Here is a 57,671-nt window from a genome sequence, read left to right as displayed (position 1 = left end):
CATCGCACCGATGATAACTGCTGCCACAAGATACCACTTGGGCATAGGCACAGGAGGCTTGATGGCATCTGTGCCGCCTATAACAAAAGCATTGTCAAAGAACGGCTTCTTGATAAGACAGTAAACTCCGATGCCTATGATACTTCCTATAAGTCCATACAGTGCATTCTCGAACATGAGCGCAAAGGTGGTCTTTTTAGCTGAGATACCGAGGCTTCGGAAGGTTCCGACTACCGACATCTTATCTACGATCATACGCTCTGATACAGATATAGTTACAAAAATAACAAGAAGCATACATACTGCAAAGAGTACTATAAATAATCTTGTTATGCTTTTGATAGCGTCAGTGATCTCCTTGCTTTCAAGGTAATTCGTCACCTCTGCTGTCGGGTACTTTTTCTTGAAGAATTCCTCGGCTTCATTAACACGGCTGTCGTCCTTGACATCTACAAGCACGTCTGTTACTTCAAGCTCGCCGCTGAGCGTAAGCTCCTTCATATCCTCTTCACTGATAACAGCTATCTCGCCGGAATTGAAGATACCCTGCTTCTTCTCGATGCTTCCTACGGTGAACTCTACAGGTTTATCCTGTTCGCCGTGTAAAACTATCTTATCGCCTACCTTATAGCCGAATTCGTCGGCAAAGCTCTCGGAAATAGCCGTCTTTTTGCCGCTGAGGTCAATTCCCTCGCGGATAAGGCTCATCTTCTTGGCTGTTTCTGCATCAAAGCCGAATACAGTTATCATTGAACGGTTTACATATGAACTGTCAAAGTCTATGTGTCTGTCAAATGCACTGCCCATTACAGCCATTTTTATAATGTTGCAGTCAGGAGCGCCTTCTCCGAAGCTGTCGTCTACAGGAGACTTTGTCTCTATTTCGATATCCGAGGTTCCGAGAGTATTGGAAACCACTCCCCTGATCATTCCGCTGAGGGAACCGCTCATATCAAAGCTTATCATGGCAGTAAAGCTGCACACGGCTATAATGAGTATGAGCAGGATAGTTCTGAGCTTATGCGCCCATATATTCTTGAATAAATGCTTAAATATCAATCTCATCGCTTACCACCTGCTTACCCTTTCCTCGGGAGCTACGTACATACCGTCGCCCTCTTTCAGATCGTATACCTCGTTGAACTTCTTGTTCGAGGCAAGGACAGCATTAACTCTGACCTTGGCAGGACTGTGCGGATCAAGCTTCAGCGCAGATATTGCCTCTGAATCAACTGCCAGTGTACACCATGACTGAGCATAGCTTTTGAATAGCTTTTTAAGCTCTTCCTCATCGTCCACAATGTTGGTAACGCACTCGATACCGCTGAGATCGGCGTAGTTCTCACCGTTGGTGAGCTTGCCGTCTACATGGTAGACCTCCATAATGGTGAACTTGCTGTAATACTCGGTAAGAGCATCTGCGCGTTCTTTAAGCACCTGTTTATCGGTGTCATTTATCCAGTCCGGATCGTACTTTCCATCTGCATTGTAATTTATACAGGTAGAATCAAAGGCATGACCTATCTCGTGTCCAACAACGCTTCCGAGAGCGCCCAGATTTTCGGCATTGTCGCCCTTTGGATCAAACATAGGCTTCTGCATGATAGCTACAGTGATGTTTATACAGTTGCTGGGCAGATACTGAGCATTGAATTCAGCCGCTGACATATCCACCTCATCAAGGCTTACCTTTTTGTCAAGCTTAGCGATCTTATCATTTCTGATCTTTTTCTTCATATTTATAGCAGATTCATAAAGATCAGCTCCTATAAGCCCTGCATCCTTTGGATCGACCTTGTGAGGTGTCGGAGTTGTCAGGAGCTTTATCCCGTGAAGCTTTTTTATAAGTGCTTTCCTGGTATCAGCAGTCAGCCAGTCAGCCTTGCTGATAAGATCGTCGTAGCTGTCTATTATCTCATCGAACAGATCGTGTATTCCCTTGTCGAGCTCAGGAGTATAATATCTCTCGGCATAAAGCTCACTTATAGCTGTACTAAGATAATTCTGAACAACCAAAGCAGCGAGCTTTTCGTCCTTTTCCTTGCTCTCGGGGTTATAGTCCCTGAGGATCGAATTGCTCTCGGGGATATAAGCTCCCATTTCCTGAAGGTAGCCTGTGAATATATATGAACGCCATTTTTCAAGATTTTCGTCGGTAATAAGATCGTTTATAGCCTTTAGCTGATCGGGATCGTATATGTACACGCCGTCTGTCCTGCTCACTGCATCACCCAAGAACATTTCCACGAGAGAGCCGTCAAGATTGCTCATTATGCTGTCAAGATCGGCAAATGAGGTCTTTGGAGTGTCAAGCATCTTTTCAAGAGTCATTTCACTCTCGGTATCAGTTGCATTTGCAATATCTATTGCAAGATATACCATTTGCTTGCCCTTTTCATCAGCAGTTTCGTAGTCGTCTCCCATTACTCTGTGCATATCTCTTGCTATATTATTAGCCTCAGTGCAGTTTTTGGAAAGGTCCTTGATATCCTTTAGTTCAGTACCGAGGAAATTATCAGCTCCGTAAAGCTCGATACAGTAGCGTGTACCATCTTTATAATCTCTGTTGATATTAAAATTAAAAATAGACTGAGCACCATGATTTACGCAAAGGTCGCCCCATATCTTAAAGAGCTCCTGAATGTCTTTTGCGGCAAGTATCCTGTCGCAATTACCCATTATCGCCTTTACTATCTTGTCATTTTCCTTGTATTCCAATGCCTGTCTGTAAATGTCATGGACAAGCTGTTCATTTGTGCCGTCGGCAAAGCTTTCATCTGAACTGCCTATCTCAACTATCATATCCTCGATAACATCCTGAATCTCTTCGCCTGCGAAATACGAGGCTGCTGCCTCACCGTATGGTATCTCTAATTCACTAAGCTTATCGTAGTTTATGTAGTCGTAAAAATTATTCTGGGGACGTCTTTCCTTCTTTTCTTCCTTATCCCCTTTGTCTTTTTCGTCATTTGCTCCGTCAGATTCCTCTGTTTCGGTCTTTTCGCTGCCTGACGAATCGTCCTTAGCCTGCATGGAGCAGCCGCAGACATTGACTGTCAGCAGTCCTGAAAGCAAAAGCGTTAGCAGCCTGTGTTTTCTTTTCATTCTGATCCTCCAATAATTATTGTGACATATAATAAAAATATGCAGCAATATTAATTATACTACAGCGCAAAGCAGATGTCAATTACTGTCTGCCAAAAATTTACTGCGCAAGTGTATATACACATTATACACATTAATAACAAATTTGTCAAGCATTAATTTTTTAAATATTTCTTAACTAAAAAAACAGGAAGCTTTACACTTCCTGTTCAATGCTATTATATATGTGATATTAAAGTCTGCGTTCCAAGCAGGAGCACCAGAAGCACAACGTTCACAAGGGTGAATACACTCATATATCTGCCTGTTCGGGCTCTTTCCGAGCCGCGGTATATCTGAAAGGCTATCAGGCTCGCCATAGAAGCAATAATAGTTCCGAAGCCTCCTATATCAACTCCGAGAAGAAGCTGTGTTCCGTTATCCGTGAACTCTGCAAGCATTACCGCCGCAGGTACATTGCTTATTATCTGAGACAAAAGCGCCGATACTATCAGCTCCCTGCCTGTTAGGATACGTGAAAAGAAATCACTGACCGCGTCTATCCTGGCAATATTTCCGACAAACACAAAAAAGCACACAAATGTCGCAAGAAGTATGTAATCGACCTTCAGAAGCAGCTTCACATCGCAGATAAGAGCTGCTGCTACAGCTGCTATGAGACATACCCAATCGGGAACAAGCCTGAATACTGCCGCTATACAAAGGGCGAAAACTGCCGTATATACTGCCGCCTTGAATACAGGAAGCTTTGAGTCGCTGCGCTTGGGAGCTTCGCATTTATCCTTTGGCAAAAATAAAGTCATCAGAAGCACCGCTGCAAGTCCCAAAGCACCAACAGGGAGCATGGTTTTCACAAAGGTCATGGCCGTCAAGCCGTATTCATCGTACAGAAACAGGTTCTGTGGATTGCCGACAGGAGTCATCATACTGCCAAGATTGGCTGCTGCCGATTCAAGAACTATAGTGAGTATCAGGCTCTTGTCGTCCTTTATACCACCGTAGATAAGCAGCGTCAGCGGTACAAATGTAATGAGGGCAACATCATTAGTGACCAGCATTGCGCTGAAAAAACATATAAGTATCATCACAGCGCCTATCCTTCGGATCGTTCCGGTCTTTTGCAGAATAACACGTGTTGCTGTATCAAATATGCCTATGCTCCGCAGTCCTGCCACTGCTGCCATAAGCGCGAAAAGCTCAATAAGCACCGTTCTGTTGCAGTATCCGATGTACTCCTTATCGGGCGGAACAATAAACATCGTCGCTGCTGCAAGAACAAACGAGACCACCAGTACAGGCTGTGCCTTTATAAACTTCCAGACCTTATCCATAAAACCGTCCTTCCAATTTTTCATGCCTATTGATTATACCACTTTTTTCGGAACACGTCAACAAAAAAACAGGAGCGGAAATATCCGCTCCTGAAATATGTTATTCAAAAGATCTTATCTCGCCAAGAATGAACTTTTTAAGCAATACGAGATCCTCTCCGTCGATAACGTCATCAGCATTTATATCAGCTGCCTCAAAGCGCTCTGCATCGCCATCAACAGCCGCTCTTCTCATCTGACACATATCAAAGCTGTCAACAGCTCCGTCACCGTTAAGGTCGCCGAGGATAACTTCACCTGCGGGAGTATTTGGCTTCCACCAGTTCAGATTGAAAAGATAGCTCTCTCCGCCGGTGAATACCAGATATACATCATGGCTGCCCGTTACAGCCTCAATGTTACAGCTATTTGTGGTCCAGCCCTGCCAGTCGCCTGTGCTTGCCACATCAGCCTTGCCTATGAGCCTTCCGTCTGTGCTGTCAAGTCTTACCTCGATAGTACCGCCTGAGCCGTTTGAAGCTACTCGGAAATCTATCTTATCTGCGCCCGTAAGGTCGATATTCTTGAAACCGATATAGTCGCCGTTTTCGATATATCCGACATCAGTACCACTCTCCGAACAGGTCTCTGTTTCAATTCCGGACTTGTAATCACAAGCCTCAGCCTCGATAACGTCATCTGCCTCTGCACTTCCTGTGCCCTTGAGTCTGAGCAGATGTGAAGACTTGCTCAGTACCTTTCCGTTAGCGTCAAGCACGTATATCCTGTACTCGCCATCCTTTGAAGGAGTCTTAATAGTGCCTGCTGTGCCCCTTGACTTGGTCATATCAGCGCCTGCCTTGAAGCTTGTTGTGCCGTCGGGAGCTATCCATACCGTACCGTCAACCTTTCTGACAGGCAGCTTGCTTCCGCAGGTGGTTGCACAGCTTGCAGGGAATGCATAGTCCGCAGCTGATTTCAGCCATGTGGGCATCATTTTGCGGTAGTCATCGCCGATACCCGAGTTAAGGCATATCTTGTACTGTGCGAATGGCCACACATTATCGGAAACAACGATAGGAGTGTCAATATCGCTTGTGGGAGGATTCTTGCCCATTTTATTGACTGTTGCATATGTGCGCGTGATAGTGAGATCGTGCTTCTGACCATAGTCCTCACAGTTGATGGTATAGGTAACGTTAGGGCTTATTTCAAGGACGTTGTCAAGCTCCTTGATGTAAGCCGTGCCCTCGTCATTATGGAGACCGTATGTAGGCCAGCCGGGACCGCCTGCCGGTATACCCTGAACGTAGTTCTCGTTGATTATAGTTCCGGGCATCTGACCGATAGTGTAGATACCGCCGCTGTCGTGAAGACGGTTAAGCGAGTTTATAACTCTGTTATAGCATATCTGATTGTCACGGCAGGTAGTGCTGTCCTTGAAGTTGCACCAGCCCCAGCCCAGGTGTATACCGTTGTATGCGGTCTTTTCGATAGTATTGTTGAGTATCTTAACGGAGTCAACGAAGTATGCAGTGATAGCTGCACAGCCGCCAAAGCCGTGAACAACGCTGATATCGTAGAGAAGATTCTCGGTGATGAGGTCGTTTTTGCATAAGCCCTCAACGCCCTTAGGGAATTTCTCCTTGTTATTGCCTGCTGCGTCCCCGATATAGATATGCTGCGGATGACCGACAGTAATACCGCTTGAGGTGATGTCGGTAACAAAATTGCCGCGTACCTCGGAATTAATGACATCATTAGTCATAGAGATACCGTCCGCGCCTGTATGCTTGACAACATTGCCTGTGAGACTTATGTTGTCACTGCTTGTTATATGGATAGCCGCCGGAAGGGTATCTGCCATTTCATATTTCATGTTATGCCAGTTTGAATCAGCAAACGCAGTATATGTCTGTGCAGCCTGACAGGTAGCCTTTCCGTGAGAGCCGCCAACATCTGTGAGCTGATAATCGGTATTTGCAAAGGTTATGCCGCTGAAGCTGATATTCTTTACACGCTCTGATGTGGATTTGCCTGCTATCCTGATAAGTCCGTCAGCAACAGGAGCTTCAACATCTGCTGTGGTCATATCCTCACCGCTGCGCGGATAATAGTAAAGCATCTTAGCAGTCTTGTCAAAATAGAATTCTCCCTCGCTGTCAACAAACGAAAAAGCATTGTATATCGTATGAGTACCGCCCGTTGAGAAGCCTGCTCCCCAGCCCGGTGTCTGAGCTATAGCGCCATAGGGCTGCTGCATGAGGAATATCATGCTTCCGCCGTCGTACTTTATATCACGGGAGCATACGATATTCTCGTTCCACGTTGTGCCATTGACTACCTCAAGGTCATCAAAGTTTGATGTTATCTTCGGCAATGAGCCTGCGTCATACTTTATACCGTCGCTCTTTTTGCCTGATACCCACGCCCAGCTTGCCTGACCTGCGGTAATACTGTAATCTCCGTAGCCGCCTTTTGCCTGTACCTGTACGCTTCCCATATTTGCGCGGCGGTCATTTACATAGAGATTGCGGAGCTTATAGTCCCTGTCCAGGGGTGCTGCCCACAGCTTATCATTGTATTTTTTCCAGCCTGTGACCTGTGCAGCGCCGTTGATTACGGGAGTTTCACCCTGATACGCCTCATAGCGTATGGTGTTATCGCCGCTGCCCGAGTCGCGTGTGTCGAACTCAACAGGCTTAGTGATACGGTAATCGCCTCCGCGGAGATAAACAACTATGTCGCCTGTCATATTGCTGTTTATCTTTCGCACCTCGTCACGCGCCTTTTCAAGAGTAGCAAACGGCGAATCGATAGAACCGTCGCCGCTGTCACTTCCGTCGGGAGCGACATAGAATACAGCCTGCACATCTGCCGCTGTAGCTGAGCTCTGCGGAACGCCGGTATCGGCTGCGGACAATGCTGCTGCCATAGCTGCTGCAAAGGCAATAGCTCTCTTTGTCATGTTCATAAGTATTCCTCCTTTTTCGGCTCAACAAACTCAGCCTTTGCCTGAAAGACTGTATTTATACTATAAAGGCTGAGTCCGAAAAAGCCAATTTTAATTCCCCTGCTATCATCCACCGATTTGTGCATGATAAACTATTTTTTCTTAATTTTATTATAATATATAGTCATAATTTGTAATACAAAAATTATGATTTTTATGGTAAAATAGCGTTATTTCATACTGACTTCCTCCCTTATTTTCTTTATTAAAGTCTTTCGATCATAAAATGCCGAAACACCTGCAAAATATTTTCCAAAATACTATTGCTATTTTGCAAAATATGTATTATAATGAAGTCTGTGTGTAAAACACCAAAATTATATAATATATGAGGTAATGGGTATGAAAAAAATGATTTCTTGTCTAACAGCACTTACTCTTCTTGCATCTGTACCGACAGCAGCAGTTTATGCAGCTGATACGAATACAGCCACAGCAGCAACAGCTTCAAGCAGCACAAGCGAAACAGCTGCTGCAAAGCTAAAGGATATGAATGCTATCCTCAGTCTCACCGAAGGTGCAATAAGCACTGATGACAATTTTGTTAAGGTAGAAGACTCACGCTTCAAGACTGTCGCAAGCGTAAAGTCATTTATTGCCGATACCTGCACAGGTGAGCTCAAAGACGAGCTTCTCGCAAGCTGCGCAGATTGTCTGAAGGAAGCAAACGGCGTTCTCTATAAAAAAAGCTCGGGTAGTCTTTTCTTCACATTCCTTACTGGAAATGGCGTTATTATCACAGATTCTTCCGATAAGTCATTTACAGCAGTTACTCAGGAAAATGATGAGATGAATCCTTATGGAAGAGCTGAATTTTCCCTTGAAGACGGCAAATGGAAGATAAGCAGCTATGAATTCGGTTACTTTACCGCAAATAAATCCACAGATGACCTTGCAGAAGCTGCATATGTAAGAATATTCCATTTACAGAGTATCCTCGAAACTCTCGCATACGGCGCTCCTGCTGATTCAAAGGATACAATTACTGTCAACGGAAAAACATACGGCAAAGCAAGTGACGAGATACAGCAATCCTTCTCAATGTATCTTTTTAAGGAATATATCACCGAGCACTGCACAGGCGAGCTTCGCGAAAGCCTTATAAAGCAGGCTGAAGAACGCTTTATCGAGCAGGACGAAGTAGTATATGCCGTTATAGGTGCAAGAGGAGCATATGATTTCAATATCTCAGGCGGTGTCAATGTTTCAAATGTAACTGCAAACGGATTCACAGCGACTACCGCTGAAAAAAGCGACAAGGACGGATATGGCAGGATAGATCTTGCTGCCGATAATGGCAAGTGGCTCATAAAGAGCTATGATTTCGCCGAAACCAACGATGCTCCGAGCTATAATCTCGGAGATGTAGACAGCGATACAAAGATAGACGCAGTCGATGCTTCATCTGTTCTTACCTATTATGCACTGACCTCTACTAAAAAGGACGGCGGCTTTAATGAAGCTCAGAAGCTCGCCGCAGACGTTGACAAAAACGGTGCGATAAACGCAGTCGACGCCTCAAATATCCTTTCGTACTATGCTTATACAGCTACAACAAAGGAAAATGTAAAGAGCTTTGAGGAATATCTCAGCAAGTAATGATAAATGATACGAAAAACACCGCAGCTTGAAAAAGGCTGCGGTGCTTTTCTTTGAGGAAGTCAAAATGTATAAAAAATATCACCGTGATATCCGCCGTTTCCAAAGCGTCATAGCTATGACACATCACTATTTGTAAAGCTTTATTGATGCTTTGGCGTTAAGTAAACTGTCTCGTATTTACTGTCCGCCGTTAACCTCTCTCAGAGTCAGGCTGTCCGAACTCCTGTATCCTGCCAAGAACGAAGCTCTGGAGCTGTACAAGGTCACTTATCTCAACCTTGCCGTTCTTGTCAACATCAGCGGCTCTCTTAGCTCTTTCGTCAGCGAATTTCTCAGAGATCAAGCCCTTTCTTGCAGCTATTATATCAAAGCTGTTTATTGCTTCATCGCCGTTTACATCACCATAAATAACACTTATTGCCTGTGGTCCGTCTATAGCAGTTCCCGCAACAGCGCCTATAGCCTCGTCAACATAGAAGCTGTAATCGTCGGAATCTGTCTCAACGTACATCTGTAGATTTGAAGCGCCCTCTGGTATCTTGTAGTTAGTATTTGCCAGCTGAACCCATTCGCCCTTTGGCAGCTCGTCAACTGTAGCTATCTTATCGTATTTTACTTCGCCGTTTACCTCATACTGAAGTGTGAGGTAGAATTTTTGAGAAGCAGGACCTTCGTCATACTTTACAACAGTGCTGAAGCTGTACTCCTCTCCTGCCTTGAATACATTGGAGGAGAGAGTCCTTAAAGCACCGTTCCAGCTTGCATCTCTGCCTGTACAAGCGAGTGAAGCTGCACCATCATAGAACTCTGTCTTATCGGAAGCAACGCTTGCAGAGCCTCTGCCTGTCCACGAGTCTGTACCACTCTCGAAGGTATTATGGAAGTAGTAGCCGTTCTCATCGGGCTCTATAACAACAGGTGTGCCGCTGAGCACCTTGCTGCCGTTACAGCCGTTCCATGTCTGACGGTCGTACTCAAAGAAGTCAATATCTGCATAACCGCCTGTGGACTTTGTAGGATAGCTGTAAATACCGCTGCGGTAGCCTGTGAAGAGCTTGAGGTCATAGGACATTGACAGCTCCTGACCGAGCTTTGTCCAGTTCTGACCGTCATATGAATAATAGAAATTAGCCTTATCTATATTGTTGGAGGAGCTGCCGTCAGAGTTTACGTTGGCAAACTTGAAATCCACCTTGAGGTATACCTCGTCGCCGTTCATATTCTGCTCAGCAACAATCTTGTTGGAGCTCGTCGGAACATCGCTGCCGGTATTAACTGACATATAGACCTTCTTGCCGCCATTGTCATCTACGCGGACGCCGATACAGCCGTATTTGAGCTGGAATGCAGAAAGGCCGGCATAGTCGCCCGGTTTCATATTTGAAGCGTCAAGCTTGATATAGCTGCTGCAGGCAGGTCCCTCAGTACGCATCGTAAGGGTATTTCTTGCATTGAGCAGATGTGACGCCATATTCTTGTTTTTAAGACGGAGCCAGCCCGGACGCTCGGTAACTGACCATGCTGTATTGTCGGGATTGTGGTTCCATGACCACTCAAGAGCGAGGTCGTTTGTGGTGTAGTCAAAGCTGTCGTCGCCAGCCACATCAGTACCCTTTGTTGTACCGAGGTCAAGAGTGAGAGGCGCCTTGCCGTTTACGCCCATCATCGGCCAGTCATTCTGCCAGTTTACGGGAACAAGGACAGGGATACGTCCAACTGCGCCGTGGTCCTGGAAAAGAAGTCCGTACCACTTGCCGTCAGGAGTATCAACGATACCGCCCTGAGCACAGCCGCTTCCGTATGAGCCAAGACCTGAGTCAAGAATAGTCTTGCTCTCCCAGTTTCCTGTAAGGCTCTTTGAACGGTATACGAACTCAAGTCTGCCGTGACCTGACGGCCATGCGATACCGAATATATAATAATAGCCGTTTATCTTCTGGATATGCCAGCCCTCACCTGCAAGGTTGTTGAAATTGGTCTTGAAGAGCTGCTTTTCAAGTCCGCCGGACTTCCAGCCTGTCATCTCCGAGTTGAACTCCTTGATGCTGCAAGTGCCGCCTGCGCCTGAAACGAGGTAATTTCTTCCGTCGTCATCAAAGAGAATCGAAGCATCGTGGTACATACCATTGAGCTCAACACGCGACCACTCGCCGTTTTCTATATCATCAGTAGAGCATATGTATGACTTGTTCGAGCCGTAGCTTCCGAAAAATGCATAGTACTTGCCCTTCTTCTCGTTGTAGCGAAGGCTTGTAGCCCACTGTCCGTGAGAATAGTCATGCTTGCCGTTTTTCAGATTCTGCACATCACCGTTTGCATAGGTATCAAATACGTAATTGCATATCTCCCAGTTTGCGAGGTCCTTAGACTTCATAATAGGAGCGCCGGGGCTGAAGAACATGGTCGTGCTGACCATATAATAAGTGTCACCGACTCTGATTATGTCATCATCGGGTACATCTGCCCATATGATAGGGTTGTTAATTGTGGAAGCTGCCGATGCAGGAGCACTGATAAGGCTTGACGAAGCCGTTATCGACGGCAGGGCAACAGCTGCTGCAACAAGCACAGAAGCCGCAGCTTTCATAGGTTTGAAATGTTTCATGATAATTCCTCCTTCAATTTTAATATCCCACTTTTCATTAATACTATTTTGTACACAATGACAAAAAAGTTTTTCTCCGATACGTCATTATAAACGTATATTATTACTCCAATTTTAATTAATTGTAACATTTTGCTCAAAAAACTGCAACTGAATATATGCGGATTAGGTGGACAAAATGAACATCATAGCGCAATATTAATAATTTATAGCATATTTTTTTTATTTTACTTGAAAAACCGACATTATTTTACATATATACGTTGTTTTCGTTCCATACTTTAGCAGAAAAACAGCATATTCTATCTTCCGAGAGACACTTGAAGGCATAAAAAAACTGCGGAACAGGTTATCCCATTCCGCAGCTATGTGCTTTTGATTATTACTTCTTTTCAGGCTCTTCTGCCTTGTCCTCGAAGTCCTCGATAGTAAGATCGTCGTAATCAAACTCAAGGAGCTCATCACAGTTAGGGCAGTTCATAGAACCCTCTTCGATCATGCCCTCGTCAAGGAGAATCGTGTCTCCGCAGGTTGGACAGGTGATCTCATAAAGCTCATCGTCATCATCGTCAAAGTCGAATTCATCGTCCCAGTCATCATCGTCATCATCGTCGCACTCATCACAGTCATCGCAGTCATAGTCATCGTCATCATCATAGAAGTCGTCCTCAACTGCGCCAAGATCCTCATCAAGGATATCACAAAGCTCTGTGAGCTCGTCTACCTGTGACTGCAGGTCCTCAACATAGAGCACCAGTTCTGACATTACCTCTGACATCTGGATAAGAGCCTTTCCCTCCTTAGTGGAAGAATCGATCTCAAGACCGTCAATAAGTCCCTGTAAATATGACATTTTCTCGGTAAGCTTCATAGCAAGCTCCTCCTCTCGAATTATAGTATATAAAGTACACCTGAGAGCTTATGCTCTTGACATATACTCGCCTGTTCTTGTATCTACCTGGATAACCTCGCCCTCATCAATGAAGAGAGGAACCTTGATCTCTGCGCCTGTCTCAAGTGTAGCAGGCTTTGTAGCATTTGTAGCTGTATCGCCCTTGAAGCCGGGATCAGTCTGTGTTACCTTGAGCTCTACGAAGTTAGGCGGCTCAACGCCGAATACGTTGCCCTTGTATGAAAGTATCTTACAGATCATCTCTTCCTTAACGAACTTGAAGCTGTCGCCGAGGATAGAAGCGCTGATCGGAACCTGCTCATATGTCTCAAGGTCCATGAAATAATAAAGGTCGCCGTCGTTGTAGCTGTACTGCATATCCTTTCTCTCAACATAAGCTGTTGGGAACTTAGCTGTTGGGTTGAAAGAAGTTTCAACAACAGAACCTGTGATAACGTTCTTATATTTTGTTCTTACAAAAGCAGCACCCTTACCCGGCTTAACGTGCTGGAATTCGATGACCTGAACTACCTGTCCGTCAAGCTCAAAGGTAACGCCGTTTCTGAAATCTCCTGCTGAAATCATTATAAATACCTCCGTATTTTTCAAATTAATATGATACTTTATTTTATCACATTTTCGAGATTTTTGCAATACCTAATGTGATATTATTATAAAGATATGAGAGTTTTTGCCGTTTTTGTCAAGTTTTCACAGCCGTTTTCGGTCAAAATGACAAAGTCTTCTATTCTCACGCCAAACTTGCCTGCGATATAGATACCGGGCTCTACGGTAACTACAGCACCCTCGTTGAGAGGCAGCTTGTAATTCGGCGAAGCATTGGGCTTTTCGTGTATCTCCATACCAACACCGTGTCCGAGTGAGTGTCCGAAGCAGCTTCCGTAGCCTGCCTTTTCAATAATATCACGTGACACCTTGTCAAGCTCACTTCCCGTTATACCAGCCTTTGCAGCCTCTATACCCGCAAGCTGAGCTTTAAGAACGATATCGTATACCTTTTTCATTTCATCGTCCGGCTCACCTACGCAGACAGTCCTCGTCATATCGCTGTGATAGCCGTTATAAACTGCTCCAAAATCCATAAGCACGAACTCACCGCTCTCCACTTTTTTGTCAGATGGTACTCCGTGCGGCATTGAGGTATTAGCTCCTGCAAGAACAATGGTATCAAAGGAAAGATCCTCTGCACCATATGCATACATAAGGCGGTTAAGCTCAAGAGCTATCTCACGCTCGGTAACTCCCGCCTTTATGAAGCCCAGCAGCTCATCGAAGGCTTTTTCGGCTATAGCCTGAGCCTTTTTGATGCATTCTATCTCCTCTGAGTCCTTTGTCATTCTCAGAGCGGCAATTGCATTGCTCAGCGAGTCATTGTGGATAAACTCATAATCAGTAAAAAAGTGCTCATAGGCGTGAAGCTCCTTGACTGTCATAGTCTCAGACTCGATAGCAACAGTCTTTGCTCCATGATTTTTAAGAAGTTCCTTTATCTGAGGGTAGAGCTTCTTCATCTCAATGACCTCGGCGTCCCTGACTGTAGCTCTTGCTTTTTCTATATAACGGAAATCTATGAGCAGATAAGCCTTTTCAGGAAAGGCAAGGATCACTCCTGCCGAGGACTTCATACCAGTGAAATATCTTCTGTTTATGTCAGATGTTATGAGAGCGCAGTCGGCGCCCTCAAACACCTCAAAAAGCCTTTCAAATCTCGTCATTTCGCACCTCTCAGAGCTCCGCAAGAGCCTGAACTGCAAGGTAGTAGCTTCCGAAGCCAAAGCCGCTTATGCTGCCCTTGCATACAGGAGCGATAACGGAATTGGAACGGAATTCATCGCGCGCGAAAACGTTGCTGATATGTACTTCTATGACCGGTATCTTGATAGCTGCAATAGCGTCGCGGATAGCGTAGCTGTAGTGTGTATATGCCCCTGCATTGAGGATAACGCCGTCGAAGGTCTTTCTTGCGGCGTGGAGCTTGTCGATAATAGCTCCCTCATGGTTTGACTGGAATATCTCGCACTCCAGCCCCTGTTCCTTTGCACGGTCGATGATATTGCTGTTGAGGGTGTCGATATTGGCGTTTCCGTAAACTCCCGGCTCGCGCTCTCCCAGCAGATTAAGGTTAGGACCATGGATAACAAGTATTTTCTTTATCATAATTTCTCCTTTGTATCGTCAGCAAATTTTTTGGGAAGAAACGGCTTTTCCAGTACTCTCTTGAAGCGTATGAAGCGCTTGCTTTTGGGTTCAAGCTCCATAGGCTCAACGTAGAGCATTTTTACTCCTGCAAAATTAGCTCCCCACACATCGGTAAAGAGCTGATCGCCGACTGCGGCGGTCTCTGAGGAAGAAAGCCCCATTTTCTTCATGGCTGCCTTGTATCCCCTTTTCAGCGGCTTTCCACTGTCACTTACAAAGTCAAGTCCCAGCGGATCCGCAAAGGGCTTGACTCTTTCAGCGCTGTTATTTGATACTATTATAAGCTTTATGCCGTTATTTTTCAGTTTTTCCAGCCATTCCCTGATACCCTTTGCAGGTACGGGGTGGTCATGCGTCGTGAGCGTGTTGTCAACATCGAGAATGAGTCCTCTGATACCATGCTTTTTCAGAAAATCTGGAGATATATTCACTGTTTTTCTGAAAGCAAAATCCACGTCGGTCTTTGTAATTTTATGTTTGAATCCCAAGCTTTTTGTCAACTCCGTTCAACAAATGAAAAAGCGAGCCGCAGCCCGCTTTTATCAACATTAATAATTCCGCAAGATCAATACTTACGCTTACGAGCTGCCTCAGACTTCTTCTTACGCTTTACTGAAGGCTTTTCGTAGTGTTCTCTCTTACGAACCTCAGCAATTACGCCGTCCTTTGCACATGATCTCTTAAATCTCTTAAGAGCTGTGTCTAAAGACTCGTTTTTGCCAACACGAACTTCTGCCACTAAATTTCCCTCCCTTGTTCAGAGGTTGCTCGGAGCACTGCTCCAAAGCTCTATACTAAGCACCAAAAGGTGTTAGTCATCATATACCCCACCATATAGCAGATTTACTTAAATAAATATAAAAGAATATAGTATAAGTTTACCACATTTTCTGCTCGTTGTCAAGCATTTTTTCTTTTACTTAAAAATTCGTTATTTTGCAACAATATTAACAAGTTTATTTGGTACATATATCTGCTTGATAATGGTCTTTCCGTCGATAGACTCCTTGACCTTTTCATCAGACATAGCCATTTCCATTACGGAATCCTTGTCAGCGTCAACAGCGATATTGAGCTTTGCCTTGACCTTGCCGTTTATCTGGACAACGATCTCGATAGTATCCTCCTTGCAGAGCTCCTCATCGTATGAAGGCCAGCTCTCAAAAGCGATAGTATCATTATGCCCCATGATGCTCCATATTTCCTCGCCCATATGAGGTGTGATACATGAAAGCATCTTTATAAGTCCCTCAGCATACTCTCTCGGGCACTTGCCGTTCTTGTATACTGCGTTTACGAATATCATCATCTGGCTGATAGCCGTATTGAAGGCAAGCTTCTCATAGTCGTCAGTTACCTTCTTGACTGTCTGGTGGTACACCTTTGTGAGGCTGCCGTCGTTGTCGTCAGTGAGGTTCTCAGCCTCTGTGAAGAAGTTCCATGCTCTCTGGATAAATCTCTTTGCACCCTCAACGCCGTTTTTGCTCCACGGCTTGCTTACTTCAAGAGGTCCCATGAACATCTCATAAAGGCGGAGAGTATCTGCGCCATAATCTCTTACGATATCTGAAGGATTTACAACGAACTCGGGGAAGCGCTTACCCATTTTGATGCCGTTCTCGCCGAGTATCATGCCCTGATGAACCAGCTTCTTGAATGGCTCCTTTGTAGGCGCCAAGCCCTTATCGTAAAGGTATCTGTTCCAGATACGTGAGTACATAAGGTGTCCTACAGCGTGTTCGGGACCGCCTATGTAGAGGTCTACAGGCATCCAGTGCTTGAGAAGCTCCTGATTTGCGAACTCCTTGTCGTTATGAGGATCAATATATCTGAAATAGTACCAGCTTGAACCTGCACTTCCGGGCATAGTTGAGGTCTCGCGTGTACCCTTTATGCCGTTCCTGTCGTACTTTTTCCACTCAGTTGCATTTTCAAGGGGGGCCTTGCCGTTCTTGGCCTTGTAGTCGTCAAGCTCAGGAAGAATAAGCGGCAGTTCTTCGTCGTCAAGAACGTGTATCTCGCCGTCCTCACCGTGAACTATCGGAACAGGCTCGCCCCAGTAGCGCTGACGTGCGAATATCCACTCACGGAAGTGATAGTTTACAGTACGCTTTGCTCTGCCCATTTTTTCAAGCTTCACCGTGATAGCTTCCTTAGCTTCCTCAACAGTAAGACCTGTGAACTCCTCGGAGTTGATGAGCTTGTAGCCCTTTCCGAGATATTCTGTCTTTTCCATAGCTGCTTCGGAAACATCGATATGACCGTCATTGCCGTCGATTACCTGAATCATGTCTATGTTATGAGCTACAGCATACTCAAAGTCACGCTGATCGTGGCTCGGTACAGCCATAACTGCGCCTGTACCGTAGCTTGCAAGGACGAAGTCTCCAATAAACATACGGACTTCCTTGCCGTTTACGGGATTTATACAGGTCACGCCCTTGAGCTCACAGCCTGACTTGGTCTTGTTGAGCTCGGTACGATCCATATCGTTCTTCTTCTTGGTCTCAGCAATGTAAGCCTCGACCTCTTCCCTGTTCTGCACACGGTCGAGAAGGCTCTCTGTTATAGCTCCGTCGGGAGCAAGGACCATGAATGTGATACCATAGATAGTTTCGATACAGGTGGTAAAGATAGAGAACTTTCCGCCGCCTATGATGTCAAATTCCACCTCAACACCTGTGGACTTGCCTATCCAGTTGCGCTGTATAGCCTTTGTGGACTCAGGCCAGTCTATCTCGTCAAGTCCTTCAAGGAGCTTTTCAGCAAATGCAGGCTGGTCAATTACCCACTGCTTCATATTCTTTCTGACTACAGGGAATCCGCCGCGCTCTGACTTGCCGTCGATGACCTCATCGTTGGAGAGAACTGTTCCAAGCTCCTCGCACCAGTTTACAGGCATATCAATGTACTTAGCGTAGCCGTCCTTGTAGAGCTGCTTGAATATCCACTGAGTCCACTTATAGAACTCGGGATCGGACGTTGCTATCATCTTTGACCAGTCATAGTCAAAGCCCAGCTCCTTGAGCTGTTTTGAAAAGGTCTTGATATTCTCCTGAGTAAAGCCGTTGGGGTGATTGCCTGTATTTACGGCATACTGCTCTGCGGGAAGTCCGAAGGAATCATAGCCCATCGGGTGAAGGACGTTATAGCCCTGCATACGCTTCATACGTGAAACTATGTCGGTAGCTGTATAGCCCTCAGGGTGTCCGGCGTGGAGACCTACTCCCGAAGGATAAGGGAACATATCAAGCGCATAGAACTTAGGCTTGCTGAAGTCCCATACATCAGTCTTGAAGGTCTCATGTTCTTCCCAGTATTTCTGCCATTTGGCTTCAACAGATGTGAAATCATATCTGCTCATTGTAATATCATTCCTTTATTATTAATTATTAAACATTTGGTAATCTGTAAAATACGCTTTTGACATCGCGGTTAAAGCACAGCAGAGCTGCACAGCCGATGTCTATAATGCCCTCTAAGAGGTATATCCAGTTTGCACCGATATTGGCTATATTCTGCGGCAGGTAAACAATTGCCGTAAGGGCAAGGACTGCGGCAAGAACGTAATTTACGTACTTGAACCTTACAAAGAATACCGCCGCCTCTGCAAGTGCCACAAGCAGGGTGACAAGGGCAAAATGCTTTGCAAGAACCATATTAAGCACTGCTTTTGCAACAACATATGCCGCCATAGCTATACATATCTTGTTTCCTCTTTCCTTCTGATCTAACAAAGCACTCACTCCTTGGTAACAAGATCGCTGATATCTATCTGCTCACCGTCAGCCCATAAGCCCTCAAGCTTATAGAAATTACGGGTATCCTTGTAAAATACATGAACGATTATATCGGCATAATCGAGGATTATCCATGTATTTCCTGTATCAGCTTCACGGCGCAGGGGCTCTATGCCCTTTTGTGAAAGGACAAATTCCACCTCGTCTGCAAGAGTTCTTGCATGGGTATTGCTGGTACCGTTTACTATTACGAAATAATCGGCAAGAATGGTCAGGTCTGAAATTTTGATAGCCTGTATATCCTCGCCTCTTTTGCTGTCGAGAGTTTTTATAATAAGTTCAAGCTTTTCCTGCTCTGTCATTTATTCATCTTCCTTCCACCACGGTTTCATTTCGGGATCTCTGAGAGGCTCTGTAGCTGTTTCAAGCTCCTCGAAGGTCATTCCCGTATCGTCATATAATTCGTACTGATAATTGTATTCTTCAACAAATTCAATTATATTGCTCTCAGAGAGCAGCATAGGACGCTGATAAGGTCTGAAATTCTCATTGAGCTTATCAACAGTAGCTCTCTTGTGTATAGAGTAGATGCTGTACTCCTTGCCGTCGTAAGCATAGTATATCGCGTCCTCACCGGGCACCATATCCACCTTTACGTTTTCCATTTGCAGGGTCGCACCGAAGTCTGCAAGCTTGCTGAGGTCGTCAACGCTCATATTTGTTGCTATCCACTTATTCTTGTAGATAGTATTGAGATAGCTGTATAGCTTCATCTTGCCCTCGTTCTTGACAATATCGAGAAGCTTCTTCATAGCTGCCTGCATAAAGCGGCGCTGATTCTGTACACGTCCGATATCGCCCTGAAGCCATTCATGGCGGAAACGCACGAACCATTCAGCCTGCTGTCCCGAAAGGACCACATCGCCCTTTGGTATCTGCTTGTCAGCCTCATAGATTATCTCGTTATCGAGGTGCATCGGGATACCGCCGATGAGGTCAACTATATCAACTATATCAAAGCAGGCAGTTGTTATATATGCGTCTATCGGGATACCGAAGTTTTCCTGTACACAGTTTACAACACGCTGTATCTTGCTTATCTCAGGATCGCCGCAGCTGTAAACGCTGTTGATCTTTGTGGTCTCGTTGCTTGTATAGTTCGGAACTGCGCAGTCACGGGGAACCTGAAGGATATGCAGCTTTGCAGCTGCTATATCGAACTGACATATCCAGATAACGTCGGTATTCTCTACGTCCTCGTCAAAGCCGAGGAAAAGTACGGTATACTGTCCCTCAACGAGCTGAGGAAGGTCAAGTCCGTCTGTAAAGTCATCATTAACGATGTCGGTATCCACATTGAGGTTGATCTGCGGCTTTTCAAGCTCGCCCTCAATGTCTACAGTAGGCTGCCAGCGCTTGAAATAGGTGATTATAGACACCCTTTCATCGGGAAGACCGCTCTTTTTATACCAGAGTATAGGCATATTAAGGAAAAGAGCGATTATGGCTGCGATACTGAGCAGGATAGAGGTAAGCTTTATAAGCGCGTCCTTTTTGCTCTTTTTCTTTTTGGGCTCGTCATCGAAGTCGTCGTCATAATCCGCCGATTCAACCAAGCTTTCCCTGCCCTTTTCGTGAAGCCCGTGGTACTGCTGTTCTCTTATCTCAGGTCTCGGAGGCTCTTCCCCCTCGATCCTTATATCTATGGAAGGAGCCTCGTGCAATCCGTGATACTCGGGCTCTTTTGGTCTGTTGTCATCAACTCTTTTGAGCTTGCGAAGAGGTTTTACCTGCCTCGGAGCTCCATTAGTTCTGTTATATAACTCCTCGTTACGTTCTTCTCGGTTCATTTGAGTCCTCTTTTCAAATTCCAAGTATTTTATTTCTCTGCTTTTGAAATCCGGGTATAAAAATTATATCCCTCTGCGGTGCAAATCGGTATAACTCCGCCTTTTTTTATGACCGACTTCATGGAAAACGCAAAAGCCTCCAGCATAGCTGCGTTAAGGTCAGTATAAGCCAGCTTGCGCATTTTATCCACGTCCTTGTAGTCTCTTTCGGCGGAAATGAGGTCGCCGATGTAGACTATCTCCTCAAGACGGGACATTCCTGCCCGTCCGACCGTATGAAATCTGATGGAATTAAGAATATCTATATCCTCTACTCCAAACTCTTTTTTTATAAAATATGCCCCTGCAATGCCGTGAAGCAGCGAGCGTGTTTCAAGCTCCTCGCGGCAGACTGTATAACCGCTCTCGTTTACAAGAGCTCTCTGCTGATCATCGGGCATTTCCTTGCAGATATCATGTAAAAGCCCTGCAAAATATGCCTTTTCGGGATCCTCTCCGTACTTTTCCGCAAGCTTTCTGCACTCGTCGGCAACATTCAGAGAATGTGTGTATCTTTTCACCGATAAATTAGCTTTCAGGTATTTCTTTTTATCGTCTGCATCATAATGCAATTTTCCTTCACCTCTGACTGAATATAATCCCTTTGATCTTATATATTGTACTACATTTTCATCAAGATAGCAAGCGAAATCCTTATTTTTGGCAATTTTTTTTCTGATCTCGGTGCTTGAGATCACTTTCGGATCAGCCTCTGATACCAGTATATTGCCGAATTTGCTGAGTTCCTCTGCCTTTGCTCTCAGAGCAGGCAGGTCTCCGCTCTCACGGGATACCACACACAGCGTTACCTGCGCCAGTATCTCCTCAAAGCGATACCATGTATCAAAGCTGAGGAGCATATCGCTTCCCACAAGCAGATACAGCTCAGCCTCGGGAAATTCACTGCGGAATTGCTCTACAGTGTATATAGTATAGCTCACTCTGTCGCTTTTTATCTCATAATCGCTGACAAAAAGCTTATCATTGTTTCTGCAGGCGAGCCTGAGCATTTCCAGTCTGTCCTCGTCGGGAGCATACTCCGCACTTGAACGGTGAGGCGACTTCCTTGACGGTACTAAATAAAGCCTGTCAAGAGAAAACTCCCGTAGCGCTGTCTGCGCAAGATGTATATGACCGTTATGAACGGGATTGAAGCTTCCGCCGTATATTCCTATGCGCATATCATCACTCCATTCATTTCCACGGGCGTTTGCTTTCTGTCCAGCCCTTTTCCTTCCAGTAGTCTGCGTCGGTTTTGTTCCAGCCGTTTCGCTGCATAAGGCTCATTATCTTGAAAAATCCCTTTGTTTTCAGCGAAATGGGTACTTTTCCCTGCCTTTTCAGTATCTTTTTTGCGATACTGTCAGCTTTTGCGTTTATGCTGTCCTTTATCTTCGGCTTTACGCTCTGCCAGTCTGTTGCCGCAACGGCTCTGCCAAGCCTGTAGGTCTGAGGTATGCCCCAGAAAAAGCAGCTGTCCGCCATATCCTTCATGGTGGACTTTACACCTGCTCCCGCGGCTGTTGAGACAACTACCGCCTGCTTGCTGAACATTTTCTCCTCAGGACGATGCGCCATCCAGCGCCAGCCGTAGTGGTCGAGCAAAGCCTTCATCTGTCCCGTACAGTGATAAACGTACACAGGTGATGTCAGTATGATAACTTCCGAGCTGTCAATAAGCTCCGTTATGGGACTTAGTTTCGCAGCATGAGGGCATTTGTCCTCTCCTTTTGTGAAGCAGCTTGTGCAGCCGCAGCAGAACTCATCAAAATCACGGGGCAGGAACACCTCACTGATATTCTCGGGCTTTGTCAGCTTCTCAGCCATGATACGCACGATACTGTAGGACGAGCCCTTGTGGTCGGTGCCGCTTATTATCAGTACCTTCATTACTTAGCCTTAGGGATATTCTCGATAACAGGCTCCTTTTCGTTGCGCTTGAAAAGCACGAATTTGCTTCCAATGACCTGTACTACGTCAGCACCTGTCTGCTCGGCAATAGCGTCGGCAGCCTCTCTTGCTGTCCAGCCCGAATTGTCAAGAACTCTCAGCTTTATAAGCTCTCTCTTGGTAAGAGCTGCCTCTATATCCTTGCACATTGCCTCGGTAACTCCGCCCTTGCCGACCTGATATATGGTCTCATATGTTGAAGCTATACCGCGCAGGTATGCTCTCTGTTTGCTTGTAAGCATATCATTCACCAAATCTTTCTTTCAGATAACTGTACAGCCCTCTGAGAGCCGCACCTCTGTGGCTTATTGCGTTCTTTTCATCTGCGGTGAGCTCCGCCATGCTTTTTTCCCCTACCATGAAAACAGGGTCATAGCCGAAGCCGTTTGTACCGCGCTGCTCATATCCGATAGCACCTTTGCACTCCCCTGTTATGGTATGGCTGCCGCTTTCATCTATGTAAGCGATAGCGCACTCAAATGCAGCTCCGCGATTTTCTTCGGGAACGTCCTTCATCTCCTCAAGGAGCTTCGCACAGTGCTGTCCCTCGGGAGCGTATCTTGCGGAGTAAACTCCCGGACGTCCATCAAGTGCAGCAACACAGAGACCGCTGTCATCGGCAATAGTCGGCAGATTTACAGCCTCGTATACAGCCCTTGCCTTGATGAGTGCATTATCTTTAAAGGTCTTGCCGTTTTCCTCGGGATCGCAGTTTGCCCCTGCCTCGCGCTGAGACAGCACCTCTATTCCGAGAGGTGCAAGTATCTCTCTTGCCTCGCGGAGCTTGTTTGCGTTATTTGTAGCCATTACAAGCTGCTTAATCATTGTCCTTACCTCCGAAAAGTCTGCTGAAGAAGCCGCGCTTTTTCTTCTTTTCAGGCTCAGAAGCAGCCTCCGGCTCTTCCTCTGGTTCCTCCTCGGCTTCGTCCTCTGTCAGCTCGCTGTCCTCAGTCTCATCACTGTCGATTTCGGCTTCCGCCTCGTTTTCGTCTTCATCTTCATTAACAGCCTCAGACTCTTTATCTTCATCAGTCTCAGCTTCCTCGTCTTCTTCATCTGACTCAGGCTCAGCATCGTACTCCTCGGCTTCCTCATCGTCGGACTCTTCATCGTATTCTTCTTCCTCATCATCTTCATAAGGAATGAATGCGCCGTACTCGTTGTAGTAGCCCTTTACGCCGTCTACCTCAACAGTATCCTCGTCCTCACCGTACTCTGTTTCCTCGTCATAGCCCTCAGACTCGCTGTCTTCTTCTGCCTCAGCCTCGGCAAGCTCCTCGATCTCCTCGGGAGCTGCAAAGAGAGCATCAACAAACATATTGCTGTCAAAGGGCTGCAGGTCGTCTATCTTCTCACCTACGCCTATGAGCTTTACAGGAATACCCAGCTCGTTCTTTATAGAGATAACGATACCGCCCTTAGCTGTACCGTCAAGCTTTGTGAGGACTATACCTGTGATAGGAGCAGTCTCACTGAAAAGCTTAGCCTGATTTACCGCATTCTGTCCTGTTGTAGCGTCAAGAACGAGAAGCACCTCGCGTGAGCAGTCTCCTGCCTTGCTGTCGATGATACGGTTTATCTTTTTCAGCTCCTCCATGAGGTTCTTCTTGTTGTGAAGTCTTCCTGCGGTGTCGATAACTACAACGTCACACTCTCTCGCCTTTGCAGCTTCCAGAGCGTCGTAAACTACTGCACCCGGATCTGAGCCCTCGGCGTGTTTTACTATGTCAACACCTGCGCGCTGAGTCCATACCTCCAGCTGATCGATAGCAGCTGCACGGAAGGTATCGGCTGCTGCGACAAGAACCTTCTTGCCCTCCTGCTTGAACTGGTGACAGAGCTTGCCGATAGTTGTGGTCTTGCCTGCACCGTTTACACCGATGACCATGATGACTGCGGGAGATACAGACAGGTCAAGACCTGTATCGTTGCCCATTATTTCGGAAATAACCTCATGGATAAGTCCCATTATCTCCTTTGGATCGGTGATACCGCGCTCCTTTATCTTTTTGCGGAGCCTGTCGCATATCTCCTCGGAGGTCTCTACGCCGATATCGCTCATTATCATCTGCTCTTCGAGCTCCTCGAAGAGGTCCTCGTCAATGACGGTAAACTGATTCAGTACCCTCTGGATACCGCCGAAAAGAAAATCCTTGGTCTTTTTGAGACCGCTGGCAATTTTAGAAAAAAGTCCCATTATATCCTCCAAACATGGTCTATTATACTTATCGAAATGAAAAACGAAACTGTGACAAAAAAATTATTGTATATCCGCAGCGTCCTCCTGAAAGTCCACCTGCTCCATTTTCAGGAGCTTGGAAATACCGTCCTCCTGCATGGTGACACCATAGAGCACGTTTGCTTCCTCCATAGCGCTTCGTCTGTGGGTAACAAGCACGAACTGAGTGGAATCGGTAAACTTTTTGAGGTACTGTGCATACTTTCTTACGTTTACCTCATCAAGAGCCGCATCTATCTCGTCCAGAATACAGAAGGGCGCAGGTCTCAGCTTGAGTATAGCAAAATATATAGCTATAGCTACGAAGGACTGCTCGCCTCCCGACAGTGAGATAAGGTTCTTGATGACCTTTCCGGGAGGGGCTACGCTTATCTCTATGCCCGATTCCAGAACGTTCTCGGGATCGGTGAGTATCAGCTCAGCCTTTCCGCCGCCGAAGAGCTCAACGAATATACTCTTGAAGTTAGAGTTTATTATCTCAAAGCTCTCTGAGAATATCCTGCACATCTCTGCGGTAAGGTCGGTTATTATCTTTTCAAGCTCTGTCTTTGACTTCTGAACATCTGCTATCTGCGCAGACATGAACTGATAACGCTCGGAAACCTCCTTGTACTCCTCGATAGCCTCAACATTGACGCTTCCGAGGGCGCGTATCTTGTTCTTTATAGTGGTGAGCTCTGCCTGTGCGGCTATCATATCATCTATCTTCTCAGCCATTGCAACAGCCTCAGAGCGTGTCAGCTCGTAGACCTCCATGAGCTGTCTGATGATATTGTCGGTATCGCGGCAGACAGTCTCCTTGCGTTCTTCAAGACGGGTAATATCCGCGGACAGCTTTTCCTTAGCTTCATTGATAGTTTTCAAGCCGTTCTGCATCTCGTTGACGAGACGGTTCTGCTCGGTATGAGTTGCATGACAGCGCTGTATCTCAGCATTATAGGTCTCAGTATTGTCCTTGAAGTCGGAGAGCTTCTTTTTCAGCTCCTCTATCTCAGCCTGCTTCTGTGAGATCATCTCCTTCTGACGGAATATCTCCTCCTCAAACTGATGAGCGCCGTATTTCAGTTCTTCCTCTCTGCGGTCAATGTGTGAGAGCTCCAGCTCCTGAGCCTGTACGTCCTTTGCAAGCTCCATGCCCTTTATTTTCAGTTCTGACAGCTTATCTGACAGCTCAGCGCGCTGTAATCTCAGCTTTTCGCGTATATCCTGTCCCTGTGCAAGCTTTTCCTCAGCAGCCTTTATCTCGGCTTCGGTCTCGGCAAGAGCCTTTTCGGAATCTGCTATGCTCTGCTTTGCGGCAGCTATGCGCTGCTCGGTCTCGGCAGCAGCCTTATGGGAATTTTCCGACTGTGTGCGGAACTGTTCTTCCAATGAAGCAAGGCTGTTGAGCTCTGCCCCTATGCGGACTCTGTCAGCCTCGCACTGTGCCTGCTCTTCCTTTGCAGCCTCTGTATCAAAGCGGAGCTTCTCGGATTCTGCACGGAGCTTCTCAGCTCTTTCGCGGAGAGAATCCCTCTCAGCTTCAAGCCTGACTATCTCGGCATCAAGAGTATCTATCTCGTTCTTTCGGGTTATGATACCGCCTGAGCGCTGTGCAGAGCCTCCTGTGAAGGAACCTCCTGCATTGATGACCTGTCCGTCAAGCGTTACTATCTTGAATTTATAGCCGTACTTTTTGGCGATAAGAGTAGCGGTGTCTATATCCTCTGCAATGACTATGCGTCCCAGCAGTGAAGCGATTATACCGCTGAATTTCTGGTCATATGTGACTATCTTGTTGGCATTTGCCACAAAGCCCTCGCATTTTTCCAGTCCCTGCTCGCGGAGCTCATAGCCCTTTACCGATGTAATCGGAAGGAATGTTGCACGTCCGCCCTTCTGCTCTTTGAGGAAGCGGATACAGCGCTTTGCGATGTCCTCGTTTTCAACGATGATATTCTGCATTGCGCCGCCCAGAGCAGTCTCAACTGCAACTGCGTACTTTGGCTCAACGCCTATATTCTGAGCAACGGTACCCATTACTCCGCCGATACGTCCCTGCTTTGAGGCTTTCAGCACCTGCTTTACGCTTCCGGCAAAGCCCTCCATGTTGTTTTCAAGGTCAGTGAGTATCTTTCTGCGCTGCTGCTTGTCTTTAAGCTCATATAGAGCCCTCTCAAAATCGTTCTTAGCCTGCTCAAAGCCCTCGCGGCGTGACTTGTAAAGTCTTTCAAGTCCGCTGAGCTTGTTGCGGAGCTCCTCTGCCTTTGCGGTATTCTTTTCCGCTTCCGCCTTTATTTCGGCAGTCTGGCTCTGATACTCGCCGAGCCTGCGGCTTATATCGCCGCTGCTCTCGCGGAGCTCGGCAAGACGGGCGGTCTGCTCCTCTATAGCCGCCTTTGATGACTCAATAGTAAAGCGCAGCTCGCTCTGCTTGATATACATAGCATTTATCTCGCTGCCAGCCTTATCAACAGAGTCACCCAGCTTAGAGCTCTCGCTCTCGGCTTTCTCAAAGTTCTCCTCAGCAGCCTTTATCTCGGCTTCAAGAGCCTTTTTCTTTTCCTCCAGCTCAGCAAGTCCGTCAAGAGCAGCCTTGCGCTCATGCTCCAAAGCCTTTTTTGCCTCCTCAGAGCTGTCGATGTTTTTCTGAGCAGCTTCCACCGCCTCGTTGCAGTGCTTTATATCATTTTCGAGAACAGCGATGCCGGATTTCATCTCCGACGAGGTCTGCTCCTCCTCCAGCATCTTACGGCGGAGCTCATCGGCACGCATGGTGCTCTCCTGCATTTTTCTTATGCCGTCAGCTATCTTCTGCTCCTCGCGCTGTATATCGTTCTCGATATTTTCGTATTCATTCTTGCTGACGAGTATTTTGCTCTCTATCTCGTCAAGCTTCAGCTTCATCTCGTCAAGCTTAGTCACCCAGACAGAAATTTCCAGTCTCTTGCGTTCCTCGGCAAGCTTTATGAACTTCTCCGCTTTCTGTGACTGTATGCGCAGAGGCTCTACTCTGCTCTCTAATTCGGAGAGTATATCCGTCAGACGGAGCAGATTTTCCTGTGCTGCGGTGAGCTTTCTCTCCGCTTCCAGCTTCTTGTAGCGGAATTTGGAGATACCTGCCGCTTCCTCAAAGATGTCACGGCGCTCTGAGCTCTTAGCTCCCACAATTTCGGCGATACGTCCCTGTCCGATTATGGAGTATCCGTCACGTCCCAGACCTGTGTCCATGAACAGCTCATTGATGTCCTTCAGACGGCACGGCTTGCCGCATATCATATATTCGCTCTCGCCGCTTCTGTACAGCTTACGTGTGATAGCCACCTCATCGTCCATATCGGGGAGAGTTTTGTCGGAATTGTCGATATTCAGCGTAACTGCCGCAAATCCCATAGGCTTTCTTGCAACAGTACCAGAGAAGATGACGTCCTCCATTTTGTTGCCTCGGAGCGTTTTTGTGGACTGCTCGCCCAGTACCCAGCGCACCGAATCGCCGATATTGCTCTTGCCGCTTCCGTTAGGACCAACAACTGCGGTAAGTCCCTTGTCAAAGGTCAGGCTTATCTTATCGGGAAAGGATTTAAATCCCTGTATTTCCAGTGATTTCAGGTACATTCGCTCACCTCCTCAGCATACATCTGTATTTCGGGACGCTTTCGTCGCCGATTATCTTAATCTCTGTTCCAAGCTCCTTGAAATAGATCATATTTGACTTTTTATGCCCCGTTGCCTTGCTTATACAGGACGGAGCTACTGCAAAAACAGCAGTTTCCGGCATTTTGCCCATGCTTTTCAGCTCAAATTCCATATTATGGCGGTATATCAGTGCCTCACAAAGCTCGCGGAATGCAGGGTGATAAAAGCCGCCCACCATATCATGCTCAACGAATTCACTTGCGTGAAGTCCGCATTTGATGACTCTTATGCCCCTGTCCTCAAACATAGCCATTGCCGAGGCAGCTATCTCCACTGCCTTATGAAAGCTGAATGGCTTATATTCACCGGATAGAAGCAGCTCTCCAAGTCTTGTGTTTTTCAGCACTACCACGGGATATATACGCACTGTGTCGGGGCAGAGAGCTGTTATCCGCTCGATAGTCGCCCACTCCTTTTCGGGAGTGCTGCCGTAAAGTCCTATCATCATCTGCAAGCCCAGCTCAAAGCCGAAGGCTCTTATAAGCTCACAGGCGTCCTCAATGTCCTGTGCAGTGTGTCCGCGCTCATTCAGCCTGAGCACCTCATCGTCCAGTGACTGGGCACCAAGCTCAATGGAGGTAACGCCGTACTCTTTGAGGAGCTGCAAGACCTCAAAGTCTATACAGTCGGGACGTGTAGAGCAGCGTATGCCCCTGAATTTGCCCTCACCTATATAATCGCGGGCAGCTTCAAGAAGCTCCGTCATATAGTCACGCGGGATAGCAGTAAAGCTTCCGCCGAAAAAAGCTATCTCCGCATTTTCGGGTTCTTTTACCTCGCCGAGTGCCCTTTCGCATATCTCCCTGACCTCATCGCCTGTGGGAGCGTGCTGTGCGCCGCTTATGGTACGCTGGTCACAGAAGCTGCACATATGAGGGCAGCCGATATGAGGAATGAATATGGAGATATTACTGTGCTTCATAGCCCATAAGCTCAAGCGCTTCCTTTGCGGCAAGCTGCTCGGCTTCCTTTTTGCTCTTTCCCTTGCCTTTGCCTATTACCTGATCATTGAGACATACCTCGACCACAAAGCTCTTATTGTGATCAGGACCTTCCTCGCCGATCAGGACGTACTCGACCTTTTCTTCGGGATTCTGCTGGACTATCTCCTGCAATACAGTCTTGAAGTCGTTGAAAACAGGCTTCTTTGCGTGCTGTATATCCTTCGGCATAAAGCGGAGTATGTGCTTTGAGGCTGGCTCCATGCCGCCGTCAAGGTATATAGCTGCGATGACCGCTTCAAAAGCGTCTGCAAGTATTGAGGGACGCTGACGTCCGCCAGTGTTCTCCTCTCCCTTGCCAAGAAGAAGATAATCACCCAAGCCTATCTGCTGTGCGAAGATATGCAGGGATTTCTCGCAGACAAGTGAAGCTCTCATTTTTGTGAGCTCGCCCTCTGCAACATTGAGGTTTTTGTATAAAAAGTCTGATACTACAATTGACAGCACACTGTCACCGAGAAATTCAAGGCGCTCATTGCTGCCGTTTGGACGCTTTCTTTCATTTGCATATGACGAATGAGACAGGGCCTGCTTGAGCAGCTCAATATCTTTGAATTTATATCCTAATACTTCTTCAAAACCTGAAAGGTCTTTCATTAATAATCACTCCTTGTCTGCGGCTGACATACGTGCAACATAGCTCTCTATTACACCTGTGACATTGCCGTCCACGCAGCGTTTAGCCTGTCTTACAGCATTGAAGAACGCCGTACCGTCAGAGCTGCCGTGTGCCTTTATAACGGGCTTTCTTACACCCAAAAGCGCCGAACCGCCCACTTCCTTGTAATCCATTTGCTTCCGGAATGTGTTTATCTTGCTCATTGCAAAAAGAGCGCCTATTCTGCCTGCTCCAGAAAAGAACCATTTCAGCTTCTTTGAGAAAAAGCTGCCCATGCCCTCATAGAGCTTTAGTGCGATATTGCCTGTGAAGCCGTCAGTAACGACTACCTGCACCTCGCCCTTCGGCATATCTCTTGCTTCGATATTGCCTACAAAATTGAGCTCAGAAGCTTTAAGGAGCTTATAAGCTTCTATCTCTAAGTCTCTGCCCTTGGTCTCCTCTGCGCCGATATTCAGCAGTGCTACCTTGGGAGACTTTACTCCCATGACCTTTTCCATGTAGGCGCTTCCCATAATTGCAAATTGAAGCAGCATATCTGCACGGCATTCGGTATTTGCGCCTGCGTCCACAAGAACAAAGCTGCCCTTGTCGGCAGGCATAACAGGTGACGGCGCTATACGCTTGATACCTTTGATACGCTTGACGATGAAGGAGGCTCCCATAACGAGAGCACCTGTGCTGCCTGCCGAAACAAAGGCGTCGCCCTTGCCCTCAGCAAGCAGACTTAGACCTACAGCCATAGAAGTATTCTTCCCTGACTTGATTATCTCCTTCGGTTCCTCATGTATATCAAAAATATCATCGGTATGAACTATCTCAATTCCGTCAAGACTGATACCGTTTTTCTTGGCACAATCCCTTATCTCGGGCTCTCTGCCTGTGAGCACAATGCTCACGCCGAGCTCTCTGACTGCTCTTTCACATCCTCGGATAACCTCCAGAGGAGCATTATCTCCTCCGAAGGCATCAACTATAACTCTTACAGCCAATTCTTTCAAGCTCTCCTCTCAGCGAGTTTACTGCACGCTCGGCATATGCGCCGTAGCGTTCCTTTTTGTCCTTTATCCTTACGCCTATATCGGGAAGGATACCCATATTCGCGCCCATTGGCTGAAAGCTGCCGCTGTTGAACGGATCACTTATATAGCCTGACAGCGCACCTGTCATCGTATCCCTCGGGAGCTTCAGGGGTTCAAGTCCTTTCAGCCTTCTTGCAGCGGCGATACCTGCTATAAGTCCGCTTGCCGCCGATTCCATATAGCCCTCAACGCCTGTTATCTGTCCTGCGAAGTATATCTCGGGACGGCTTCTCATAGAAAAATCACTGTTGAGAAGCTCGGGGCTGTTGATAAAGGTATTCCTGTGCATTACGCCATAGCGCATGAATTCAGCGTTTTCAAGTCCGGGTATCATAGAGAATACCCGCTTCTGTTCGCCGAATTTCAGATTGGTCTGGAATCCCACAAGATTGAACAGTGTACCCTCACGGTTCTCTCTGCGGAGCTGAACTACAGCATAAGGTCTTCTGCCTGTGCGCGGATCGTCGATACCCACCGGCTTCATAGGTCCGAAGCGCATGGTATCCACACCGCGCGAGGCAAGCTCCTCAATAGGCATACAGCCCTCATATACACTGAATGGGTGAGTCTCAAAGTCCTTGAGCTGAACCTTTTCAGCACCGATAAGCGCCTCATAAAATGCAAGGTACTCATCTTTATTCATGGGACAATTGACATAATCGGCGTCGCCTCTGTCGTAACGTGAAGCATAAAATGCTCTTTCCATGTCTATGCTCTCAGCAGTAACAATAGGCGCAGCTGCGTCGTAGAAGCTTAATCCCTCGCCGCAGAGCTCTTTTATAATATCAGCCATAGCTCCCTGTGTAAGAGGACCTGTTGCGATTATGACAACTCCCTCGGGCAGCTCCCTGACCTCACCGCCTATGACCTCGATAAGAGGGTGGCTTTTTATCTTTTCCGTAACAGCATCTGAGAACTTCTCGCGGTCAACTGCAAGAGCGCCGCCTGCTTCCACTGAATTTGCCTTTGCACAGGGGACTGTCAGTGAGCCTAAAAGCTCCATTTCGTATTTCAGAAGTCCCGCAGCTGATTCAAGCCTTGCGGCTTTCAGCGAATTTGAGCAGACAAGCTCTGCAAATCCGCCGTATTTATGAGCAGGAGAAAACTTCTCGGGCTTCATCTCATAAAGCCTTACGTTTATTCCTGCTTCGGCAGCAGCCCATGCGGCTTCACAGCCTGCCAGTCCTGCGCCGATGACGTTTATTATCATTTTTTCAGCTCTCTTTCATAGCCGCAGCCCTCGTTTTCACAAACGAGCTTGCCTGATTTTCCGCCCTTCATGAAAAGGCTCTTGCCGCACTGTGGGCAAAGCTCCTTTGTGGGGACGTTCCACGTCATGAAGCTGCACTCGGGGAAACTCTCACAGCCGTAGAAGCTTCTGCCCTTCTTAGACTTTTTCAGCAGCATTTTCTTACCGCATCTCGGGCAGCAGCCCTCAGTCTCAGTAACTATCTTCTTGGTGTTCTTACAGTCGGGGAATCCCGGGCAGGCAAGGAATTTGCCGTACTTGCTGTACTTGATGACCATATTTCTGCCGCATAGCTCGCATACCACATCGGTCTCCTCGTCGGGGACCTTTACGCGCTTGCCGTCCATAGCCTCCTCAGCCTTTTTCAGTGTCTCTGAGAAGTCGTCATAGAACTCGCGGAGAGTGCTTACCCAATCCTTTTCGCCGTGCTCTACTTCATCGAGGTTGTTCTCCATTTCAGCTGTGAACTTGGCATCAACTATCTTCTTGAAGTGATCCTTCATAAGCTCGGTGATGACCTCGCCGAGATTTGTTGGCTTGAGAGCCTTGCCCTCATGCTCAACGTAACGGCGTGAGGTGATAGTTGTTATAGTAGGAGCATAAGTACTTGGTCTGCCGATACCGTTTTCTTCAAGAGCCTTGATAAGTGAAGCCTCTGTGTATCGCGGCGGCGGCTGTGTAAAGTGCTGGTTGCCAGCAATAGATTTGAGCTTCAGCTTATCCTCGGCTTTAAGCTCGGGCAGCATTTTCTTGCTGCCGTCCTCGGAATCGGTAGACTCAACATACAGCGCCATAAAGCCGTCGAACTTTACAGAATAGCCTGAAGCTCTGAATGTACAGCCGTTTGCTTCGATGTCTGCTGATACTGTATCGAGGAGAGCATTTGCCATCTGGCTTGCGATAAAGCGCTCCCATATAAGCTTATACAGCTTATACTGGTCAGAGCTGAGGCTGGACTTGACTCTCTCGGGAGTAAGCTCAGGAGTTGAAGGACGTATTGCTTCATGGGCATCCTGAGCGTTGCTCTTGGTTTTGAAGTTTCTTGGCTCGGGCGGAAGATAGTCCTTGCCGTAAACAGTTCCGATATAATCAGCGGCAGCTTTTTTAGCCTCGTCGGATATACGCAGGCTGTCGGTTCTCATGTAGGTGATAAGACCTACTGCACCTACGCCCTGTACATCAACACCCTCGTAAAGCTCCTGCGCAGCCTTCATGGTGCGCTTTGCACTAAAGCTGAGCTTACGTGATGCTTCCTGCTGCAAGGTCGATGTGATGAACGGAGGTGCGGGCTGTTTTTTAGTAACACGCTTCTTTACAGATGTAACTGTATACTCGGCGTTCTCCAGTCTTTTCAGAAGTCCGTCTGCCTCTGCCTGATTTGGTATCTCCAGCTTTTCACCGTCAACAGCAACCAAAGCTGCATCAAAGACCTTTCTCGATGACGGAGCTGTGAATTTAGCGTCGATAGACCAGTATTCCTTTGGCACGAATGCTCTTATCTCGTTCTCGCGGTCAACTACAAGGCGTACCGCAACTGACTGAACACGGCCTGCTGAGAGTCCCCTCTTGACCTTTTTCCAGAGGAAGGGGCTGAGCTCATAGCCCACAAGACGGTCAAGGATACGTCTTGCCTGCTGAGCATTCACAAGGTCAACATCTATCTTGTGAGGGTGGCTCATACCGTTTTTTACGCCTGTCTTGGTTATCTCGTTGAAAGCCACGCGGTTGTCGTCGTTCATATCAAGTTTAAGCATCTGGGCTATATGCCATGATATAGCTTCTCCCTCGCGGTCCGGGTCGGTTGCGAGATATATCTTATCGCACTTCTTGGCGCGTTTTTTCAGCTCTCTGATAACGTCCTCCTTGCCCTTCATATCGGTGTACTGGGGCTTGAAATCGTTATCCTTGTCCACGCCCATTTTGGATTTTGGAAGGTCGCGGACGTGTCCCATTGAGGCTATGACCTCATAGCCCTGTCCGAGGTATTTCTGAATAGTTTTTGCCTTTGCAGGCGACTCTACTATGACTAAATCTGACATTTAAAGTTCCCCTTATCTGATAAGTTCATACATTTTTCCAGGGAGCGAGCGGACGATACCGAATATCTCAAGCTCTGTAAGCTCCGTCATAAGCTCCGAGGAGTCTATTTCAAGGCGCGAAGCCAGCTCATCAGCGTGCATTGCGCCGTTCATAAGTTCTTCCGAGATCCTTCTCTGCTGCTCGGTAAGGTCGTTAGGCAGGTCAAGATCATCGTCTGAGACGGTATTTTCACGGACATCGTCCGTTATATTATTATTAATATGTTCCATAACCGAAGCTATCTCAGCTTCGCTGATGTTTGTGCGCAACAGATCTTTCTCCGATTCCCTGCTTAAAACAGGTGCAGACGGTGAAACAGACCTTTTGCCCGTAATGCTGTCTATTACATCGGAAGCATCATACATTGGCAGAGCACCGTCGCGGAGCAGCTTTATATTGCCTGCGTAATCACCGCTGAAAATATCGGCAGGAGGCAGACACAGTACATCTCTGCCTTGTCCTGCGGCAAGATTAGCAGTTATGAGCGAACCGCTCTTAGCTCCCGCCTGAAAGACTATGGCAGCCTTTCCAAGTGCAGCCAGTATGCGGTTGCGCTTTGGGAAGTTAGGCGAATTCGGCTGAGTTGCAGGCGGAAATTCTGACAGAAAAACTCCCCCTGCCGAGAGTATAGCGTCCCTGTAGGAGAAATTCTGTCTCGGATAATCAACATCGACTCCGCAGCCCATCACACATACTGTAGGACGTCCCATATCAACAGCAGCCATACTGCAAGCAAGGTCTATGCCTACCGCAAAGCCGCTTATTATAACAGCTCCGCGGGCAGAAAGCTCAGAGCATATCTCCTTTGCAGCTTTGAGGCTGTATGAAGAAGCCTTTCGGGTACCTACGGCTGTAACTGTCATCTCGTTTTGCAGGCAGCCGATATTGCCCTTGTAATACAGCACCGACGGCGGATTATATATATGCCTGAGCTGCTCGGGATATTCAGGGCTCGTTATGGATATCACCCCTATACCGCGCTTCGTACAGTTTGTGATAAAGCTCTCCGCGCGGCTCAGCTGTACAGAGTGAACATTTTTATTCTCATTTTCATTGAGGCTCACTACAGAGCTGTCCGTACTCAGTGACAGATAAGCCTTTTCAGCCGTTCGGAAAAAGCTCATTATCTCCCAGATACGATGATTTCCCGTGCCGAATACCATATTCAGCCACACCCAGTATTTAGTTTCCTCCATAGCTAAGCCCCCTTTATATTAAATAGTCAAACAGGATTTACTTGCTGAGCTCCCACATGAGAATACCTGCAGCCATAGCAGCGTTAAGGGAATTAATATTACCATGCATAGGTATTATTACCCGTCGTGTACAGCGCTGAGCGATAACGCCGGGAAGTCCGTTGCCCTCGTTTCCGATGAACACAGCCTGAGTTCCCTCAAAGCTGCACTCAGTAACAGGCTGAGCGTCCTTGTCAATTACCGCAGCAGATGTGACAGTTCCTGCTTTGCTCAGCTCCTCAAAGAGTGCATCTGCGTCATTTTCAATGGCTATCTTCATTCTGAACACCGAGCCCATAGTTGAGCGTATTACTTTAGGGCTGTAAAGATCACAGCTGCCCGAAAGGATAACACCGTCTATACCGAGAGCGTCAGCTGTTCTTATCATCATTCCCACATTCCCGGGGTCCTGTAGTCCGAAAAGCACCAGATATTTTCCGCCGCTTTTCATTATACTGCTGATACTTCTCGCCGCAGGTATCCTGCACACAGCGAATACACCCTGAGTAGTGTCTGTAGAAGCGATTTTGTTACCAAGCTCATTTGAAATGACAATTGTCCTTGTGTTTCTCAAATCAGCCTGCAAAAGCTCCTCGCCGAAGCGCTCCTGCGCTTTTTGTGTAAGTATAAGCTGAGTTATGCCGCTTTCCTCGCGGAGAGCGTCTGTGACTATTCTCAGCCCCTCCAACACGAATAAGCCGTACTGAAGCCTTTCTTTTTTTGATGAAGAAAGCTTCTGATACAGCTTGACAGTAGGATTATCTTTTGAAGTGATGATGTTTTCCAATAGCACAACACCGCCTGTAGTCACCGTACATACACAGTCGGAAACGCTCCCGACTGTATACATAACGGATCATTGATTAACAAAAACACGCTCTTAATTTAATTAAGAAGCGTGTTTATTTTCTTGATTAAAGAGCAGCCTTTGCCTTGTCAGCAATTGCTGTGAAACCTGCTGCATCGCTGATAGCGATCTCTGAGAGCATCTTTCTGTTGAGAGAGATACCAGCCTTCTTGCAGCCGTTCATGAATGTTGAGTAGTTCATGCCGTTGAGCTTAGCAGCAGCTGAGATTCTTGTGATCCAGAGCTGTCTGAACTGTCTCTTCTTCTGCTTTCTTCCGATGTATGCATAGTTGCCTGACTTCATTACGGCCTGCTTAGCCATCTTGAAGTGCTTGCTCTTTGCGCCCCAGTAGCCCTTAGCAAGCTTTAAAGTCTTGTTTCTTCTCTTACGAGTCATCATTGCACCTTTAATACGTGCCATAGTCTTTTACCTCCAAATATTAAAATTACGGGAATTAGCTCAAAACTTTGCGGAAACACCGCACAGATTACATATAAGGAACGAGCTTCTTGATTGTAGGTGCATTTGTGCAGTCAGCAACACCTGCGTTACGAGCGATTCTCTTGCGCTTTGTATCCTTCTGAGTAAGTCTGTGTCTCTTGTTGGTGTGCTGGTACTTTACCTTACCGCTTCCTGTAATCTTAAAACGCTTCTTAGCGCCCGAATGAGTTTTAACCTTTACCTTTGCCATTATATTATCCTCCTTACTTAGCGGCCTTCGGCGAAACGAACATAACTATGCTGCGTCCCTCCATTTTAGCCGGCTTATCCACAGTGCCTGCCGCAGAAACTGCCTCCTTGAAGCGATCAAGAAGTTCGTTGCCAAGTTCGGGATGTGCAATAGCTCTTTTACGGAATCTTACGGATACCTTGAGCTTGTCGCCGCCCTCTAAAAATTTGACAGCCTGATTCACCTTCGTCTCAAAATCGTGTGTGTCGATAGTGGAGAACATTCTTATCTCCTTGATAGAAACGACCTTCTGATTCTTTCTTGCTTCCTTCTCACGCTTAGCCTGCTCGAAGCAATACTTTCCGTAGTCCATGATCCTACATACGGGTGGTGTTGCCTGCGGAGCGATCTTTACGAGATCCAGATCCTGATCGAATGCAATCTGCTGAGCCTCTTTGGCGGACAATACGCCGAGCTTTTTTCCGTCAGCGTCGATTACGAGAACTTCCTTGTCTCTTATCTCTTCGTTGATCTGCAGTTCCTGTTTGCTAATAGTCAAGCACCTCCAAGCAATATAATTTAAAAACAAAAATGAGTGCAGAAATTATCCGCACTCACCAATACTCACTGATATATCAAAGCTGCCGCAAGAACAGCACGATAAACCGATACATATTGACCGTTTCAGCATAGCCCGACGGTGAGAACGCATAGTTCTGCTTTGTTTACTCAAATATTATATACCCTTTTCCTGTAATTGTCAAGCAGTCTCGTTATTTTTGTCATTTTGCACATCATCATCATCGATCACGCTTTTTATTTTGTCCCAAATCGCAAATCTCACCTTATATTTTCTTGGCTTTCTGAGCATATCCAGTTCCTTTTCGTCAAAGTTCTTCTCAGCAGCAGACTTATCCTCTGCCACATCTTCCTCTGCTTCACAGGCAGCAGGCAGGCACAGCGGCGGATACATCACGCACCACCAGTTATGCCCCTCGGCTTTTCCTATACTGATCCGCAGAGCACGGTATTTCCCGGCAGGCATAGTTATATCGCCATATGTCCTGTCGCCGAAATACACGTCCGTTATCTCGGCAGCAGTCCTGTCAGTGCAGCCGTTTTCGCGGAGAACTCCCTCAGCAATATCCTTTATCACGGCAAGGTTTTCTTCCGCTATATCCTCAGCCTCTGAAAGGCTCTCCGCCGACTTGAAAATACCGCTGCCGAGCAGCCTGTCACGCACCATGAGCTTTAGCTGCTGATCGCGTTCACTGTCGGAATTGGCGATAATATGCAGCCGCAAAACACTGCTCCTAAGCTCATCGAGTTTCCTCCCGTCGCTGATAAAGCCTCCTATATTAGAAATAAGTACAGCAAGGATAAGGCCTGCCGCCATGACAGCTCCCATTGATTTTCTCATAAACATCACCTCAGCAGCTATCATTGGCAGATATTGTCTTGATTATACAGCAACAGCAGCTTTTTTGTCAAGTATCGCCCTGAATTCATCGCCTGTTATAGTCTCGCGGTCAAGAAGATACTGTGCCAGCTCATGGAGCTGTTCCCTGTTGTCGGACAGAATTTGCAATGCTTTTTCATGGGCAGTTCTGATGATATTATTCACCTCTTCGTCGACCTTTGCAGCTGTTTCCGCAGAGCATACAAGTGATGTATCTCCGCCAAGATACCGATCATTTACTGTTTCAAGCGCTGTCATATCAAATTTTCCGCTCATTCCGAACCGCGTCACCATCGCACGTGCCAGCTTCGTCGCCTTTTCGATGTCATTTGCCGCTCCTGTGGTACAGGTATTGAAGATCAGCTCCTCCGCAGATCTTCCGCCTGTAAGCACAGATATTTTCGCAATAATATCCTCCTTAGACATCAAAAAGCGTTCATTTTCGTCCACCTGCATGGTATAGCCAAGAGCTCCCGATGTACGCGGTATTATGGTTATCTTATGTACAGACGCGGAATCCTTCTGCATTGCCGCCACAAGAGCGTGACCTATCTCGTGATAGGCGATGATCTCCTTTTCCTTTTGCGATATAACAGCATTTTTGCGCTGATAGCCTGCAATTACGACTTCAACGCTTTCCTCAAGGTCGCTCTGCCCGACGCAGCCCCGTCCTGAACGCACAGCTCTCAGCGCCGCTTCATTTACTATGTTGGCAAGCTCAGCTCCCGAAGCTCCTGCTGTAGCTCTGGCAATGGCGCTGAAGTCAATGCCGCTGCTTAGCTTTACCCTCGCGCCATGAACACGGAGGATAGCCTCACGCCCCGCAAGGTCTGGAAGCTCCACAGGTATGCGCCTGTCAAAACGCCCAGGACGCAGAAGTGCAGGATCAAGAAAATCAGGTCGGTTTGTTGCAGCCAGTATCACTACTCCCTTATTGCCGTCAAAGCCGTCCATTTCCGTAAGAAGCTGGTTAAGCGTCTGCTCACGCTCGTCACTTCCGCCTGTCTGCCCGTCACGCTTCTTGCCAATTGTATCTATCTCGTCGATAAAGACTATACATGGAGCTTTTTCCGCAGCCTGTCCGAACAGGTCCCTGACCTTAGCTGCACCTACTCCCACAAACATCTCTACGAATTCCGAGCCGGATATTGAGAAAAACGGCACATTCGCCTCCCCAGCCACTGCCTGCGCAAGAAGCGTCTTGCCAGTCCCCGGAGGTCCTACAAGAAGTGCACCCTTTGGCAGCTTTGCGCCTATATCCGCGTATTTTTCGGGCGAGTGCAGAAAGTCAACTATCTCAGCAAGAGCCTCCTTTGCCTCGTCCTGACCTGCAACGTCCGCAAAGCTCTTGCCCGTCCGCGCCTTGACATAGACCTTTGCACTGCTTTTCCCGAAGGACATTGCCCTGCCGAAGCCTTTGAACAAGCCGAATTTTTTGTTTTTCATGTATGCTCAACTCCTTTATCGGTACAATGAAATTATAGCATACACAAAATATCAAAACAACAAGTAAATAATGGCATAAAAAAGCTGCGCTTTCAGCCGCCTCCCTTTTACCGGAAATACAGTTACCGAGACTGTAATTTAAGCTCGGTAACCGTATTTTCCGTTAGGAGAAGCAGCTTAATAGTGCAGCTTTTCATAATATTTTACAGAGTCTTTACCTTTCCAAGAAGGAATTCCTGGATAACAAGCGCATCATTTGCTGTAACGCCCTTTACCTTTGTATCAACGTCTGCATTTGCTGAGCCCTGCTCAGTAAGGTGTTTCTTCTCGGTACCCTCAAGACCGTACTTGTTCGGATTAGCAAGTGACTGCATAATGAGAACAACATCTGACATATCTACTTCGCCGTCGCAGTTTGCGTCGCCAGCCTTTGTTACATTAACATTGCTGTTTGTTGCTGTATTTGTTACTGTGGTCAGACCTGCTGTAGTAGTTGTAGTTCTCTTTGAAGGATCTACCATTGTTGTCGCGGTCGAGATCTTCTTTGTAGTTGTTGTAACAGGCTTTGTTGTAGTTGTGGTCTTTGAATCCTCCTTAGGTGCAGGAGTTGAACCGTCAGGCTCAGTACCGCCTACGAGAACGCCGTCGTCGTATACGCAGATATAATCTGTACGCTGCTCGGGCGGATCGTCAACTGCGAAGAAGTCTGTGCTGTCGCCGATCTTAAGATCCTTGTAGCTCCAGTCGTTCTTAGGATCCCATACGTCGCCGTAGTACATACCGAGATCGAACTGGTACTTCTTTCCTGAGTTTGCGATAACATAGTCTTCCCATGTGATCTCTACGTAATATGTGTCAGCCACCTTGTCATATTTGAAAGGACCTGTGAGCTTACCGTCAGCTCCGATAGCTCCGTCCTCTGTGCTTGACTGATCGTAAAGCTCGCGGACCTCGCCAAGACCATCAATGCCCTTAGCCATTTCGCTTACATTGAAGAAGTAACGAACAGAAGTCTTCTTTGAAGGATTGCTCTCACCTGAGAGGACCTTGAAGGATACCTGTGTAGTTCCTGAACCGTCACCGTTGAGGTTTGGCTTGTCTACGCCGACAGCCTCGATCCAGTAACCGCTTCCGCCGCCTTCTCCGCCTGTACCGCTGCCGTAAACTCTCTTTTCGTCCTCAGGAGGGAAGTTTGGAGTTATAGCCATTTCAGGTGTGCCGTATACAGCATAGAGAGCTGCTGCTGCACCAGGGAGACAAGCGTTATAGTCGATAGTTACCTCGTTCTCTGTCCAGTCCTTTGTAGCGTCGTCATGTCCGTCATTTGCATCAGGACCGCCTGCAAGAGCGCCCCAGAGAATGTGCTTCTGCTCACGAGGATCCTCTGCCATGAGAAGTCCGGAAGCTGCACGGTGGTGAGGATTCTTTACAGCGCTGTCGTTATAGCCGACAACGAATGCTCTCGGACCGTGTGTGCCGTTCTTTCCTGCAAGAACTGCATATTTAGCATCTTCCTTGTATTCGATATCGTTCTTGCCGAGAACGTAGTCCATCTGCTTCTTAGCCCATTCGCTCCACTCGCTTGGCTTGCTGTCGTTTACGTACTTATCATAGAGCAGACAGATGAACTGCATTGCTGTATTGTAACGGCAGCTGCCCCATGTATCAAGGTGAGCAAAGCCGCCGGGGGTCTCCTTCTGTTTCCATGCCTTGAGGCACTTACCTACACAGTCGTCGTCCCAGAAATTATCAAAAACGTACTGGTTCTTGCCCTGTGCGTCTCTTACCTTCTGAACGAGATTCAGCTCAGGGTGCTGCTGATTTACGATAGCCCACATAACACCTGCGCCTGACCACATATCGTTCCAGCAGTAGCACCAGCCGGAAGGAGCGTAGTAGTCGAATATCTTTACAGCGTAGTCAAAGGACTTCTCGTCCTCTGTTACCATGTACATCCATGCAGCAGCCCAGCAGTAGTCATCTTCCCACTTGCTTGATTTATAGAACTGTACAGGACCGTCAGCGTTATCTGAGATAAGCATATCCTTGTCCTTTGTGCTTGTAGGACCGAATTCATCTATAGCATCGTTGGCAAACTGCCAGAGAGCCTTTGCATACTTCAGTGATTTAGCTGCGTAATCAGGATCGCTCTCCTTGAAGTTGAGATAGTTGATAGCCAGTGAAGCACAGGCTGAAACAACATAGTCGATCTGAGGCTTTTCAGCTGTGAGGAAGAATGCAGGACGAGGCATAGTATCTACCTCAGGGCTGTTCCAGATCGCGTGGTCGATATTACCCTCGCCGACCTGATAGCAATGAGCGATGACCTTGCCGTCATCATCAATAAATGTACACTTCATGAGGTAATCATTGAAGTGGCGGAGAATAGTCTCCATATGGTCAGCCTGCTCCAGCTTCTTGAATACATCGCCGTACTCATAGTATTCCCAGCCGAGAGTAGCAGCTGTATAGTTCTCAGGCATACCGAACTCAACGTGGTCGCCCGCGTCGTGGAAGCCGCCTGCAACGTCGATAGTGCCGTCGCCGTCAGGATCGAGAACGTCCTTGTACTTCTCCATGAAAGAAGCTGAAAGGTTAGTACCGCCTTTGCTTGTCTTTGTTGTAACTTTGTCCCATTCGATCATCGGAACATGAGCGTCATAGGTGTGGCAGCTGCCGCGCCATGAGAGCCTGTTCTCGTTTTCTTTGAATTCTCCGCACATATTTGCGTCGTAGAAATAGAGCGAGTACTGAAGTGCACGGGCATAGTCGATATCAAGTCCCGAGTCCTTAACGACCTCGCTTATGGGAGCGCAGAACTGCTGCTCCTCAGATGTGCCAGCGTCTACCGCATTTACAGGCGATATCGCTGTACACAGTGACGTTGCCGCAGTAACGATACTAAGTAACGCTGCGGTCAGTTTTTTGTGATTCATCATAATTCCTCCCTTTTATAATGTGAATCAATTTTATTTATCCCACTTTGAAAGACCGAGAAGATATTTCTGTATCTCCAGAGCGTCGTTTGAAGTGAGTCCTTTGCTTGTGCTATCGACATCTGCGTTTTCAGCCCCCTGCACAGTGATGTGCATTGTGTCTGAACCGCTTGTGCCGAATTTATTCGGATTAGCCAGAGACTGCATTACCAGTACAACATCGCCCATATCCACGGAACCGTCGCAGTTTGCATCACCTTTTTTGTACTTGCCGCTGCTTGGCTTTACTGTTGTAGTAACAGCCGCTCCAGCAGTTGTCGAAGTTGCCTCAGGAGCTGTTGTGGTAACTCCTGTAGTCGTTGTACTACTGACAGGCTTTGCAGATGTTGTAGTTGTTGTAACAGCAGGCTTTGCAGATGTTGTCCCTGTGACAACAGTCTCACCGCCGCCGTTTAACGGATATTTTTTCAGGTCGGGCAGCTCATCAAGAGTAATACAGTAATCGCTCTGATATATCTCAATAAGGTTGTCCACAGGATTATTCTGCTCGCTGGTGAGGTAATTCATGTACCACGGACAGAAATAAAGCCATGCAGCCTTGTCGTTCACAAGATTTTCAAGTGACGGTATGGAATCATTCTCTGACATAGTCACCATCTTCTGACCGTCGGTTATCTGAACCATGCTGTAGAATGTCGAGGCTATCGAACTGAGGTTTGCCACTCCGTCAGCGCAATTGTACTTATCACAGCCCAGAATATCCACAACATCGTCGCCGGGATACCAGTCCTTAGCCTCAGGTGAAGTAGAGCTCGTCCATATCCAGATGATATTATCCAGACCATATTCATTGGTAAGTTTGTCATAGAGCAGACGGTAGAGCTTCTTGCAGGGCTCAGGTCCCTCAGCACCCCACCAGAACCAAGCTCCCTCAGCCTCGTGGAGAGGTCTGAAAAGCACAGGGACATCTGCGTCCTTGAGCTTCTTGAACTCGCCTGCAATAAGGTCGATGTCCTTCATTATGACTTCATTTTCCCATGTGCCTTCCTCAAGCGCCTTAGAAATACTGAAAGTCGTGAACTTAGGATTCGCAGATTCAACATAGAAGGCAATATCGTCGCTTCCCTTTTCACATGGTACGTTCCAGTGCCATGAAACTGTGGCGATGCCGTTATATTCGTTTACCCACTCGATTACACGCTCGGGAGCGTGGTCGCGCCAGTCTGAAGACGAATTATACGCAAGGAAGTCGATACCGCGGATAGCAGGCTGCTTGCCTGTCTTTTCCTTGATGTACTCAAACTCAGCCTCATTGTCCTTTATGAACACATCAGGACTGTTCCAGAGGTTGTAGTTATGGTCGCCGCAGTACTCCTGCTGACCTGAGATGACGTGCTTTCCGTAGACGTCGCAGAGGTAGCTGTAAAGCCTCTTTGCAGACTCGGAAGCCTTCGGGTTGCAGAGCTCTCGTGTGGGTGAGAGATTTGACAGCTTTTCCGAAGCAGGCTTCAAAGTGAGGTAGTCAAAGAAGGTATAGCCCCAGTAAGCTTTGAGCTCAATGGTGTTTTTGCCCTTTTTGAGATTTACCACACCGCCCGATGTCTCGGCAAACTTGTTTGTGTAGGGGCAGGTCAGCTCTCCCTGATTTACGCCGTTGACGTTGAGATACTGAACCTTTTTGCGAGGATCACTGGGCTCGCAGTAGCAAATGGTCAATTCATAGAGACCATCCTGCGGCACATCGACCTCAACGCTGAGGGTAGTCCCCTTCTGGTCGAGGTAAGCAAAGCCCTTTCCCGAGTATCCGCTCAGATCGGTATCTTCGGGAAAGTCGCCCAGCTTTACGTCTGAAACTCCGTTTGAATGGATCTTTCCTCCGCTGGTCTTGCCGTCCTCGAACTCATATTTGAGGACATTGTCGGCAGCCGATACTCTTGCAGGAGCTTTCGGTGCAGAGGGAATGGTCATCGCCGCCGCAGCGATGACAGCAGCCGCTACAGTGCTTACGGACCGCTTTAGTTTTTCTTTTTTCAATTTGATCCCTCCAGATCATTGTATAATATTTATTAAACTGATAATTTAAGCGCCTAAACTTAATTATCAGACTTAACGCATACACACATATATATGATAGCATATTTTTACAGAAAAATCAAGCTATTTCTGCAAATATTCCTCAAAATGGTAAACATTTTACAAAGCGCAATTTATGGTCAGAGCCGCTGTAAGCGTTAATTATTTAAGCTTTTGGTCTGACCAATCAGTAAAAATAATTCTCAGAAGGGATAATATCAGGATCAATAATATAACTGCTCCTGTCAGAATTCCACATAAGCTGTCATCTTCCGACTTATTATCGGTCTCCGCAGCCGAAAAAGCCTCCTCTGCCGCCTCCATTTCATAAAAACGCAAGCCGTTTTCCTCAGCATATCGTTCCGCCGCAGAGCCATTTACGCCCTTGATAATGAGCGCTCTCTGACGCAGCACCATATTGCCGTCACAGGTATAGCCCACAGCCTGCGAGCCTAAACTCGTACAGGATGGCGGTATGTAAATGCTTTCCAGCCTATCGCACATGAAGAAAGCCCTCTCTCCGACCGATAGCAGTTTCTCCCTTGTCTCGGGAACTTCAAGAGAGGTGCAGCCCGCAAAGCAGAAATTTCCTATACTTTTCAATTGATGCGGCAGCTTTATCTCAGTAAGCGATGTACAGGCACGAAAACAGGAATCAGGCAGTATCTCAAGAGTATCAGGCAGCTCCGCAGACGCAAGTCCCGTACAGCCGCAGAAGCAGCCCTCTCCGATCTCGGTGAGGCCCTCTGGAAGAGAAGCGCTTTCCAGCGAATAGCAGCCGTAAAAGCAATGATGACCTATCCTTGTTACCGAATCAGGCAGAGTTATGCGTTTCAGCGACGTACAGTTATAGAATGCGTTGTCACGCACCTCAGTAACGGGGTAACAGCCAATAAAATCAGGAATATCAAGCTCTGTCGGCTCTCCATTGAAGCCGATCAGAACTGCCTCACCGCCGATTATGGAATATTCAAGCTCACCTTTTTCTGCTCCGAGAGCACTGAAGGCAGCAGTCATTAGCAAAAAAACAGCAGCAACTGCGCCGAAAATGATCTTTTTCACTTCACTCACTCCTTTTAAGCAAGTATAACAGCTAAACAGCTGTCAGAAAAGTGATTATTCTCTGCATTTTCCGCTGCAATATCTGTTCTTTCAGCCAGTCCCGGCGTTTTTCCTCATAACGCAACAGTATATTTTGCCGAAAAATAAAGTCTTCTCACGAAATATTCCCGAAAAAGCCGTCACAAAAGCACGAAGCTGCCGACAAATATCGGCAGCTTCGTTATCCTCTTTCGATTCCCCATCTATACTTTTCATTTCCGATGTTCAGGCATCGGATAAGTCAAGTACTTTTCTTGTATACATTATAGCATAATACTCTCAGTAAGTCAAGTGAAAGCGGCGCTTTTTCGCATTATTTTAACGTTTCGACTAAATACTGTCATATTTTTCAGATATTATAACGAAATAGAAGTCCTTAAAATATACGCATAGTAAATCAGTTGTAAAGTATTACCCAGCGGTATCATGCTCTGCCGCAATTCTTATCAAAAGCCGGATTGCAGGCATAGAAATTCTTTGCGTTGAGCTTATCCTGAGCGATCCTCAGAGCTTCGCCAAAGCGCTGATAGTGAACTATCTCACGCTCACGCAAGAAACGGATAGGATCACGCACATCAGGATCATCGGCAAGTCTGAGTATATTGTCATAGGTGGTACGTGCCTTCTGCTCTGCCGCCATATCCTCGGATAGATCGGTAATTATATCCCCCTTTGACTGGAAATAAGCCGCAGTAAAAGGCGTTCCCGAAGCCGCAACAGGATAAATACCTGTGGTATGGTCTACAAAATAGGTGTCAAAGCCGCTCTTCTTTATCTCCTCAATAGAAAGGTCCTTAGTGAGCTGATAGAGTATAGCCGAGATCATCTCGAAATGAGCCAGCTCCTCCGTACCAATATCCGTCAGAAGTCCCTTGACCTCACCGTAGGGCATGGCATAGCGCTGATTGAGATAGCGCAGGGACGCAGCAAGCTCACCGTCCGGACCGCCAAGCTGAGAGATTATTACCTTTGCAAGCTTAGCATTGGGATTTTTTATTTTTACAGGGTACTGCAATTTCTTCTCATACTGCCACATAGATTATCTCCTTTCCCACGGCCATGGATCGTCAGTCCATGTCCAATGCTCGTTATCAGTGACCTGCTCGGGAGTCAGTGGACCGAATTTCCGCGAATACTCCTCTGCTGCATTCTGACGAAACTTTCTGTACTTCTGAAACATTGCCAGTCCCCGTCTGCAATTGGGATGTGTGTCCAGATAAAGATTCAGCTCCTTGAGAGTAAAATCGTACTTCTTTATTTTGCTCAGAAGCATTCTCTGCTCATTCATCTGATGTCGCCTCCTCCCGAAAATGGCAGGTCAAGCTCAGGGAAAAGCGTCCCCTTGCTCAGTGCCTCATCGTCGCCGTAGGTCTCTCCCCACTGCTGAAATGGCACATATGCCATAGCAAGAGGAGTATTTGCAGGGAATCGTGAGATGTTATTGTTCCCTTTATTTGAAATGTTCAGCTTCATTTCCATTGCGCCCATTGAGTTTTCACGCTCATGCAGGATCAAGCCTTCCATATCGTCAAAAAGATCAAGTTTCATTGATATGTCCTCCTTTCCTGCGCGGAGAACAAGTGCAGATGCTCTCCGCACATTACATACTATGAAAAAGAGCTTTATGAGGTTACAGGACATAAAAAAAGTCCGGCTGCTCTGAGTCGGACTTTTTTTGTTATCTTTCTTTTTTCTTCATTGTCACAAGAAGCACCAGCACTGCTGCAGGGATAAATGCAATCACTGCTGATGTTCTGTCACCTGTTTTGGGACTGTCAGCGGACATCTTTGCTTTGGAGGTAAGAGCAGTTGTAGTTACTGCCGAAGAAGCTGTAGTCACAGCAGGCTCGCGGAACGTGCTTTTAGCCGTTATATCCCTGTGCAGGACGGTATCACCGTCAAGGTTCATGATATTGTAGGAGTAATGTTCTCCGTCGCGGTAAATAAAGCTGAAACGCGCATTTGCGCTGCCTATTGTTGTTGACAGGAAGCCTGCATGACCGTAGGTGAAGCTGAGCTTCTGGGAATCATAGCTCATATCACCGTATTTTTCAGTGCTGATAAGTGTATCACCGTCGCTTAGTATGAACTCGGTCTCTCCCCGTGAGTGGTCATGACCGAAAAGGTACATTATATCCATATGGTACTTTTCCGCATAGCTGTTGATAAGCCTTGCCAGCTCATAGGAATAGTCAACATTGTACTGATTCTCCCCTATCCATTTGCCGATAGACCTGCCGTTTGCATTAACGGATTCAGGCTGGAGCCCCAGAACGTGAAGTCCCGAATGTGCCGATATAACTACAAGCTCGCCGTTATAGCTCTCAGCAGTCTTTTTAAGGAAGCTGTCAAGGTCTTTCAGCGTCCTGTCATAGGAATAAGCAAACTCGCCGCCGCTTTGGTACAGTGCATTCTCAAAGTTCATTCCGTATACCGTGATACCCTTTGCAAAGCGGCTGTTTCTGCCATTTTCTCTCACGCCCTCAGAAATACCGCGGAATATCTGTCCGCCGCCGAAGCCGTTATCCTTATCCGCTCCCAGCCCTGCTCTGACGGACATTATTGAAGCCGCCTCGCCGGAATCGTGATTTCCTGAGACAAACACAGCATCAAGTCCGCCCAGATGCGAAACTATCTGAGGATAATACCTGCTCAGCATTCTGTCCTTGTCCGCTGTAGGACCGTTTACAAGGTCTCCCGTGCAGACCACCAGTGATGGTATATAGCCGTCAGTGCTCTCCATTATCTTTTCGATAGCCTTATCTATAAACTCATACTGCTCATGAATATCCGAAAAAGACATAAATGAATCGGGAAGCACTCCCTTAGCAATGACAAAAGCCGCCTCCGCAGAGCGCTCTCTGTAGTGAACGCCGTCAGCGTCATGCCCCTCTACAAGGCAGCCCACGTGATGAACTCCAACAGGCTTTCCGCGCAAAGAATCCGCCGTAAATGCAAGACCTGCGCAGTCCTGCTCCTCACCGTCAACGAACCATTTTACGCTGTCTGTAATAATATTTTTATCAGAAAGCTCCACCGAAAATCTCGGTGCAGCATAACCGCTCCCCTCTATGACATAGCTGTCAGCAGCAGGCTGTTTTCCTATACAGCGGCTCAGCTGCTCACCTCTTGCATAAATGCAGACCTGCGCTGCCTCTGCCGCATTATCGGTACAGGAAAAAGGCTCATGGCTATCCTCATCATATTTCAGATAATGGATACTGCCGTTTTCATTATAGCTGAGAGTTCCGCCGCTGTAATCCCATACACTGTCACCGTCAGTCCACCAGTTTGATGAAGTGTAAAGCTGCCCCTCATGGTAGGTCAGGCGGAATGAGCTTGATGACAGTGAGGTATACTCAGGAGCAACGCTTGTCACCATAGTTCTTCTGAAATAATGCCAGATATACTCGCTGCTTCTGCTGTCCTCAGCAGTAAATATCTTCTTACTGCCGTCACTGTCCATAACACTGATGATGTAGTCATTTTCGTCCTCAAAGCTGTTTACTCTGTACCATTTCTGTCCGTCAGCAAGAGTTAAAACGCCGTTTTCCTCACTCTGCGGAGCTGTGACCGTATAGCAAGGCTCGTCTGCCGCATATGTACAAAGATGAATACTGAATGAACATAATGCCGCAGCCGCCGTAATCATTGTTATCTTCTTAAAAATGTCCATATGAAAACTCCTGTTATAAATGATCAGAGCCATAGCAGATAAGTGCTATGGCTCTATTGGTTTTATCAATATTCCGAGAGAACGATATTTACAATGCCCTGATAGAGAAATCCTGTTTCGCTGGCGAAATTGAATCCGAAATCCGCAGGATTCTGAAGCTGCATAACGATTATGTATGAGCCGTCCTGAGCGTAGGTGCTGTAGTCGCTGTAAACAGGCTTTTCAGCCGATCTGTCGGCAGTATTTCTCAGACAGCCTGTGATATAAAGGAAGTCACCTGCGCCTGTCTCCGCAGTGCCTGTTTTTGCGAAAAACTCATAGTTTTCCGGCACATAGACACCCAAGTTATTTGCAACGCCTCTCATGCCCTCCAGAAGATTCTGACGGCAGTTCTCTGGTATGCTTGCAATAACTTCATATGGAGCACTTCCTTTTGCGCACTCCTTGTTGGGATCGGTGGTATCGACCACCTGCTGCACCACAAAGGGCTTTACCATATCACCGAAAACAGCCTCCCTGCCCAGAGCCGCAAGATAGATCGGGCAGGTCTTGACATATGACTGACCGAAGGCGCTTCTGCGCAGGTCGTCAAGACAGTATATCTCGATATTATTCTGTATAGTTCCGAAATCGCAGTCTATAGGATCGCAGAAGTGGAAAATACTTCCCAGCTCCTCCAGCACCTTTTCCGTGCCGAGCTGGTCGAAGACCTTTGCGAAGAATATATTGCTTGAACCAACAAATGCAGAGCTTAGAGTTCTCTCGGGGATAGGATACATACCCGAATCGTGATCCCAGTTCACGATAGTTGCGCCGCTGTCGAACCACTCGCCGTCATCATATACGGTATGTATGCCGTTTTTGTCGGCGATGACCTCTGACATTATCTTGAAGCATGAACCGGGCGAAGCATTCTGAAATGCCTTATTCTGTAAAGTGCCGCTGTAGAGACCGCTGCTGTACTGCTCATCTGCGTAAAACAGCTCGGGGTCATAATTAGGGTAAGAAGCCTCTGCCATTATGGAGCCGTCTGTTCTCAGCACGACTACAGAGCCTGCCATACCCATTTCAGCCATATATGTACATAATTGTGTCTGCTTATCTGCGTCAATGGTAAGTCTTACCGACTCACCTACATTATTGCTTTCATTAACAGGGGTAGGATTCTTGGTACAAAGCAGACCTTCAAGCGCCTCGTCAAGTCCTGACGAAGCCACACTTATAATATTTCCGAATGAGTAACCGCAGTCCTCGCCGTAATAGCGCTGATCCTCGTTTTCATAGGCATATGTGCCATAGGTCAGAAGCCTGTAATTGGTATCGTATATATTCCCCCTATATACGAATTCTGTTGTAGTAGTTACGGTGGTTTCCGGAGCAGCTGTCTCTGCTGAAGTTTCTTGCCTTGCCGAGCGGGAGCTTTTATCATTGTGAACTTCAAACTGCCCTACCTCTGCTGAACAGGACGGAAACGACAGCGCCGCTGCTGCTGCTATTAACAGCGGCATAAGTCTTTTTCCCCTGATTATCATTACTGATTACCGTCCTAAAAAGTTATATGTGCTTAGCGCCGCAGACCGCAGCGCGGAAAGTTTACTATTATTATACATTTATTTCCTTAATTCGTCAATACGTTTTAAAAAATAATAAAAAATAATGATGAAAAAATCCCTTTCGCGGCTGCAAAAGGGATCATTCGACAATTATTTTCCTGCAACGATATTGATTATGCCATTATACAGACCTGCTGATTGTGAAGCAAACTCAAAGCCGTGCTCCGCAGGATTCTGTATCTCCATAACAACTACATATGAGCCTGTTTCACCGTAATTGTCATAGCTTTCATAGCTCTGAGCGCCGCTGTCACTGTTGTTTTTGGCACAGCCCGTGATATAGAGATAATCGCCGCGCCAGCCCTCAGCTGTGCCTGTCTTTGCATAGAAGCTGTAGTTCCCTGCCACGTAAACTCCGATGTCAGAGCCCACACCACTCATGACATTGAGCAGATTATCACGGCACTCAGGCGGGATCGAAGCGATAACGTCGTAAGCCCTCGAGCCCTCGCCTATCTTGGTATTGGGATCGGAATTGTCAACTATATCCTTCAGTACGAATGGAGTTACCATATCGCCGAATACAGCCTCTCTGCCCAGAGCGGACAGGAATATGGGACAGGTCAGCACCTTTGACTGACCGAATGCGCTTCTGCGGAGATCGTCCACGTCCTCTATTTCAATATTGTTGCTTAAAACTCCGAAATCGCACTTTATATCGTCGGAATCATCAGCACCAAAGTGAAAAATGGTCTTCAGATCACTTAAAACAGCGTCCTCGCCGATATTGTCAAAAGCCTTTGCAAAGAAGATATTGCTTGAATTGATAAATGCCGAGCTGAGAGAGCGCTCCATAGGATAGCTTGCCTTGTTGGTCTCGTGATCCCAGTTCACAATGGGGTGGTCGTTGCCGAAGTCCCATGTTCCGTCATCGTGAACGGAGTATACGCCATGCTTATCGGCAATGACCTCTGACATTATCTTGAAGCATGAGCCGGGTTCATAGTTGCTGAAAGCCTTGTTTCCCACATCGCCCCACGCAAGGTTTTCATCATATTTCTGATCTGCAACCGCATTGGGATCATATGAGGGATAGCTTACCTGCGCCATGATCGAGCCGTCTGTGCGCAGAACTACTGCTGCGCCGACAATATTGTTATTTTCCATATAGCTGTATATCTCGTTCTGAACATCTCCGTCGAGAGTGAGCTTGACAGCCTGCGGAGAACCGTTTGGTGCGGTCTTTGTGAGTATATCCTCAAAGGCAGTATCATAGCCCTCGGACATGGTTGTAAGTATATTTGCAAAGGATACAGCGTATTTATCCGCAAAAGCTCTGCGTTTGCCGTCCTCGGCAGTTGAAACGAGGAGATTTCCATTTGCGTCGTAGATATTGCCCTTTGCGCCAGCGCTCTGGGGTTCAGTCGTCTTTTCTGCGGCAGATGTAGTCGCTGCCTGCGGAACAGTCGTCGCCTCGTTGGTCGTCACGGCGGCTTCGGCAGGACCGTCTGCACCCTCTATCTTTCCCACTGATTTTGACGAGCAGGAAGCAGCTCCTGCAAGCATTGCAAATGAAGCGGCAAGAGCCGTTATTTTTCTAATTTTCATATAACACTGTCCTTTGTTAACATAAATTTTCAAACAATAACATTATATACTATAGGTGGGATTTCGTCAACTGTCCGCAGAAAAAAATAAAAAATTCCAGAAAAAGCTTGACTATTTCCGAATAATATGAGATAATAAGTTGTTGTGATTTTTTATGAAAGAGAGTTATGATATGAAAAAATATATTTTTACGTTTCTGTTATCAATGGTGCCTATTCTGGAGCTGAGAGGCGGTATCCCTCTTGGCGTGAAAATGGGAGTAGAATGGTATCACGCTGTTATCATCTGTATGATCGGAAATATGATACCTGTACCGTTTATTTATCTCTTTGCAAGAAAGGTCCTTGAATGGGGCGCTGACAAGCCCGTTATCGGCAAGTTCTTTACATGGTGCCTTAAAAAGGGACACAGCGGCGGTGAAAAGCTCAAGGCAAAGGCAGGAAAGGGTATGTTCTGGGCACTTCTCCTCTTTGTTGGCATTCCGCTCCCCGGTACTGGTGCATGGACAGGCACTCTTGCAGCAAGCTTTCTCGAAATTGACTTCAAAAAGAGTGTTGTCGCAGTTGCCTGCGGTGTTGTTCTTGCCGCTGTTATCATAACTGTTGCTACTCTTTGCGGAGTTGCAGCGTTTACCGCATTAAAATAAGATATTTCTCTTAAAGCCGCAGCTATAAGCCGCGGCTTTTTATTTGTCATAACACAGTACTTTACAAACAAGAGAAAAAGTAGTATAATGATAGTATATTTATTTATTGGAGGAATTAATTATGTATATAACCTGTCTCGACCTTGAAGGAGTTCTCGTACCTGAGATATGGATCGCTTTCGCTGAAGCAAGCGGTATCCCTGAGCTCAAAAAGACTACCCGTGACGAGCCTGACTATGACAAGCTCATGAACTGGCGTCTCGGAGTTCTCAAGGAGCATGGTCTCGGCCTCAAGGAAATACAGGACACTATCGCTAAGATCGAACCTATGGAAGGCGCTAAAGAGTTCCTCGACGCTCTCCGCGAGCTTGGTCAGGTAATCATCATCAGCGATACATTCACACAGTTTGCAGCACCACTTATGAAAAAACTCGGATACCCTACCATTTTCTGCAACTCACTGGAGGTTGCCGACAACGGCGAGATCACAGGCTTCAAGATGCGCTGTGAGAAGTCAAAGCTCACTACAGTAAAGGCTCTCCAGTCAATCGGCTATGATACTATCGCCAGCGGCGACAGCTACAATGATCTCGGCATGATCGAGGCAAGTAAGGCAGGCTTCCTGTTCAGAAGCACTGAACAGATCAAGAAGGATCACCCTGAGCTCCCTGCTTTCGAAACCTATGACGAGCTTCTTGCAGCTATCAAAAAAGCTATGATCTGAGGTCATAAAACAATAAACAATACCCCAAAGGAGGCTTGACACATGAAGGTGCTCATCGTTATTGATATGCAGAATGACTTCACTACAGGAGTTCTGGGCAATCCACAGACTGCCGCTGTTACGGCAAATGTCGTTAAGAAGATAAACGACTTCCGCAGTTCTGAAAAGGACGGAAGGATAATCGCTACTCTTGATACTCATACAGAAAACTATATGGATACTCAGGAGGGAAAAAATCTTCCCGTTCCGCACTGCATCCGCGGCTCTGAGGGCTGGAAGCTTGTTCCCGAGGTGGAAAAGGCTCTCGGCAAAGACTGCACTATCGTGGAAAAGCCTACCTTCGGTGCTGTGAAGCTACCCGAAATAATCGGCGACGGCAAGGATATAGAGGAGTTCCTGTTCATCGGCGTCTGCACCGATATATGCGTAATTTCAAACGCTATGATAATCAAGGCTGCATATCCCGAAATACCCGTTAGGGTAATTTCGGACTGCTGTGCAGGAGTTTCTCCCGAAAGCCACGAAAATGCTCTGAACGCAATGAAGGTCGTTCAGATGATAGTTGAATAGATAGGAGCGTATAAATATGAGCTATAGTTTCAACGCTGAACAGGTCACTAAGGAAGTAGTGGAGTGGGTGCGCGACCTATTTGAAAGGACCGCAACTCCGCAGACAAACGCCGTTATCGGAATATCCGGCGGCAAAGACAGCTCAGTAGCTGCCGCAGTATGCGCAAAGGCACTTGGAAAGGACAGAGTTATAGGAGTTCTCATGCCGCAGGGCGAACAGGCTGATATTGCCTACAGCCGTCTGCTGGTGGATACTCTCGGTATTAAAAGCTACACTATCAATATCGGCGACACAGTCTCAACATTCATGAATGAACTTAAAAAGCACCTTGAACCCTCAAATCAGGCTGTAGTAAACACTCCGGCCCGTATAAGAATGACTACCCTCTATGCAGTTGCAGCAAGCCATAACGGCAGAGTTGTAAATACCTGCAACCTCTCAGAGGACTGGGTGGGCTATTCCACTAAATTCGGCGATGCGGCAGGAGATTTCTCTCCCCTTTCAGACCTGACTGTCACCGAAGTATTACAGGTGGGCGAATATCTCGGACTTCCAAATGAGCTCGTCCACAAAACGCCTATCGACGGTCTCTGCGGTAAGACCGACGAGGAGAATTTAGGCTTTACATACGCTATGCTTGACAGATATATCCGCGGTCTTGATGACCTCAGCTCTGTTCCCGAGATAAAGGAAAAGATAGACCGTATGCACAGAGCAAATCTTCATAAATTACAGCTTATGCCAAAGTATGAGCAGAACAAATAACAGCTTAACGCTATTTTCAATATCAATGGGCTGTCGGGGACGCCAGCCCCTACAGTTGACTATCTGAAAGCATTTGTAGGGGACGGCGTCCTCGACATCCCGAATCAACAGCCTGAGTATTCTCGGGCTGTTTCTTTGTACATCAGCTTACTTTGACACTGTTTTCAGTTGACTTTTTTTCTGCGATAGTGTATAATTTTTACATGAACAGGAGATGATAAAATGCGCTCAAAAGGTACTAAAACTATTGCCGAAAACCGCAAGGCAAGACATGATTATTTCGTTCTCGAAGCCTACGAAGCAGGCATCGAGCTTGTGGGCACCGAGGTAAAATCTATCCGTCAGGGCGGTGTGAACCTTAAAGACTCATGGTGCTCTATAGATAATGGCGAGATCTTCGTCCGCGGTATGCATATCTCACCCTACGAAAAAGGTAATATCTTTAACCGCGATCCGCTGAGAGTAAGAAAACTCCTCATGCATAAGCGCGAAATAAATAAGCTCTACGGAACTCTCAAACAGGAGGGACTTTCCCTAATTCCACTGAGCCTTTACTTCAAGGATTCCCGTGTAAAAATGCAGGTAGGTCTCTGCAAGGGCAAAAAGCTCTACGATAAGCGCGCAGACATCGCAAAGCGCGACGCTAACCGTGAAATAGACCGCAATCTCAAATCACGCAATCAGTAACGAGAGGACTTCACAATGATATACCCACAGCCATTGAAAAAGGGCGATAAGGTCGCTGTAATAAGTCTTTCAAGCGGAATTATCGGCGAGCCATACTGCGCTCACGAGAAAGAGCTGGGCTTAAAAATGCTCCGTAAATTCGGTCTCGACCCCGTTTTCACCGAACACGCCCTCATGGGCAGGGACTATATCCTTTGTCACCCCGAGGCTCGCGCCGCAGACCTGAAAGCCGCCTTTCTCGACGACTCAGTAAAGGGTATAATAACCGCTATCGGCGGTATCGAAACTTTCCGCACCTTCCCCTATCTCATGGAGAACGAGGAGTTCATAAACGCTGTCCGTCAGCACCCTAAGTTCTTTCTGGGTTTTTCGGATACTACAAATAATCACTTCATGTTCCACAGACTTGGGCTCCAGACCTTCTACGGTCAGGCTTTCATGTGCGACTTAGCGGAGCTCTCGGGAGATATGCTCCCCTACTCAAAAGCGCAGTTCGAGAGCTGCTTCAAGCCATATCACGGCAGGATCATAACTCCATCAGATGTATGGTATGAGGAGAGAAAAGACTTCTCAGCGTCTGCTGTGGGAACTATGCCCGTTTCTCATAAAGAAGAGCACGGCTATGAGCTATTGCAGGGCGCTCCGATCTTCGAGGGCGAGCTCCTCGGCGGCTGTATCGACAGCATGGGCGATATGCTCATGGCAGGCAGTATTGAACATTACAGCAGTTTACTTGAAGCTGAATTTAAAAGCTGTCCACAGCTCAAAGAGGACTTCGCAAAGCAAGCCGAGATAACACAGAAATATAACATTTTCCCCACTGCCGATGAATGGCGGGGAAAGATACTCTTCGCCGAAACAAGCGAGGTCATGCCCACTCCCGAATTGCTGTGCGAATACCTCACTGCACTGAAAAACAAGGGAGTTTTCGCAAATATCAGCGGCATTATCGTCGGCAAGCCTATGAATGAAAAATACTATGAGGAATACAAAGACGTCTGGCGCAAGGCAGTCAGCAACACTGAGCTGCCCATACTCTATAATGTAAATTTCGGTCACGGAGCTCCGAGAGCGATACTCCCATATGGAGCTATGGCTCATGTTGACGCTGACAAACAGGAAATTATCCTTATATGACAATTAATTACACTGTTTGCAGTTGACAAAATGCTGCAAACAGTGTATAATATTATTCGGAGCACTACGGCTCCCCAACCTGTACCCTCATTAATTATGGGGGCGTAAAGGTTTCGACGGGGGTTTTGAAGTGTGATAAGCGAGCGGAGAATGGCGTGATCTCCATAACCTGCGCCACGTTTAAATATAAACGCAAGAAATAACATTACAGTTTCTAGAAATAGCGAACTGGTAGCTGCTTAAGTCAGCTTCTGTCCACCGAGGGA

General features: G+C 47.0%; 48 protein-coding genes, 1 other RNA gene and 1 pseudogene (1 of these 50 running past the window's edge). 8 read left to right on the top strand and 42 right to left on the bottom strand.

From position 1 onward, the window contains the following. The 4 genes from K5677_RS02995 to K5677_RS02980 all read right to left on the bottom strand — a co-directional run. Positions 1 to 1,065, bottom strand: partial view of an FtsX-like permease family protein gene (locus K5677_RS02995; protein ID WP_296724482.1) — the start only. The gene continues 1,392 nt to the left of window position 1, outside the view; 1,065 of the gene's 2,457 nt are visible here — the first part of the coding sequence; its start codon is at positions 1,063 to 1,065; its stop codon lies beyond the left edge, outside the window. Positions 1,066 to 1,068: 3 nt separating this feature from the next. Beyond that, positions 1,069 to 3,105, bottom strand: a complete 2,037-nt coding sequence (locus K5677_RS02990) for a M13 family metallopeptidase (protein WP_296724479.1) — start codon at positions 3,103 to 3,105, stop codon at positions 1,069 to 1,071. A gap of 218 nt (positions 3,106 to 3,323) precedes the next feature. After that, positions 3,324 to 4,436 (bottom strand): SLC13 family permease, encoded by a 1,113-nt coding sequence (locus K5677_RS02985; protein ID WP_296724476.1) that lies wholly within the window; start codon positions 4,434 to 4,436, stop codon positions 3,324 to 3,326. 100 nt (positions 4,437 to 4,536) lie between these two features. Next, on the bottom strand, positions 4,537 to 7,389 hold the full coding sequence (locus K5677_RS02980; RefSeq protein ID WP_296724474.1) for a carbohydrate-binding protein: 2,853 nt from the start codon (positions 7,387 to 7,389) through the stop codon (positions 4,537 to 4,539). A 381-nt stretch (positions 7,390 to 7,770) separates the two neighbouring features. Between K5677_RS02980 and K5677_RS02975 the strand changes: the two genes are divergently transcribed. Then, positions 7,771 to 9,027: a dockerin type I domain-containing protein gene (locus tag K5677_RS02975; protein WP_296724472.1), complete on the top strand. Its 1,257-nt coding sequence runs from the start codon at positions 7,771 to 7,773 to the stop codon at positions 9,025 to 9,027. Between the two features lie 193 nt (positions 9,028 to 9,220). On the opposite strand, the gene K5677_RS02970 is transcribed toward K5677_RS02975, so the two are convergent. The 38 genes and pseudogenes from K5677_RS02970 to K5677_RS02785 all read right to left on the bottom strand — a co-directional run bounded on the left by K5677_RS02970 (position 9,221) and on the right by K5677_RS02785 (position 52,875). After that, complete coding sequence (locus K5677_RS02970; RefSeq protein WP_296724469.1) at positions 9,221 to 11,635, bottom strand: family 43 glycosylhydrolase; 2,415 nt, start codon at positions 11,633 to 11,635, stop codon at positions 9,221 to 9,223. A 382-nt stretch (positions 11,636 to 12,017) separates the two neighbouring features. Beyond that, positions 12,018 to 12,506 (bottom strand): CD1247 N-terminal domain-containing protein, encoded by a 489-nt coding sequence (locus K5677_RS02965; protein WP_296724468.1) that lies wholly within the window; start codon positions 12,504 to 12,506, stop codon positions 12,018 to 12,020. 48 nt (positions 12,507 to 12,554) lie between these two features. Beyond that, the gene (efp, locus tag K5677_RS02960) at positions 12,555 to 13,112 is read right to left on the bottom strand and encodes an elongation factor P (RefSeq protein WP_024859977.1); all 558 of its coding nucleotides are present in this window, start codon (positions 13,110 to 13,112) and stop codon (positions 12,555 to 12,557) included. A gap of 86 nt (positions 13,113 to 13,198) precedes the next feature. Continuing rightward, positions 13,199 to 14,263: an aminopeptidase P family protein gene (locus K5677_RS02955; protein WP_296724466.1), complete on the bottom strand. Its 1,065-nt coding sequence runs from the start codon at positions 14,261 to 14,263 to the stop codon at positions 13,199 to 13,201. 10 nt (positions 14,264 to 14,273) lie between these two features. Beyond that, positions 14,274 to 14,705 (bottom strand): type II 3-dehydroquinate dehydratase, encoded by a 432-nt coding sequence (gene aroQ, locus K5677_RS02950; RefSeq protein WP_037324512.1) that lies wholly within the window; start codon positions 14,703 to 14,705, stop codon positions 14,274 to 14,276. Further along, positions 14,702 to 15,235, bottom strand: coding sequence for a YqeG family HAD IIIA-type phosphatase (locus K5677_RS02945; protein ID WP_296724464.1), 534 nt, complete (start codon positions 15,233 to 15,235; stop codon positions 14,702 to 14,704). The genes aroQ and K5677_RS02945 overlap by 4 nt, the downstream gene beginning before the upstream one ends. 77 nt (positions 15,236 to 15,312) lie before the next feature. Next, positions 15,313 to 15,486, bottom strand: coding sequence for a 30S ribosomal protein S21 (gene rpsU / locus K5677_RS02940; protein WP_009984057.1), 174 nt, complete (start codon positions 15,484 to 15,486; stop codon positions 15,313 to 15,315). 192 nt (positions 15,487 to 15,678) lie between these two features. After that, positions 15,679 to 18,111, bottom strand: coding sequence for a leucine--tRNA ligase (leuS, locus tag K5677_RS02935; RefSeq protein WP_296724462.1), 2,433 nt, complete (start codon positions 18,109 to 18,111; stop codon positions 15,679 to 15,681). Positions 18,112 to 18,139: 28 nt separating this feature from the next. Beyond that, a complete protein-coding gene (locus K5677_RS02930; RefSeq protein WP_296724459.1) occupies positions 18,140 to 18,484 on the bottom strand; it encodes a hypothetical protein in 345 nt (114 codons plus the stop codon). A gap of 5 nt (positions 18,485 to 18,489) precedes the next feature. Beyond that, entirely contained in the window at positions 18,490 to 18,849 is a 360-nt protein-coding gene (rsfS, locus tag K5677_RS02925; RefSeq protein ID WP_296724457.1) for a ribosome silencing factor, read from the bottom strand. Further along, positions 18,850 to 20,337 (bottom strand): LCP family protein, encoded by a 1,488-nt coding sequence (locus K5677_RS02920; RefSeq protein WP_296724454.1) that lies wholly within the window; start codon positions 20,335 to 20,337, stop codon positions 18,850 to 18,852. It abuts the gene before it with no gap. A gap of 29 nt (positions 20,338 to 20,366) precedes the next feature. Continuing rightward, entirely contained in the window at positions 20,367 to 21,557 is a 1,191-nt protein-coding gene (locus tag K5677_RS02915; RefSeq protein ID WP_296724452.1) for a nicotinate-nucleotide adenylyltransferase, read from the bottom strand. A gap of 13 nt (positions 21,558 to 21,570) precedes the next feature. Continuing rightward, positions 21,571 to 22,266 (bottom strand): NAD(P)H-dependent oxidoreductase, encoded by a 696-nt coding sequence (locus K5677_RS02910; RefSeq protein ID WP_296724450.1) that lies wholly within the window; start codon positions 22,264 to 22,266, stop codon positions 21,571 to 21,573. Continuing rightward, a complete protein-coding gene (locus tag K5677_RS02905) occupies positions 22,266 to 22,568 on the bottom strand; it encodes a YhbY family RNA-binding protein (RefSeq protein WP_028514769.1) in 303 nt (100 codons plus the stop codon). Before K5677_RS02905 ends, K5677_RS02910 begins: the two co-directional genes overlap by 1 nt. A gap of 1 nt (position 22,569) precedes the next feature. Then, positions 22,570 to 23,151: an RdgB/HAM1 family non-canonical purine NTP pyrophosphatase gene (gene rdgB, locus K5677_RS02900; protein ID WP_296724448.1), complete on the bottom strand. Its 582-nt coding sequence runs from the start codon at positions 23,149 to 23,151 to the stop codon at positions 22,570 to 22,572. 472 nt (positions 23,152 to 23,623) lie between these two features. Further along, positions 23,624 to 24,523: pseudogene (gene ftsY, locus K5677_RS02895) on the bottom strand (signal recognition particle-docking protein FtsY); the annotation flags it as partial. A 63-nt stretch (positions 24,524 to 24,586) separates the two neighbouring features. After that, positions 24,587 to 28,159, bottom strand: a complete 3,573-nt coding sequence (smc, locus tag K5677_RS02890; protein ID WP_296724446.1) for a chromosome segregation protein SMC — start codon at positions 28,157 to 28,159, stop codon at positions 24,587 to 24,589. A 4-nt stretch (positions 28,160 to 28,163) separates the two neighbouring features. Then, on the bottom strand, positions 28,164 to 29,162 hold the full coding sequence (locus K5677_RS02885) for a radical SAM protein (RefSeq protein ID WP_296724444.1): 999 nt from the start codon (positions 29,160 to 29,162) through the stop codon (positions 28,164 to 28,166). Further along, on the bottom strand, positions 29,149 to 29,838 hold the full coding sequence (gene rnc / locus K5677_RS02880) for a ribonuclease III (protein ID WP_296724442.1): 690 nt from the start codon (positions 29,836 to 29,838) through the stop codon (positions 29,149 to 29,151). Before rnc ends, K5677_RS02885 begins: the two co-directional genes overlap by 14 nt. Positions 29,839 to 29,844: 6 nt before the next feature. Continuing rightward, complete coding sequence (gene plsX, locus K5677_RS02875) at positions 29,845 to 30,852, bottom strand: phosphate acyltransferase PlsX (RefSeq protein WP_296724439.1); 1,008 nt, start codon at positions 30,850 to 30,852, stop codon at positions 29,845 to 29,847. Next, positions 30,830 to 32,152, bottom strand: coding sequence for a methylenetetrahydrofolate--tRNA-(uracil(54)-C(5))-methyltransferase (FADH(2)-oxidizing) TrmFO (trmFO, locus tag K5677_RS02870; protein ID WP_296724438.1), 1,323 nt, complete (start codon positions 32,150 to 32,152; stop codon positions 30,830 to 30,832). The genes plsX and trmFO overlap by 23 nt, the downstream gene beginning before the upstream one ends. After that, the gene (topA, locus tag K5677_RS02865) at positions 32,149 to 34,230 is read right to left on the bottom strand and encodes a type I DNA topoisomerase (protein WP_296724434.1); all 2,082 of its coding nucleotides are present in this window, start codon (positions 34,228 to 34,230) and stop codon (positions 32,149 to 32,151) included. The genes trmFO and topA overlap by 4 nt, the downstream gene beginning before the upstream one ends. A 12-nt stretch (positions 34,231 to 34,242) precedes the next feature. Then, on the bottom strand, positions 34,243 to 35,466 hold the full coding sequence (gene dprA / locus K5677_RS02860) for a DNA-processing protein DprA (RefSeq protein ID WP_296724431.1): 1,224 nt from the start codon (positions 35,464 to 35,466) through the stop codon (positions 34,243 to 34,245). Positions 35,467 to 35,503: 37 nt separating this feature from the next. Continuing rightward, positions 35,504 to 36,292 (bottom strand): RNA methyltransferase, encoded by a 789-nt coding sequence (locus K5677_RS02855; RefSeq protein WP_296724428.1) that lies wholly within the window; start codon positions 36,290 to 36,292, stop codon positions 35,504 to 35,506. A gap of 127 nt (positions 36,293 to 36,419) precedes the next feature. Next, positions 36,420 to 36,773, bottom strand: a complete 354-nt coding sequence (rplT, locus tag K5677_RS02850) for a 50S ribosomal protein L20 (RefSeq protein ID WP_296724426.1) — start codon at positions 36,771 to 36,773, stop codon at positions 36,420 to 36,422. A gap of 67 nt (positions 36,774 to 36,840) precedes the next feature. Continuing rightward, entirely contained in the window at positions 36,841 to 37,044 is a 204-nt protein-coding gene (rpmI, locus tag K5677_RS02845; RefSeq protein WP_019678115.1) for a 50S ribosomal protein L35, read from the bottom strand. 13 nt (positions 37,045 to 37,057) lie between these two features. After that, entirely contained in the window at positions 37,058 to 37,582 is a 525-nt protein-coding gene (gene infC, locus K5677_RS02840; protein WP_024859998.1) for a translation initiation factor IF-3, read from the bottom strand. A gap of 201 nt (positions 37,583 to 37,783) precedes the next feature. Next, positions 37,784 to 38,443: a stage II sporulation protein R gene (locus tag K5677_RS02835; protein ID WP_296724423.1), complete on the bottom strand. Its 660-nt coding sequence runs from the start codon at positions 38,441 to 38,443 to the stop codon at positions 37,784 to 37,786. 42 nt (positions 38,444 to 38,485) lie between these two features. After that, the gene (ftsH, locus tag K5677_RS02830) at positions 38,486 to 39,928 is read right to left on the bottom strand and encodes an ATP-dependent zinc metalloprotease FtsH (protein ID WP_296724420.1); all 1,443 of its coding nucleotides are present in this window, start codon (positions 39,926 to 39,928) and stop codon (positions 38,486 to 38,488) included. A gap of 203 nt (positions 39,929 to 40,131) precedes the next feature. Further along, entirely contained in the window at positions 40,132 to 42,864 is a 2,733-nt protein-coding gene (locus K5677_RS02825; RefSeq protein WP_296724417.1) for a glycoside hydrolase family 9 protein, read from the bottom strand. Positions 42,865 to 42,897: 33 nt separating this feature from the next. Then, entirely contained in the window at positions 42,898 to 44,898 is a 2,001-nt protein-coding gene (locus K5677_RS02820; RefSeq protein WP_296724414.1) for a glycosyl hydrolase, read from the bottom strand. Positions 44,899 to 45,099: 201 nt separating this feature from the next. After that, a complete protein-coding gene (locus K5677_RS02815) occupies positions 45,100 to 45,999 on the bottom strand; it encodes a leucine-rich repeat domain-containing protein (RefSeq protein WP_296724412.1) in 900 nt (299 codons plus the stop codon). A gap of 463 nt (positions 46,000 to 46,462) precedes the next feature. Continuing rightward, positions 46,463 to 47,074 (bottom strand): manganese catalase family protein, encoded by a 612-nt coding sequence (locus K5677_RS02810; RefSeq protein ID WP_296724410.1) that lies wholly within the window; start codon positions 47,072 to 47,074, stop codon positions 46,463 to 46,465. Between the two features lie 3 nt (positions 47,075 to 47,077). Then, the gene (locus K5677_RS02805) at positions 47,078 to 47,326 is read right to left on the bottom strand and encodes a spore coat protein CotJB (RefSeq protein ID WP_296724405.1); all 249 of its coding nucleotides are present in this window, start codon (positions 47,324 to 47,326) and stop codon (positions 47,078 to 47,080) included. Next, positions 47,323 to 47,586 carry a spore coat associated protein CotJA gene (locus tag K5677_RS02800; protein WP_296724402.1) on the bottom strand — a complete coding sequence of 88 codons (264 nt, stop codon included), beginning with the start codon at positions 47,584 to 47,586 and terminating at the stop codon, positions 47,323 to 47,325. Before K5677_RS02800 ends, K5677_RS02805 begins: the two co-directional genes overlap by 4 nt. 130 nt (positions 47,587 to 47,716) lie before the next feature. Next, on the bottom strand, positions 47,717 to 49,714 hold the full coding sequence (locus K5677_RS02795) for a metallophosphoesterase (protein WP_296724399.1): 1,998 nt from the start codon (positions 49,712 to 49,714) through the stop codon (positions 47,717 to 47,719). 65 nt (positions 49,715 to 49,779) lie between these two features. Further along, on the bottom strand, positions 49,780 to 51,222 hold the full coding sequence (locus tag K5677_RS02790; RefSeq protein ID WP_296724398.1) for a penicillin-binding transpeptidase domain-containing protein: 1,443 nt from the start codon (positions 51,220 to 51,222) through the stop codon (positions 49,780 to 49,782). 195 nt (positions 51,223 to 51,417) lie between these two features. Beyond that, positions 51,418 to 52,875 (bottom strand): penicillin-binding transpeptidase domain-containing protein, encoded by a 1,458-nt coding sequence (locus K5677_RS02785; protein WP_296724395.1) that lies wholly within the window; start codon positions 52,873 to 52,875, stop codon positions 51,418 to 51,420. A gap of 172 nt (positions 52,876 to 53,047) precedes the next feature. Here K5677_RS02785 and K5677_RS02780 point away from each other — a divergent pair, with 172 nt between their 5' ends. The 7 genes from K5677_RS02780 to ssrA form a co-directional block, all read left to right on the top strand. After that, a complete protein-coding gene (locus K5677_RS02780; protein ID WP_296724393.1) occupies positions 53,048 to 53,521 on the top strand; it encodes a small multi-drug export protein in 474 nt (157 codons plus the stop codon). Positions 53,522 to 53,642: 121 nt separating this feature from the next. Then, positions 53,643 to 54,245, top strand: coding sequence for a bifunctional phosphoserine phosphatase/homoserine phosphotransferase ThrH (gene thrH / locus K5677_RS02775; protein WP_296724390.1), 603 nt, complete (start codon positions 53,643 to 53,645; stop codon positions 54,243 to 54,245). Positions 54,246 to 54,287: 42 nt separating this feature from the next. Beyond that, positions 54,288 to 54,815: an isochorismatase family cysteine hydrolase gene (locus K5677_RS02770; RefSeq protein ID WP_296724388.1), complete on the top strand. Its 528-nt coding sequence runs from the start codon at positions 54,288 to 54,290 to the stop codon at positions 54,813 to 54,815. Between the two features lie 16 nt (positions 54,816 to 54,831). Then, positions 54,832 to 55,581 carry an NAD(+) synthase gene (gene nadE, locus K5677_RS02765; protein ID WP_296724386.1) on the top strand — a complete coding sequence of 250 codons (750 nt, stop codon included), beginning with the start codon at positions 54,832 to 54,834 and terminating at the stop codon, positions 55,579 to 55,581. Positions 55,582 to 55,803: 222 nt separating this feature from the next. Next, positions 55,804 to 56,268: an SsrA-binding protein SmpB gene (gene smpB / locus K5677_RS02760; RefSeq protein WP_296724381.1), complete on the top strand. Its 465-nt coding sequence runs from the start codon at positions 55,804 to 55,806 to the stop codon at positions 56,266 to 56,268. Between the two features lie 15 nt (positions 56,269 to 56,283). Continuing rightward, the gene (locus tag K5677_RS02755) at positions 56,284 to 57,405 is read left to right on the top strand and encodes an LD-carboxypeptidase (RefSeq protein ID WP_296724379.1); all 1,122 of its coding nucleotides are present in this window, start codon (positions 56,284 to 56,286) and stop codon (positions 57,403 to 57,405) included. Between the two features lie 98 nt (positions 57,406 to 57,503). After that, positions 57,504 to 57,671, top strand: a transfer-messenger RNA (tmRNA) gene (ssrA, locus tag K5677_RS02750); the annotation flags it as partial.

The organism is Ruminococcus sp., assembly GCF_024684275.1.
The sequence above is the reverse complement of the archived record's forward strand: the minus strand, read 5'-3'. Positions and strand labels throughout refer to the sequence as shown.

Bases quoted from the DNA above. Each gene is read 5' to 3' on its own strand.
- K5677_RS02990 (WP_296724479.1), bottom strand. From the start codon at position 3,105: ATGAAAAGAAAACACAGGCTGCTAACGCTTTTGCTTTCAGGACTGCTG.
- K5677_RS02985 (WP_296724476.1), bottom strand. From the start codon at position 4,436: ATGGATAAGGTCTGGAAGTTTATAAAGGCACAGCCTGTACTGGTGGTC.
- K5677_RS02980 (WP_296724474.1), bottom strand. From the start codon at position 7,389: ATGAACATGACAAAGAGAGCTATTGCCTTTGCAGCAGCTATGGCAGCA.
- K5677_RS02975 (WP_296724472.1), top strand. From the start codon at position 7,771: ATGAAAAAAATGATTTCTTGTCTAACAGCACTTACTCTTCTTGCATCT.
- K5677_RS02970 (WP_296724469.1), bottom strand. From the start codon at position 11,635: ATGAAACATTTCAAACCTATGAAAGCTGCGGCTTCTGTGCTTGTTGCA.
- K5677_RS02965 (WP_296724468.1), bottom strand. From the start codon at position 12,506: ATGAAGCTTACCGAGAAAATGTCATATTTACAGGGACTTATTGACGGT.
- efp (WP_024859977.1), bottom strand. From the start codon at position 13,112: ATGATTTCAGCAGGAGATTTCAGAAACGGCGTTACCTTTGAGCTTGAC.
- K5677_RS02955 (WP_296724466.1), bottom strand. From the start codon at position 14,263: ATGACGAGATTTGAAAGGCTTTTTGAGGTGTTTGAGGGCGCCGACTGC.
- aroQ (WP_037324512.1), bottom strand. From the start codon at position 14,705: ATGATAAAGAAAATACTTGTTATCCATGGTCCTAACCTTAATCTGCTG.
- leuS (WP_296724462.1), bottom strand. From the start codon at position 18,111: ATGAGCAGATATGATTTCACATCTGTTGAAGCCAAATGGCAGAAATAC.
- rsfS (WP_296724457.1), bottom strand. From the start codon at position 18,849: ATGACAGAGCAGGAAAAGCTTGAACTTATTATAAAAACTCTCGACAGC.
- K5677_RS02920 (WP_296724454.1), bottom strand. From the start codon at position 20,337: ATGAACCGAGAAGAACGTAACGAGGAGTTATATAACAGAACTAATGGA.
- K5677_RS02915 (WP_296724452.1), bottom strand. From the start codon at position 21,557: ATGCGCATAGGAATATACGGCGGAAGCTTCAATCCCGTTCATAACGGT.
- K5677_RS02910 (WP_296724450.1), bottom strand. From the start codon at position 22,266: ATGAAGGTACTGATAATAAGCGGCACCGACCACAAGGGCTCGTCCTAC.
- K5677_RS02905 (WP_028514769.1), bottom strand. From the start codon at position 22,568: ATGCTTACAAGCAAACAGAGAGCATACCTGCGCGGTATAGCTTCAACA.
- rdgB (WP_296724448.1), bottom strand. From the start codon at position 23,151: ATGATTAAGCAGCTTGTAATGGCTACAAATAACGCAAACAAGCTCCGC.
- smc (WP_296724446.1), bottom strand. From the start codon at position 28,159: ATGTACCTGAAATCACTGGAAATACAGGGATTTAAATCCTTTCCCGAT.
- K5677_RS02885 (WP_296724444.1), bottom strand. From the start codon at position 29,162: ATGAAGCACAGTAATATCTCCATATTCATTCCTCATATCGGCTGCCCT.
- rnc (WP_296724442.1), bottom strand. From the start codon at position 29,838: ATGAAAGACCTTTCAGGTTTTGAAGAAGTATTAGGATATAAATTCAAA.
- trmFO (WP_296724438.1), bottom strand. From the start codon at position 32,152: ATGATAATAAACGTCATCGGCGCAGGACTGGCAGGCTGTGAAGCCGCA.
- topA (WP_296724434.1), bottom strand. From the start codon at position 34,230: ATGTCAGATTTAGTCATAGTAGAGTCGCCTGCAAAGGCAAAAACTATT.
- dprA (WP_296724431.1), bottom strand. From the start codon at position 35,466: ATGGAGGAAACTAAATACTGGGTGTGGCTGAATATGGTATTCGGCACG.
- rplT (WP_296724426.1), bottom strand. From the start codon at position 36,773: ATGGCACGTATTAAAGGTGCAATGATGACTCGTAAGAGAAGAAACAAG.
- rpmI (WP_019678115.1), bottom strand. From the start codon at position 37,044: ATGGCAAAGGTAAAGGTTAAAACTCATTCGGGCGCTAAGAAGCGTTTT.
- K5677_RS02835 (WP_296724423.1), bottom strand. From the start codon at position 38,443: ATGAGAAAATCAATGGGAGCTGTCATGGCGGCAGGCCTTATCCTTGCT.
- ftsH (WP_296724420.1), bottom strand. From the start codon at position 39,928: ATGAAAAACAAAAAATTCGGCTTGTTCAAAGGCTTCGGCAGGGCAATG.
- K5677_RS02825 (WP_296724417.1), bottom strand. From the start codon at position 42,864: ATGAATCACAAAAAACTGACCGCAGCGTTACTTAGTATCGTTACTGCG.
- K5677_RS02810 (WP_296724410.1), bottom strand. From the start codon at position 47,074: ATGTGGCAGTATGAGAAGAAATTGCAGTACCCTGTAAAAATAAAAAAT.
- K5677_RS02805 (WP_296724405.1), bottom strand. From the start codon at position 47,326: ATGAATGAGCAGAGAATGCTTCTGAGCAAAATAAAGAAGTACGATTTT.
- K5677_RS02800 (WP_296724402.1), bottom strand. From the start codon at position 47,586: ATGAAACTTGATCTTTTTGACGATATGGAAGGCTTGATCCTGCATGAG.
- K5677_RS02795 (WP_296724399.1), bottom strand. From the start codon at position 49,714: ATGGACATTTTTAAGAAGATAACAATGATTACGGCGGCTGCGGCATTA.
- K5677_RS02790 (WP_296724398.1), bottom strand. From the start codon at position 51,222: ATGCCGCTGTTAATAGCAGCAGCAGCGGCGCTGTCGTTTCCGTCCTGT.
- K5677_RS02785 (WP_296724395.1), bottom strand. From the start codon at position 52,875: ATGAAAATTAGAAAAATAACGGCTCTTGCCGCTTCATTTGCAATGCTT.
- K5677_RS02780 (WP_296724393.1), top strand. From the start codon at position 53,048: ATGAAAAAATATATTTTTACGTTTCTGTTATCAATGGTGCCTATTCTG.
- thrH (WP_296724390.1), top strand. From the start codon at position 53,643: ATGTATATAACCTGTCTCGACCTTGAAGGAGTTCTCGTACCTGAGATA.
- K5677_RS02770 (WP_296724388.1), top strand. From the start codon at position 54,288: ATGAAGGTGCTCATCGTTATTGATATGCAGAATGACTTCACTACAGGA.
- nadE (WP_296724386.1), top strand. From the start codon at position 54,832: ATGAGCTATAGTTTCAACGCTGAACAGGTCACTAAGGAAGTAGTGGAG.
- smpB (WP_296724381.1), top strand. From the start codon at position 55,804: ATGCGCTCAAAAGGTACTAAAACTATTGCCGAAAACCGCAAGGCAAGA.
- K5677_RS02755 (WP_296724379.1), top strand. From the start codon at position 56,284: ATGATATACCCACAGCCATTGAAAAAGGGCGATAAGGTCGCTGTAATA.